We start from the raw sequence: 57,671 nt of genomic DNA, 5'->3' as shown, positions 1-57,671 counted from the left end.
GTTTAATTTCGGCGCGGACACGTTCGAGCTGATTCCGACGAAGCTGGCCGCTCCGGCTGCGGCGCATGTCGCTTATGCCGCCAACGACATTCTGATCGTCACGCTGAAGGACGGAACGGTGTGGACGAACGGGGCGTACCAGGAACGGTACAAGCTGACCAAACAGATCGAAGGCATCGGACAAGCCGAAATGACCGTTCCGTACGGAGACGAAGAGCAATTTTCCTTTTACGCGAAGCGGACGGACGGCACATGGGTCCGTTACGAGAACGGCGAAATCGGCGAATTGAAATCTCCTTACGTCGCGTCGATCGAAGTCAACGTTTCGCAATCGGCCGTTCTCGTCGGGGATGCGGTCAAAATCGACATCGCCGAGAAATATTCCAACGGCGCGTTAAAGAAAATACCGCTGTCCGAAGCGAACGTGGCCATCGACAAGCCATACCTTTTGAAAATACAGCCCGACGGCACGCTGAAGGCGCTCGGGGTAGGCGAAGCGAAAGTCACCGTAACTTCGGGCAGCGCCTCTAAAACGGTGTCCGTGTCGATCGGCGGAAAGAGCGCCTTGCAATTTTCCGTCGTGAAAGACGGCATCGTCTATTTGCCGGTCCAATCGACGTTTAAAGCGCTCGGCGGCACGAGCGCCTATGCGGCAACCAGCAAAACGTTCTCCATACGGGTCGGAGACACTCCCGTCACGTTGACGCTTGGCAGCACGACCGCCGCCGTAAACGGGAAAAAAATCAGTCTCAAGGCGGCACCGAGAACGGAAAACGGCATGGCCGTGTTTCCGGCCCATTTGCTCGCGGACGCGTTCGGCGCCAAAACGGCCTGGGACTCCAAGCTGAAGCAGGCGACCGTTTCGTTCGGCCAAGCAAGCTTGACCGTCGTTTCGGCCGAAACGGCGGGAATCGTGAAGAAGGCCGCTCAAGGCAGCCTTTCCCGGTTTATCGGCCGCACGTATTGGGTGAATTATTTTCAACAGTGGGACCGTTTCATGAAGGTAACGGTAGCGGATATCGTCCCTGACGATACGGGATATTTCAGCATCGTATTCAAGAGCGCGTCGGGTAAGTCGTATACGTCGTACGCGATGCCTGCTTCCAACGTCGAAGATCTGTTTGCGGACAGCTATTATTTTTTGAATTACGATCCGTATAAAAAATACAACTGGTCGCAAGCGGTCTGGACGCAGATCAAGTCGGGCCAGATTTCCGCGGGCATGACGAAGGAGCAGGTCCTGCTCTCCTGGGGAACGCCCGTCACGAAGAGTACCGTGACCGGCAGCGGCACGACGGTCGAAACGTGGGGCTACCCGAGCTTCAACTTCGTTTCGTTTGTCAACGGCAAGGTGACGTTGATCGTCAATTAAGGAAAATCCGAGATCAAACAAGGAAAAGCTGAAACTGTCGCGGCCCGTCGGCGAACGATGGCGCGGCGGTTTTTTTTGCCGTTCGTCGGCCCCGAACGTTTGCGATTTCGGCCAAGAAGCGGTATCGTGAAATGGGGAGTTCGAAGGGCTTGCGCCCTCGCGATCGAGATTGGCGTCTTTACGAAGCAAGTTATAATGAATTAGAATAACGGGAAGGACGCGGGAAGAGCTAAAGCAAGGAGGACCCTTTGTGGCCGAACAATTGAACCTGTTCACCGATTCGTCGGCGCAGGCCGGAGCGGAATACGGCGCCGACGACATTCAAGTACTCGAAGGATTAACGGCCGTGCGAAAGCGGCCTGGCATGTATATCGGAAGCACGACTTCTTCCGGGCTTCACCATCTCGTTTGGGAAATCGTCGATAACGCGGTGGACGAGCATCTGGCCAAATTTTGCTCGCGCATCGAAGTGACGATTCATTCGGACCATTCCGTCACGGTATTCGACAACGGGCGCGGCATTCCGACCGGCATGCACAAAACCGGCATTCCGACGCCGCAGGTCGTGTTCACGATTTTGCATGCGGGCGGAAAATTCGGCGGCGGCGGGTACAAAAAATCCGGCGGGCTGCACGGCGTCGGCGCCTCCGTCACGAACGCGCTGTCGGAGTGGCTGGAAGTGGAAATTTTCCGCGAAGGCAAAATACATAAAATGCGCTTCGAAACGTGGACCGACGAAAACGGCAAGGAGCACGTCGGCGAGCCCGTAACCGGCCTTGTCGTCGTCGGCAACACGAACCGGACCGGCTCCAAAATCACGTTCAAGCCGGACAAAAAGGTGTTCCACGGCAACATCAGCCTGAATTACGATACGCTTTCGGAGCGGCTCCAGGAAATCGCGTTTTTGAACTCGGGCCTGAAGGTCGTACTGAAGGACGAGCGCGGCGGCGGCCAGGAGGAAACGTTCCACTACGAAGGCGGCGCCCGCCAGTTCGTGCAGTTTCTGAACGAGGGCAAGACGGTGCTGCACGAGGCCGTGCATTTTTACGCGGAAAAGGACGACATCGAAGTCGAGGTCGCGCTGCAGTACAACGACGGCTACACCGAAACGATCGCCTCGTTCGTCAACGCGATCCCGACGCGCGGCGGCGGCACGCACGAAACCGGCTTCAAAACCGCCTACACTCGCGTCATGAACGAGTACGCCCGGAAAATCGGACAGCTGAAAGAGAAGGACAAAAACCTGGACGGCAACGATTTGCGGGAAGGCATGATGGCCGTCATCAACATCAAGATGGCCGAAGTCGAATTCGTCGGCCAGACGAAGGACCAGCTCGGCAGCGCGTCGGCCCGCGGCGCCGTCGACGCGGTCGTCGCCGAGAAAATGGCCGTCTTCCTCGAGGAAAACCCGCAGGTCGGCCAGCAGCTCATCCGCAAGGCCGTGCAGGCGGCCAAGGCGCGCGAGGCGGCCCGCAAGGCACGGGACGAAATCCGCAGCGGCAAAAAGCGCAGCGACAGCCCTTCCCTGGGCGGCAAGCTGGCGCCGGCCCAATCCAAGGATTATACGCGCAACGAGCTGTTCATCGTCGAAGGCGACTCGGCCGGCGGCTCGGCGAAGCAGGGACGCGATTCGAAGCATCAGGCGATTTTGCCGCTCAAGGGCAAGCCGATGAACCCGGAAAAGGCGAAGCTGATCGACATTTTGAAAAACGACGAGTACAAGGCGGTCATCGGCGCGATCGGGGCGGGAATCGGCTCCGAATTCGACGTGTCCGAGTCCAATTACGCGAAGATCATCATCATGACCGACGCCGATACGGACGGGGCGCACATCCAGGTGCTGCTGCTGACGTTTTTCTACCGGTACATGAAGCCGCTGATCGACGAGGGCCGGATTTTCATCGCCCAGCCGCCGCTGTACAAAATTACCCGCAAGTCGGGCAAGCTGGAGACGGTCCGCTACGCCTGGACGGACGAGCAGCTGCAAAATTATTTGAAGGAATTCGGCAGAGGGGCGGAGCTGCAGCGCTACAAGGGCCTCGGCGAAATGAACCCGGAGCAGCTGTGGGAGACGACGATGAATCCCGAGACGCGGACGCTGCTGCAGGTGCGCATCGAGGACGCCGCGAAAGCGGAGCGCCGCGTGTCGACGCTGATGGGCGACAAGGTCGATCCGCGCAAACGCTGGATTATCGACAACGTCGATTTTGCCGAATACGAGGAGTGATCCATAAGCGATGAGCTCGCTGGAACAGTTTTTACCCGCATTTCTGGAAGAGGTCGTCGGGGACCGGTTCGGCCGTTATTCCAAATATATCATTCAGGACCGCGCGATTCCGGACGTCCGCGACGGCTTGAAGCCGGTGCAAAGGCGCATCCTGTATGCCATGTACGACGCGGGCAATACGCCGGACAAGCCGTACCGCAAATCCGCCAAAACGGTCGGAGACGTCATGGGCAACTACCACCCGCACGGCGATTCTTCGATCTACGAGGGCATGGTGCGCATGGCGCAGCCTTGGAAAATGGCCCACCCGCTCATCGACGGCCACGGCAACTGGGGGTCGATGGACGACGATCCCGCGGCGGCGATGCGGTACACGGAAGCCCGGCTGTCGCCGATCGCCCTGGAGCTGCTGCGCGACATCGAAAAGCGGACGGTTCCGTTCAAGGACAACTTCGACAATACGACGAAGGAGCCGGTCGTGCTGCCTTCGCGGTATCCGAATTTGCTCGTGAACGGCGTCAGCGGCATTTCCTCCGGCTTCGCGACGGAAATTCCGACGCATAACCTGCGCGAAATCATCGACGCCTGCGTGGCGGTGCTCGACCGTCCGGAAATCGCGACGTCGGAGCTGATGCAAATCGTCAAAGGGCCCGATTTCCCGACCGGCGGCATCATCATGGGCGAGGACGGCATCCGCGAAGCTTACGAAACCGGCAAGGGGCGGATCTATATCCGCTCGAAAACCGCCATCGAGGACGTGCGCGGCGGAAAGCAGCAAATCGTCATTACCGAAATTCCGTACCAGGTCGTCAAATCGAAGCTCGTGAACGCGATCGACAACCTCCGTCTGGAGAAAAAGGTGGAGGGCATCGCGGAGGTGCGGGACGAAAGCGGCCGCAACGGCCTGCGCATCGTCATCGAGCTGAAAAAAGACGCCGACGCGGACGGCATTCTCGCGTTTTTGTTCAAAAAAACCGACCTTCAGGTCGCGTACAGCTTCAATATGGTCGCCATCGTCAACAAGGCGCCGCGGCAGCTCGGCCTCAAGGCGATGCTGGACGCCTATATCGCGCACCAGGTCGAGGTCGTCACGCACCGGACGCAGTTCGACCTGGAGAAGGCCGAAGACCGCGCTCACGTCCTGGAAGGGCTCGTCAAGGCGCTCAACCTGCTCGACGCCGTCATCGAGACGATCCGCGCTTCGAAAAACCGCCAGGACGCGCAGAACAATCTCGTAAGCAAGTTTGATTTTTCCGAGCGCCAGGCGGACGCCATTTTGACGCTGCAGCTGTATCGGTTGACCAATCTGGAAATTACGTCGCTGGAAAAAGAGCATGCCGAAACGATGAAGCGGATCCAGCAGCTGCGCTCGATTTTGGAAAACCCGAAAAAGCTGCGCGGCGTCATCAAGGACGAGCTGGGCGAAATTCGCGGCAAATACGGCCTCGACCGCCGTTCCGTCATTCAGGGCGAAGTGGAAGAGCTGAAGGTGAATCTGGAAGTGACGGTGCCCGCCGAGGACGTTCTCGTCACGCTCAGCCGCCAAGGTTATGTCAAGCGGACGAGCCTGCTGTCGTTTACGCGGTCCGGCGGCGACCTGGGCAGCTCCGGCGTGAAGGAAGGCGATGTCATCCGCTGGAGCTTGCAGCTGAATACGCTCGATTCGCTGCTGCTGTTCACGCAAAAGGGACAGTATTTTCAACTGCCGGTGCATCAGATCACCGAGTTCAAATGGAAAGATACCGGCACCGCGATCGTCAATCTGCTGCCGCTGACGAAGGAGGACCGGATCGTCGCCGCGATTCCCGTCCGCCAGGGCGAATGGGAGGCGCAGGGCGAAGAGCCGTCCACCCTCGTCTTCGTGACGAGACGCGGGCAGGTGAAGCGGACGCTGCTGGCGGACTACGCGACGACGCGCAGCATCGCCATCGCGGCGTGCAAGGTCGCCGACGGGGACGAAGTCGTATCCGTCTATCGCTGCGAGACGCCGCAGGAAATTTTGCTCGTCACGGAAGCCGGCATGAGCATCCGCTTCCCGGAAAACGACGTAAGCGTCCAGGGACGCGTGGCCGGAGGCGTGCGCGGCATCGCGCTGAAGGATGGAGACGCCGTCGTCGCCGGGTTCCCGTTGTCGGGGGACGAAGGCGAAATACTCGTGCTTAGCGATTACGGCTATGCGAAACGCACGCTCCTGCTCGATTATCCGCAGCAGGGACGCGGGGGCAAAGGCATTCAGACGTTCGAGTTCAAGGAAGGCAAACGGGTGAAGCCGAACGGCACCCGGCTGATCGCTTCCGTATATGTCAAGGAAGCCGTCGAATTGGTGACCGTTACGGAAGCGGGAGCGGCCGGCGGGTTCTCGTCCGAGGATGCGCCGTTGGACGACCGGAGGGCGCACGGCAAGTCGATGCTCGCGGTCGATCGCGGGGACTTGCTGGCCGACGCCTTCCTAAAGCCGCTGCAAAACGAGCAAACCGGCTAATCCCCGCGATTTTGGGCCGAAACCGGCCAACTCGACATAAGCGAACAAGCGAAGACGGACCGTCAATCGTACGGTCCGTCTTTCGATTCCGAACGGTCGATCCAACGCAGCAAAATGTCCAATACGACCCACAAGGGCACCGGCTCCTCCAGCCGCTGCAGCCAAGCGGGGTCGTCGACGAGCCCGGCTTCCTTCGCCATCAGCCCGATCATCCGTATTTTTTCCTCGGACGAACCCATATATTTGCCTCCTTCCGATTGTCCAAAATAACCGATTGTTCCGCAAGCTCTATAACTAGCATATGTCGGGACATGTCGCAATGACACCGTTTCCCGCGATTTAGGTCGTAAATCATTAATTGCGTTAATCTATCTTTCGACATGAGAAACCCGTATAATATAAAGAGAAGCAACGTTCGGGAAAAGGAGAGTGGGAGGAGATGGAGATGGCAGCGGAATTTGTGAGAAGCTGGACGAAGCTCACGAAAGATTGGCATCACCAGATGGAGACGGAGCTGGCCCCGCACCTCACGGCGGGACAGCTGCAGGTTCTGGAACTGCTGCAGGCGCACGAGCCGATGAAGCCTTCGGAGCTGCTGCCGCACCTGGAGACGACGCCGGCCGCCGTGACGACGCTGCTGGACCGGATGGAACGCAACGGGCTGGTGCGGCGCGTTCGCGACGAGCAGGATCGGCGGATCGTATGGGTCAGCATGACCGAGGTCGGACGTGACGAGGTGGAGCGGGGGCTCAAAGTGCGCAGCGAAATCGTCGACCGTTCGCTCGGACGGCTGTCGGCGCACAATCGCCAGCTGCTCGTGTACTTGATCGGAAAAGTGGCCGGAACGAGGGAACAGGCGGCCGCGGCGGAGCGCGGCGGAGAGAAGGAGAGCGGCGGCGAAGCCGCCGCCGCTTCCGCGGAGGAGCGGAAGCGGGGCAGGGAGGAGCGCGGCGCCGAGAAAATCGCGCTCTGACAGCCGGGGGCGCCGTTTAGCCGGCTTCGTCGCCGGCTGCGGGCAGCAGCTTTCGGATTCCCGTCAGCAGCTGCTCCATCCGGGCGTATTCCGCGGCGCTCCACCGCTTCGTGCTTTTGGCGGCAAGCGTTTGCTCCAAGGGAACGATGGTGTACGTTTTCAGCTGCTGTTTGCCGGTTTTGCGAATCAGCACCCATGTCGGCGTCGCTATGACGCCGTTCAGCTCCGTGACGGCCGTGCCGTCCGGGGCTTTCGTTTTTTTCAGGGATATTTCCATGATGACGCCGACGTCTTTCCAGTCGCCGGTTTGGTTCGAGATGAAGTTGCCCATCGAATAGACGATCAGGCCGCGCCGCGTGCCGTCCGCGCGGCTTGCGTCCGGAACTTCGATCGTCTCGTACGGCTGGACGACGTGCGGATGGGAGCCGAGCACGATGTCGGCCCCGGCCTCGATGGCCGCGCGGGCGATGCTTCGCTGCTCGTCGCTCGGCTGCCGTTGATACTCGTTGCCGAAGTGGAGCGAGACCGCGATCGCATCCGCCCCTTCGGCTCGGAGCTTATCGATGCCTTCGGCGATCTCCTCCTCCGAGATCAGGTTGACGGCGTAAGGCTTATCCTTCGGAATCGGGATGCCGTTCGTCCCGTACGTGTAGGACAGAAACCCGAGCCGGATGCCATTGCGCTCGACGATGACGGGTTGCCGGGACGCCCAGGCGGATTCGGCCGTGCCGACCGGGATAAGCCCCGCCTGCCGAACGTTCTGCAGCGTGCGCATCAGGCCGGCAAAGCCCCGGTCAAGCGTATGGTTGTTGGCCGTGGACACGATTTGCACGCCCGCGTCGACAAGGGCGTCCGCAAGCTCCTCGGGCGCGTTGAAACGGGGATAGCCCGAATAGTTCAAATCCGCTCCGGCAAGCGGGGTCTCCAGGTTGGCGATCGTCCAATCGCCGGAGGACAGCAGCGGCTTGACCTCGCGGAACCAGGGCGTGAAGTCGTACGCGTCCGTCGAAGCGTCGTAATAGGCCGGCAGCTGGGGACTGTGCACCATAACGTCCCCGACGGCCACGAGCTTCGCTTCCGTCGCGGCGGGCGCTTTCTCGGGCGGCGGGGGCTCGCCGGTTGTTCCGCCGTCTTCGCCACCGAAGGTCCCCGAAGGGGACGGGGCGGACGGCGCCGTTTCCGCGAAGCCCGGCGATGCCGAAGCCGAAGCGCCCGCAGCCGTCGGGGATGCGCTCGGTCGGGCGGACGCCGAAGGGGATCCCGCGGGGGCGTCCGGCGGATTCGACGCCGGACGCAAGCCCGCGCATGCGGCCAGCGTCAGCGCCATGAAAAGCAAAGCGACAACCTGCAATATGCGATTTCGCAACGTTCGGACTCCTCTCCCGTAGCCGATCCGCTTTATTCGCCGCTTTCCCAGCGGCCGTAAATTCCGCAAGGCAGCGTTAGTCCGCTGCGGGTGGCCGGCAGGCCGATTTCGCCGCAGTCCAGCTTTCCGCCGTATTTGCCGCCGATCGCCATATGCAAAAGGTTATGCAGGACGGTAGGGGATATGCCGGTCGTATACGAGTTGATTAAAACGAACAACGGGTTGTCCGACAAAATCGACCGGCACGAATGGAGAAACGGATACAGGCTGTCTTCCAGCTTCCACATTTCGCCGTTCGGGCCCCTCCCGTAAGAAGGCGGATCCATAACGATCGCGTCGTACTTCCGTCCCCGGCGCTCCTCGCGCTGGACGAATTTGAACACGTCGTCCGTTATGTAGCGGACGGGAGCGTCGCCGAGGCCGGACAGCTGGGCATTCTCCTTGGCCCACTGAACCATCCCCTTCGCCGCGTCGACATGGCACACTTCCGCGCCGGCCGCTGCCGCGGCTACGGTCGCGCCGCCGGTGTAAGCGAACAGATTCAGCACGCGGATCGGGCGGTTCGCCGAAGCGATCCGGTCCATGATCCATTTCCAATTGACCGCCTGCTCCGGAAACAGGCCGGTATGCTTGAAGTTGGTCGGCCGAATGTGGAACTTCAGCGGGCCGTAGCCGATCGTCCATTTTTCCGGGAGCGTCTTGCGGAACTGCCATTGCCCGCCGCCGGAGGAGTTGCGGAAATAATGTCCGTCGGCGTTGCGCCACTCGGCCGTTTCCTTCTCCAAGGGCCAGATGATCTGGGGGTCGGGGCGGCGAAGCACGAATTCGCCCCAGCGCTCCAGCTTTTCCCCGCCGCCCATGTCCAAAAGCTCGTAATCCTGCCAATCCTTCGTTATCTGCATGTTTTCGTAGACTTCCTTTTCTTATCGATTGTAGTTAAATCGGTAGCCGAAGCCCCGCACCGTTTGAATGAATGCCGGATTCGACGGGTCGGCTTCGATTTTTTTGCGGAGGTTGCTGATGTGGACCATCAGCGTCCTCGTGTCCCCGATGCTGTCGGTATGCCAGACGAGCCGGTACAATTCGTCCAGCGGAAATACGCGATCCGGCTGCCGCGCCAGCACCGTAAGCAGCTCGAATTCCTTGACGGAAAGGGGAATCACGTCCCCGGCGAGCTTGACTTCCAACCGCTGCAAGTCGATGGCCAGGTCCCCGAAAACGAGCGACATCGGCGTCGGCTCCGGCAGTTTCTCGCGCATTCTTCTGCGACGGATATGGGCTTTCACGCGGGCGACGAGCTGGCTCGGGCTGAACGGCTTGGTGATGTAGTCGTCCCCGCCCTCGGACAAGCCGTGCACGATATCGGCGTCTTCGCTTTTGCAGCTTAAAAACAAAATCGGGACATGAGCGCAAGGCCCGCCCCTGAGCGTTCGGCAAACTTCGATCCCGTCGGGTTCCCCGAGGGAAACGTCCAATATGATCAAATCCGGAAAAATCGATTCCGCGATTCGAATGGCTTCATCGCCGCGATCCGTCGAATGGACGGCATAACCTTCCCGCTCCAAATACAGCGAAATCAGTTCGGTTATTTCGACCTCGTCGTCGACGACAAGGATTTCGGCGCTTGTCCCGCTCACTTGCTTCTCCTCCATTCGCCCCCATCTGGGCAACGATACGAAATTTATTATACTTAAAGCGTTGACGGAGAATCAATGCGCGATTACCATGAGTTAAGTTCTTGTTATTCGGGAGAGGGAAGATGAAGGGGTTGAACGTTCGACAGATGCCGGCAACAAAGCTTGCCGTTTTTATCCTGATGGTCGCCGGTTTGCTGCTGGCGGGCGGCTGCGGTGACCGGCCGGGAAAGGGAGAGCCGCTCGCGGAGAACGGCGTTCTCGACCTGAGAAACTGGTCGTTCGAATCGGACGGAGCGCTGCCGTTGAACGGGGAATGGGCTTTTTCCTGGCTAACGCGAGGGGAGCAGCCGGAGCCGTCGTTCATTAAAGTGCCGGGAACATGGGGCGGGGTAACGCTCGAAAACGGATTGAAAATCGACGATCGGGGGAAGGGCGTTTACCGGCTGACGATCCTCCATCCGCCGAAAATGGGCATGGTCGCGATCCGGCTGCCGAACCTTTCGACTTCGATGCGGCTGTTCGTCGACGGCAAGCTGTTCGCCGAACGGGGACGGCCGGAATCCGGCTCCGAATCGACCGTTCCGTATCAGCTCCCGACGTCGATCTATTTCAACAGCAAGGGCGAAAAAACCGAACTGACGCTGGAAGTGGCGAATTTCCATCACCGGAAGGGCGGAATCCGCTCAGAGCTCGTCATGGGCACGGCGGCGCAAATCCACCGGTTCGAGTTTAAACAGGACGCCCAGGAGTGGATCGTGTTCGGCTCGCTGCTCATGATAGGGCTGTACCATCTCGGCTTGTTCGTTCTTCGGGCAAGGGAGACGGCCAACCTTTATTTCGCGCTGCTCTGCCTGTTCGTCGCTTTGAGAATGAGCGTCATCGGCCAAGGGATGCTGCTGGAGGCCGGTTTCGGCTTGACCTGGACGCTTGCCGCGAAACTGGAATATTCCTCGTTCGTGCTCAGCGGACTGTTCGGATTCATGTACTATCAAAAAATGTACGAACAGGAAATTTCCCGAAAATTGTGGGCCGCATCGTCGGTTGTCGGCATCGGCCTTACGATCGGTACATGGCTGTTGCCCGTTTTGCAGTCCAGCTCCTTCATATGGGTGTATCAAGGCTACGTCATTGTGCTCACGATCGCGACGATTGCCGCGCTCGTCGCGGCGGGCATACGCCGGCGGGAAGGCGCATGGCTGTCTTTGGTCGGCGTCGCCGGGCTTCTCGCCACGATTTTGAACGATATTCTGATTTACAACGGTTTTTGGCGCTCGCTCGATTTGGTTTCCTTCGGACTGCTGTTTCTGATCATGATGAACTCGTTCAGCATTTCGCTTCGGTTGTCGCGCACCTACGTGCGGGCGGAGCAGATGTCTTTCGAACTCCGCGAATGGAACAATCGGCTTGAGGAACGAATCGCCGAGCGGACCGAGCAGCTTGAAAGCTCGTACCGGGATTTGGAGCGGCTGGAACTGTCGCGCAGACGGCTGATCAGCAACATTTCCCACGATCTGCGGACGCCGATCACGCTGCTTCAAGGGTATTTGGAGGCGCTGCGGGACGGAATCATCACCGAAGAAAAGCAAAAAGACAAAATCGTCCGCTCGATGCTGTCCAAAGTGGAAGGTCTCAGCAATTTGATTCACGATTTGTTCGAGCTCTCGATGCTCGAAGCGCGGAAGGCGCGCATGTCCTACGGGCCCGTCCGGCTTGCGCATTGGCATAAGCGGCTGACCGAGGAATACGAGCTGGACCTGAAGGACAAGGGCTTCGAGTTTCGCGCCGTTTTGGAAGCGGGAGCGGAAGAGGAACATGTGCGGGTCTTCATCGACGAGCACCGGATGGACCGCGTGTTTTCGAATTTGATCTATAACGCCGTTCGCCATACGCCGGCCGGCGGAACGATTACGCTGTCGTTCGGCTTGTCCGGCAATCGCCGGGAAGCGGTGCTGAGCGTCGCGGATACGGGCAGCGGCATTCAACCGGACGATTTGCCTTATATATTCGAAAGGTTTTACAAAAACAACAAATCCCGTCATTCTTCTTCCGGCGGAAGCGGCCTCGGGCTTTCCATCGCCCGCGAAATCGTCGAAATGCACGACGGCCGGATTACGGCGGCGAACCTGGAGGGCGGGGGCTGTGTCTTCCGGATTTATTTGCCGCTTGCGAAATTATCGGAGAGAGGGGCTTCCTGAGCCGGCTTCATTTTTCCCGTTCATAAGGCGACGGATATTGCCGAGGGGTACTTGCTTGGACTTATCTGCGTCTATGCGGGGGCGCTGGCGCTCAAGAGAAAACATTCCTGAACCGACGGGCGCCGGCTTCAGCCGTTAACCCGCTCCTTGTTGACCATGTCCGTCAGCATGCCGATCGATTGCTTGCGCTGCTCCTGGTTCATTTTTTTCAGCAAGCGAAGGACCTCTTGCGAGTCCGCCGAAAGCGTCCCGTCTTCGGGATGCGAGGAAGGGTTTCCGCCAATAATGTAGTCAAGCGACACGTCGAAAAATTCGGCTAGTTTGATCAGCGTTTCATAGACGGGCTGGCGATTGTTGATCTCGTAATGACTGTAGGCCGAGCGGGTAATGCCGATATGCCGCGCCACTTCTTCTTGCGAGAGGCTCCGATTCAGCCTTAGCTCCCGCAGGCGGTGTCCCATGGTCATTTGAACATCGATCTCCTTGCATCTTAAAATTAAGACGGCGGATCGCCAAGTTTTCTATTCTAATTTATGATACAAAACGTATCATGTCAAGTCGATAATTCGGGAGGCTGCCTATGAAACCGGAAAACTTGACGCTTCATACGGACAAGTATCAAATCAATATGATGTACGCTCACTGGCGCAACGGCTCCCATCGGGACCGGGTCGCGTTCGAAGCGTATTTTCGCAAGCTGCCGTTCGGCAACGGGTTTGCCGTGTTCGCCGGGCTGGAAAGGCTCGTTTCCTATATAAACGGTCTGCGTTTCAACGAAGAGGAGATCGCATATTTGGCGAGCCAAGAGGAAGGATACGATCCCGAATTTCTCGAGCTGCTGCGAACGTTTCGCTTTACCGGCCATTTGTGGGCGGCCGAGGAAGGCGCCGTCGTGTTCGCCAACGAACCGCTCGTTCGGGTGGAGGCCCCCGTTTTCGAAGCCCAATTGCTGGAAACGGCCCTGCTCAATTTTATCGGCTATCAAACGCTGGTCGCGACGAAAGCCGCCCGAATCCGATTGGCCGCTCCCGGGGATGCGCTCATGGAATTCGGCAGCCGGAGGGCGCAGGAGGCGGACGCGGCGGTGTGGGGGGCGAGAGCGGCTTACATCGCCGGGTTCGACGCCACGTCCAATATGCGTGCCGGGATGATGTTCGGCATTCCGTCATCGGGGACGCATGCCCATGCGTGGGTGCAGCATCATGCGAGCGAGCAGGAGGCGTTCGACAAATTCGCGGCCGCGCTGCCGAACCAGGTGACGCTGCTTGTCGATACGTACGATACGTTAAAAAGCGGGGTCCCGAACGCGATTCGGACGGCGGAGCGGCTGGCGGCCGAAGGCAAAAAGCTGCGCGCGATCCGGTTGGACAGCGGAGATCTGGCGTACTTGTCCAAAGCCGCCCGCGCGATGCTCGACGAAGCCGGGCTGGGCGACGTGAAGATCGTCGCCTCGAACGAGCTGGACGAGCATCTGATCGCCGAGCTGAAGGCGCAGGGGGCTCGCATCGACAGCTGGGGAATCGGAACCCGGCTCATAACCGCGGCCGACCAGCCGTCGCTCGGCTGCGTCTACAAGCTCGTCGCGCGGGAGCGGGACGGGAAGTGGGAGCCGGTCATCAAAATTTCCGGCAACCCGGAAAAAGTGTCGACGCCCGGAGCGAAGGACGTCTGCCGGATCGTCGATCCCCGCACGGGCAAAGCGATGGCCGACTATGTGGCATTCGTCGGGGAAACGGATGCGCGCGAGGGGAAACCGCTCGAGCTGTTCGATCCGGTGCACCCGTACATGCGGCAAACCGTCGAGCGCTACGAAGCGATTCCGTTGCTTACGCGCATTTTCGAACGAGGGACGCAGCTGTACGAGCTCCCGGACCTTGCCGCCATTCGCGAATTTCACCGCCGGCAGCTGGCGTTATTTTGGCCGGAGACGCTGCGCAAGCTGAATCCGGCCCCGTACCCGGTGGATTTGAGCCCGGCCGTCTGGAACCGGAAAATGGAGCTGATCCGCGAGCATCGGCTCTAAAACGAAACGAGGCTGCCCGCGCCGGGCGCGTTTGCCGGCGGAGCAGCCTTCGGCAGCTTGGGTCAGGCTTTAGCGGCGAGGCCGAACGCTTCGGCGACGAGACGGTAGGAGCGAAGCCGGGCTTCGAAGTCGTGCGTCATCGTCACGATCAGAAACTCGTCGACGCCGAGCCGCTCGCTCATGGCGAGCAGTTTGGTTTTAACCGTTTCCGGAGAACCGACGATGCGGTTTTCGCGGGTGGAACGAATGCGTTCGCGGTCGTAGTCGGTGTACGGGTAGTTCGTCGACGCTTCCAGGGACGGGAAAGCGGACAACAGCTTCCCTTGCTCCAGCGACAGGAAGAACAGATCGGCGCCGGTGGCGAGCTTGTCGGCTTCTTCGTCCGTATCGGCGCAGATGACGAGCACGGCCGCGAGCGTCTTCGGCTCCTTGTTCAGGATGGACGGCTTGAACGAATCGCGGTAAATCCGCAGCGACGCTTCGCTGCCCGGAACGCCGAAAAATTGGGCGTAAGCATAGGCCGTTCCCTGCTCCGCGGCGATTTGCGCGCTGCCGTAGCTGGAGCCGAGCAGCCACAGCTCGGGCGCCGTTTCGACCGACGGCGAGGCGAGCAAACCGGCGAACCGGTGCTCTCTCGGCAAGGCATCGTGCAAATAGGCGGTCAAATCTTCGACTTGGGTCGGATAGTTGTCGATATCCATCCGCTTGCCCTCCTGAAGCGCCCGCGTGGAAAGCGGCATGCCTCCGGGGGCGCGGCCGAGCCCCAAATCGATGCGGCCGGGATAAAGCGCTTCGAGCAGCCGGAAGTTTTCGGCGACTTTATAGGCGCTGTAATGAGACAGCATGACGCCGCCGGAACCGACTTTGATCGTTTCCGTTTTCGCGGCGACGTGGGCGATCAGCACTTCGGGACTGGAGGAGGCGAGCGCCTTCATCGAGTGATGTTCCGTAACCCAGAACCGGTTGTAGCCGAGCCGTTCCCCTTCCTGCGCGAGCAAGGACGTCTCCTGCAGCGTTTGCGAAGCGTCGCGCCCTTGGCTGATATGCGCCTGATCCAATATTCCGAGCTTCAATGACATCCTCGTTCACCCCGGCTAATGTTTGACGTTTATCGAACTAACAATGATTTCATTGTAGAGTTTGTCCGATCCGGTGTCAAATGATGAAGCCGAAAAAAACGCCCTCTCGGCTCGCCAGAGCGAGACCGGAGGGCGTTTTTTGGGTTTGTCGTTCGGTTCGGCCGGTCTAAGCCGATCAGGAAGACTCTCCGTTCAAATAACGGTAAAACGGGGCGTCGACCCAAAAGTCGTAGTTGATGACGCGGACGTTCGGATCGATTTGCTTGAAGGCGCCGGAAATGTCGGCCGAATCTTCCTTCAGGGAAAACGATTGCGCGTAGTAATGGCCGTTTTCGATTTTGTTGTTCGTAATGATCGGGTAATCGGGAAGCTCCGTCAGCGAATAATACAGAGGCTGCCACCAGGAGCTTGCGATCAGGCCGCTTTGATCGTCGCTGTTTTTCTTGGCATAGGCGAGCACGATGTCGTTAAAGCGGGCTTTGTCGGCTTCGTTTTCGAATTCGAAGGCGATGTCGTATTCTTTGGCGTATTGAATGTAGTTGCCGTTTTCGATTTGAACGACTTCGTAGAGGTCGGATACGCCGGGATCTCCCCATTCCTGCAAATAAATGAAGGCGGACGTTTTCGGCTCGAACTGGATCTTGGCCTCGATGCCTTCGCTGCGAAACAGCCCGATCAATTGAATCGCGTGCGTCAGATCGGAGTGGCCGTAGACGAGCGCGAGAGAGTCGACGAAATTGGCGTCGTAGCGGCTGTCCTTCAGGTTGTAGCCCGTGACGAGGTCCTGCTTCAGCGCTTCGTCGACGACCGCTTGCAATTCGGGCGACTTGATGATATCGGAAGCGCGGTACGCGTCGTTCAGCTTGACGTAAATGTCGTCGTCGCTCGCGTAGCCGAGGTAATGCTTGTACAGCCCTTTCGCTTCCAGCGCTTTGCCGAGGAGCACGGAGGACAGCGAAGGGGAAGCGGCGGCTTTCGGCCGGATCTGATCGTAAAAAGCTTCCGGCAGCAATCCGGTATCCACCGCGGCCGCGAGTTCTTGTCCTCCCTGCAGGCCGACGACGCCGACGGACAAATTCAGCTTGGCAAGCGCCTTGCTCACCTTCGACTCGGGATACGTGTACGCCAGCTCTTTGAGGCCTGCGGCTTTCAGCGCCAGCTGAACGGCGCCGACCGCGCTAAGCGCCTTTTCCGCCTGGACGGAGCCGGACGAGATGATTCCGTTCTCGTACAGCGCGGCCGCGGCCGGATAGTATGCGCTGGACGAGTCCAGGTCGGCGAACGCTACGGCTTCGCCGGAAGGGACGAGAGCGAGCGCTTCGGCGACGGCCGAAACGAAGCTGCCCTTCGTAACGGTTTCGGGAAGCGAGATGCCGAGCTTGTCCTTCAAAAACAGGGCGTAATCCGCGGGGCTTTCCTGCGGCTCGGCCTTGGCGGCGATGAACTGCACGGGGGCGGGAGAGGCGGCACTGGCCGCCGTTCCGGGCAGCGCGACGGCAACGGACAGAAAAGCGGCCAGTCCCAGCTTCGGCCATAAAACGGATTTGTTGTACAAGACCATTCCTCCTCGAATTAAATCCTAGTAGATATGTATGAATTGAAATGATCTTAGCACCGGGCACCGCAAGTGTCAATAATCATGTGAGCATTTCTTTCACCTGCGTTTCACTTGTTTAAAGATAAAAAATCTGGGACAATAAAAGGCGGAGCATCAACGGAAAAGAGGTTAAACGAACATGAGAACGTCCGTTTACGGATTGACATACGACGAGCTTGCGGCCTGGCTGGCGGAACGGGGACACAAGAAGCACCGCGCTTCCCGGGTTTGGGAAGGGCTGTACCGCCAGCGAGCGGCGTCCTTCGCCGAAATGGCGGACGTCAACGAGGAATGCGCGCGCCTGCTGGGCGAACATTTTTTCCTGCGGTCGATGAACGAGCATACGAAACAGCAATCGGCGGACGGAACGGTCAAGTTTTTGTTCCGGCTGGCCGACGGTCACTTGATCGAAACGGTGCTGATGCGGCATAAGTTCGGACTGTCGGTCTGCGTCACGACGCAGGTCGGGTGCAATATCGGCTGCAGCTTCTGCGCAAGCGGCCTGCTCGCCAAAAGCCGCGATTTGTCCGCCGGCGAAATCGTGGAGCAAGTGATGAACGTCCAGTTCTTTTTGGACCGGGCGGGCAAGGGGGAAAACGTGACGCACGTCGTCGTGATGGGCATCGGCGAGCCGTTCGACAACTTTGCGAATATGTCCGGCTTCGTGCGGATCGTCAAGCATCCGAAAGGGCTTGCGATCGGTCCCCGCCACATTACGGTTTCGACCAGCGGACTTGCGGACAAAATCGTCGAATTCGCGGACAGCGATTTGCAGGTGAACCTGGCGCTGTCCCTGCATGCGCCGAACGACGAACTGCGGACGAAAATTATGAAAATCAACCGCGCCATTCCGCTCGAGAAGCTGATGCCGGCGGTCGATTATTACCTGGAGCGCTCGAACCGGAAAATAACGCTCGAATACATTTTGCTTCGCGACGTCAATGACCGCAAAGAGCATGCCGCCGAGCTTGCGGATTTGATCGGGCATCGCGTCAAGCAGGTCACGGTCAATCTCATTCCGTACAATCCGGTCGACGAGCACAGTCAATACCAGCGCAGCGAGCAGGAGTCCGTGCGCGCGTTTTACGACACGCTGAAAAAACGGGGCGTCAACTGTACCGTGCGCATTGAGCACGGGACGGATATCGACGCCGCATGCGGGCAGCTGCGAAGCAAGCAGATGCGAAACGGGACCGAACGGGAGCGTCAAATCGTCGGCTAAAATGCAACTTTAAGGGTCTTCTTCTCGTCGTGTAAACATGATGGAAGGAGGCCTTTTTTATGTCGAGCCGAAAGTTTTCTTTTTTCCGGACAACAGCGCCGATGCCTTTCCTGGCGCTGGCTTTCGCGCTGCTCGCGGCGTCGGGCTGCTCGAACGGCCGGGCCGCCGCACCGGAAGAGGAAACGGTTGTCGGCTATCATTCGCCGATTTCGATGGGAGAAGTCGTTTCGGGAGAAACGGAGCCGCATAGCTTCGAGCCCGATTACGGCGAATTTCAAGCGCCGACCGGCAAGTGGATAACGGGAGGCGGTATCGGCGTTTCGATCTCGGCTGGCTTCAAGCGGCCGGGGGAGCCGGCGGAAGCCTGGGTTCAGGCGGTCGAACCGGGCAAAACGAGCGAATTGGCGGATCGCGCGGTACGCTACAAATTGACGGAGAGGGACAGGAACGACGCTTACGTGCGAACGGTCGAAGAGAGCTTGAAAAATCTCGATTCCTGGAACGGCTATACCGGCTTCAGGGTGAAGCTTCCGGAAAAGGCGGGTGTCCGCTATTATTTTTCGGTGGAAATTCTGCATGGTTCGACGGTGGAAGATACGGCGGCAAGCGTCGTCGAAGTCCCCGTTCAGGAAGTCGCGGCCGATCTTGCGTTGGATCGCGCCGTTTATCCGGCCGACGCCGAAATCGTCGTTAGGCTTGTCAATCGCGGCCGGACGACATTGTTCTACGGGTTGGATTATCGGCTAGAGCGCGACGGGGAAGACGGGTGGACCGGGGTGCCGGCGAGAGAAAACACGGGAGTTCCCGCGATCGGAATTCAGCTTTCCTCCGGGCTGACCTGGGAACAATCGATTCGGATCGCGAATCTGGCGCCGGGGATTTACCGCGTCTCCAAAACGGTGGAAGGAATGGGGACCCCGATCGAACGAACGCTGAACGCCGAGTTTCGGGTCGAATAGCGTGATCCGCTAGTCACATATGAAAGATTTGATTTTTTTAAAATACCATCTCCCGCCCTACTAAAATTTGGGTTATACTAATTTTGAACGAAAGGCGATGAAAATTATGTCATTCGGAGGGTAAACGTGTCTTCGTTGGCATTTATCTCTATTTCCGTAATCGAGTACATCGGCGTAATCGTCGTTATTTTAGCTTTGTTTCGTTACACCGTATCCCATTATTGGCCGCAAATCGTATTTACTTCCATTGTCTGTTCGCTGTTTTCCTACGTCTTGATGATTCATTATGATATACCGCTTGCTCCGATGATTCAGATGTTATGCCTTGCGCTTTGTTTTTGGTTACTGTTTGATACGCCTCTGATCTGGAGCTTTATTTTATGTTCATTCAGCATTGTGTACGCTGTTTTTCAAGGAGTCGTCATCATGTTGACCATAGCGACGGGAGCGGCTTCTTCAGCCTCTCTCGATGACAAGACGAGCTTCGAAATCTATTCGGTTCAAGTGTTTTGCGCGTTGGTTTGTTATGTACTAGGCAGTTATTTTCAAAGAAACAGAATTGGGTTTTTGTTTATTCCGACTTCTCGGAACAGTCCGTTTCACTGGAGCCGAATGAGTCAGAGATTAATCGTTGTAAGCCTGGCATCTTTTCTTTCCATGATTTCCATGAGCGTCGCCTACGCGTGGTACTCGCTTTCCAATCTCGAATGGTTCATTTTCTTGCTGGTCGTTTTGCTGATCGTCTCGACAATTCTATTAACCACGATACAAAGGAAAGATCAAGAGTATGCGGATCAAAACTGGAATCGTTGAGCATATATCGATAACTGGTGCCCGATATATGAAAAGAAACGGAGCGGATCCGAGCGTATCGGAACGCACGCTGCGTTTTGCTCTTATGCTTTGGATCAGCATGATCTTCATTATTATGCTAACGGCCGCCGGCGGTATTTTTTTAGGCGTATTTTCTGAAGCTATCGCAGCTTTGGCCGTTTTAGGCTTGTTGCGGTATTTTTCAGGGGGCTGGCATTTTAAGCAAATGGATGCATGCGTCATTTTTACCGCAGCGGTCGCCATAGGGATTGCGATGATGCCGGCTATTGAGGAAATCTGGTTAATCCCCCTTAATATCGTGTCCTTAGCTCTCGTCTTGCTTCTTGCCCCCACCGGACATGGGCAAAAATTTTCAAATGTCAAGCAAAAAACGGCATTCAAATGGATTTCCGTGATCCTTGTAACGATTAATTTCGTTGCATTGAATCAAATAGCAGTAGTCTCTACGTTATTTCAAAGCTTAACTTTAATTACGCGGAAAGGAGGAGGGTAAGATGCTATTGAAAAAAACCATGAAAAAATTGTCGTTATTTTTATCTGTCTCGGCGATTTTCCTCGTAGTTTCCAAATTTTTTTACGGTAATCCCGACGTTGAAGACGCTGAATAAGGTGGGGGCATGGAATTATTCTCAATCCCGGTAATCTATAAAGAAAGCAAACACGACAGGGGCGTTCGCATTTTGTTGCCGCTCGAACACTTGCTTTTTTTGCGGGTTATCGGAAAGTGCATTCATTTTTACGGGATTCACCGTAGGGAATATACTTTGCAATCGACGTTGCAGGATTGGAGAATACTTCTTGACGGCACCGGCTTCGAAGAGGTCGATCGAGGCGTTTTGGCCAATGCCCGAAAAATTGATTTCATTTTCAGCGATTTGCAACAAATTCATTTCGGCGCGGAAGCGGAAGGCGTTTTCTGCCCGATAGCCCGAGTCAACATTCCCCGTCTGCAAAAATATTATCCGGAAGTCCGAATAATCAAAAGCGGGACGCTTTAGTCTCGCTTTTTTCAAAGTAGAAGAGAGGTCGAAATCATGTCTGCAAAAGTCCACCTTTGTTACCCGCACGGAAAGTATAAAGCGCTTACGATGAGTTATGACGATGCTGTCGAGGCCGATAAGCGGCTGGTAAACATTTTTAATCGTCATGGAATAAAAGGCACGTTCCATCTTAATTCGGGTCTGTTCGGCCAAGCGGGAGCCAGACGCAGACTGACGGAAGAAGAAGCCGTTGCGCTTTATCAAGGCCATGAGGTTTCGGCGCATACGCTAACGCATCCATCGATTGCGAGATGCCCAAGGGAACAAATGGTGCACGAAGTGATGGAAGACCGCAAAAAACTGGAACGGCTGTTCGGCTATACGGTCAGAGGCATGTCCTATCCGAACGGTTCTTATTCGGAACAACTCAAGGAAATGCTTCCGCACCTCGGAATCGAATATGCCCGCGTCGTGCAAACGACCGGAAGCTTCAGCCTGCCTGACGATTGGCTCGAGTGGAAAGCTACGTGCCATCATAAACAGCAATTGATGGAGCATGCCGAAACGTTTGTCGGAATCGACAAGCCGCAGCATTTGATTTTAATGTACGTTTGGGGCCACAGTTATGAGTTCGACCAGGATAACAACTGGGAGCTCATCGAGCAATTTTGCGAATTTGTCGGCGGACGGGAAGAGATCTGGTATGCGACGAACATCGAAATCGTCGATTATTTCAAAGCGTACCGGCAGCTTCGGTTTTCGGCAGGGATGGAGTTTGTTTACAACCCGACCGCCCAGAGCGTTTGGATTCGCGCCGATGAAGCGGTAATCGAGGTCAAAAGCGGCCAGCAGATTACCCTCGTATAAACGGTCGAAGGTTTCGGGCAAGGGGAGGGAGGAGAGGAGTATATTTCGTTTTAAACCATCCTTATCGGTATCCCCTTCGTTCAGAAATGCGGCATTCCCGCTATAGACGTATTTTTTATAAGCCCGCACCCGTTCTCCGAACTTTACTTCTCGGGCATGGACGGGAAAACTTCATTTGCTCACGATTCAACGTTCCGTTTATGGATATCCCCTTTGCTCAGGCAAGGGGGTTCTTTTTTGCCCCTTCGTCTTTCTGAGAAGAGGGGATACGGATAGGGCAGCACATAGAAGATGAAGGGCTGCTGCTGAGCGGAGGGGATACGGATAAGGGGAGGCGAAGAGGGATGAGAAGGTCCGATCCTCCGAGCTGAAACAAGGGGATATGAAATCGCAGCGTCCAATCGGCAAAAAGAGAATCTCCTCCCGCGCCGGCACATAAAATTGTTGTAGCCCCTAAATGCCGACGGAAAAAGGAGGATGTTCAATTGCCCCTGCAAGGAAACGACCATGCGGCCGCACTTTTCGAGCACAGGTTTTGGCTGCAAATATTGGGCGACCACTCGCGTTTTATTTTCAACGCCTTGTCGCCGAAAGAGCAAAATGATATTGCGCAAGCCCAGCGCTTTATTGCCGAGTTCGATCGGCTGCTGGAGACGGCGCGTTCCGCCGGGCCCGGCTCGGACCTTGGCGGACTTAACGCGGCCGCGCATGAAGCGACGATGGCGCTTCGCGAATTCAAACTGGATTTGCTCGCGAGATCGCTTAAAGGGGAAGTGACGGTTTCGCTGCCCCCTACTTTTTTTAATCATATGGTCAACGAGTTGGAGGAATATGTCCGTATTTTGGATGCGTTGCTGGCAGGACGGCCGGTTCCGGTTTATCATCCGCTGCATCATGACCTGCTGTGGTTGCAGGACGCGTTCGGCCACGCGGGCTCGATCGCGATGGGGCTCGACCGGGTAGAAGCGGATTTGCTGCATAAAAGCAAAGACTTCGAAAAACATTTCCAGGCGCTTTATTTGAAAGCGGTCGAAATGGCGGGCTACATGCGAACCCGACTGCAGGATTTTCCGGCCATGGGACGATTCCACAGGCAGGTGGATCTCGAAATGGCGCTGTTTCGCAAGTTTTTGCACGAGCTGGAGGAGCTGGAACTGAAGGCGGAAGCGCTCGACATCATCAGCCCGTTGATGCCGGACCATATGGCGCGGGAGGAATGCTATTATTTGATCAAGCTGGCGCAAACGGGAGCGCTGCCCTTTCCCGAGTGCGATCCAACCGAAGCTCGCGTCGAAGCGTAGCGGTCCCGACGATCGGCACGAAACACCCGACACCCCCGCGGTGAGGGTGTTTTTTTTATGGGCGGCTTATCCCAATCGAAAGGATGGAAAGTTTAGGGGGAATAAAAAAGGGCCATCCTGAGAAGGGACGAACAGCGCGGGGGGAACAGTGCGATGTGGCCTTTTACCGGACGAAAAAAACGCAAACGCGCCAACAGCGTCTCCGCTTCGGGCGGGGGAAATTCCCGGGCGCGGTCCGAAGGATGGCTTTACGGAAAATTTGCGGACGAATACGGCGTTAATCCGACGCAAATTCCGAAGTCCGGACTTATGGGTCGTGAACCGAAATCGGACGCATCTCGCAGACCGAGGTTGCCGTGATGTATTTGCACGGCGTAGCGAACGATTGTCCTTTTACATCGCCGTCACTACGTTTCACCAGGAAATGCTGCCGACGACGCTGCTGATCAGCCTTGCCGCGCAACGGGAAGGCGTGCCGTTTCCTGCTTTCGTCGAAGCGCTCGCGATGGAGTTTACCTTCGAAGTGCTCCGCGAAGCGGGGGTTTCGCATGCCCCGCGCCATCGGCTCCGCGGTGTCCATCGTCGGCGCTTTAGTGCTCGGACAAGCCGCCGTTCAGGCCGGGCTTGTGTCGGCGGCGATGGTTATCGTGGTCGCGTTTACGGCCATTTCCAACTTCGTCGCTCCTTCCGTCAGCATATCCAATTCGACGAGGCTGCTCCGTTTCAGCTTCATGGTGCTGGCCGCGACGCTCGGCCTGTTCGGGATCATGGCCGGCCTGAACGCCATGCTGATCCATCTGACGGCACTGCGTTCCTTCGGCATTCCCTATATGCTGCCATTGGCTCCGTTCGCTCCGACCGATCAAAAAGACGTGTTCGTTCGCGTGCCCTGGTGGGCGATGATCTTGAGGCCCCGCTTGATCAGCCCGCAAAACCCGGTCCGGGAAAAGAAAAGTCTTCGGCCGAATCCGCCCGAACGGAACGACAAGTGAAAACGGTTTGCGGAAGAGGTGAGAACGATGATCCGAAAGTCCCCGTTACGATTGTTGATTTTGGCGTTTCCGCTCCTTCTGGCCGGATGCTGGGACAGCAAGGAGCTGAACTCGATCGGCATCGTTGCCGCAACGGCCATCGACCGCAGCGAAGACCGATGGGTCGTCTCCTTTCAAGTCATCATTCCGCAATCGATCGCAACCCAGACGGGCGGAGGCGGGGCGGGAAACCAGTCCCCCATCACCATCTTTTCGACGAGAGGGAGAACACCGAGGGAAGCGATGCAGTTGTCAAGCTCGGAAACGTCCCGCGAACTGTTTTTCTCCCACAATACGTCTCTCATCATCAGCGAACAAGTCGCTCGCGATCAAGGAGTGGGCCAGATCCTCGATATGTTTTTGCGTCCGGCCGAAAGCCGGACGCGGCCGGCATTGGCGACGTCTTTTATAAAAATATCCGAAGGAATGGAGCCGGCTGGGGCAAAAGGAGCATCCGCTAGTAATCAGTTTTCCGTTCGGCGAAATCGTCGTCTTTCTTATGTTTTGGAAGCATTTGAACGAGCAAAAAAGATTGGCGAAAATTTCCTTATGGTCTTATCTGTTCGTTGGCGGATTTTTGATCTTTTTCAATATCCTGATCCTGACGATTCTCGACCCGTCGATTTCAAGCATTTCTAGCTTTCCGTTATTGCGCGCCGTTCGTCTGATCGAAATCGCCGATTTTCTGGAAAGAGTCGACCCCTTGGTCATTTTGCTGATTTATGTCGGACTGTTCGTGAAAATGACCGCTTTTTATTTGGGAGCCGCGCTCGGACTCTCTTCTTTATGGAAAAACAGCCGCCATGGGGTCGTCACGCTGCTGACCGGGGGGTTCATCTACCTGCTCACGTTTACTTCGCCGAGTTATATTTTCCACATCTGGATCGGTTTCGAATACAATCTGCGATTTCATTTTCCTGTCTTTCAAATCTGGATTCCGTTGCTGCTTGCGGCGACGATCGCGGCGAAGGGGATATTTTCGAAAAAAGGCGTTTCTTCACGCTAAAAAACGGCTTCGAATGCTTGAAAGGGGATTGTTATGTACGGCAAACGATTCCGGCTGCTTCTCGCAGCCGCCGCGCTGCTTCTGATCGCGGGATGCGATAGGGGAACCCCCGACGTCCAGGACTTGCTGCGGGCAAAATCCGCCAAAGGCGAAAAAACGAAAAAAGTGATCTTCCTGATGACGGATTCGCTCATGCCGCAGGCGATCGACGAGGGCGTTCGCAAGCGGGAGCTGCCCGCTTTTCGATTTTTGATCGAGCGCGGGCAGTATTACAAGGATTTGGTAAGCTCCTTTCCGACGATGTCCGTTTCGATCGACAGCTCGCTGCTGACGGGCAAATACCCCGACGAGCACCGCGTACCGGGACTCGTCTGGTATTCGGCGGCCGAACGAAAAATCGTCAATTACGGAACCGGTCCAATGGAGGTGCTTAAGCTCGGGGTCGACCCGGTGCTTGCCGACGCGTTGGTTCGCTTGAACGGCAGCCACCTGAATCCGAAGCTTCCGACGATCTATGAAGACTTGGCGCGCCTGGGATACAAATCGGGCTCGATCAACGGCATCATCTACCGGGGACGGACCGAGCATGTTCTTTCGATTCCCAAATGGATGAACGTTCCGACCGCCTTGCCCGAAACCGTTCGCGTGAAGGGCCCGGATTTATTGACGCTGGGAACGCTGTCCAATCCGTTCGAAGGCGAGGAGAACGTCCCCGGCGACGGCGTGGCGAACAAGCTTGGCTTCGGCCACGATTTCGCTTTTGGCGCGGTCAGGCACTTGATTCGAACCGGACGGCTGCCGGATTTTCTGTTCGTCTATTTGCCCGAGCTGGACAGGGAGCTGCATAAGGACGGACCGCCGGGGCTGGAAGGAGTAAAAAAGCTGGACGGGCAGCTGATGGCTTTGCTGCAAGCGTTCGGGTCGCCGGAAAAAGCGTTGGAAGAGGCGGTAATCGTCGTAGCCGGGGACAGCGGAATGACGCAAATTTTGCCGGCCGGACAAAATTCCGAAATCGACTTGCCCGCTTTGCTCCGGGATTACCGCGTGCTGCGAACGGGAGAGGACGTCTCGGCCGAGACGGAAATCGTGCTCGCCGTCAACGAAACGATGGCGTACGTCTACAATTTGGGCTCCGGCCGCAAGTCGGGAGACATTGCCGAGGCGCTTCGTCGCGAGCCGCGGATCGATTTCGTCGCCTGGAAAGAACGGGAGTGGATTCGCGTCGTCCAAGGCGGGACCGGCAGGCAGCTCCGGTATAAAGCCGGGGGAACGTTGGTCGACCGCTACCGCCAGGCGTGGACCGTCGAGCTGGATGCGAAAGTTCTGGATTTGAAAACCGACGCTTCCCGGCATTCGCTGGAGTACGGGTATTATCCCGATGTCCTCCGGCAGCTTTCGGCCGCTTTGCATTCGCATGAAGGCGACTATCTGGTCGTGACGGCGAAGCCCGGATACGAGCTGGCGGACGAAAGCTCGCCGACGCACGAGGGCGGAGGCGGCCACGGCTCCGTCGGCAAGACGGAATCGCTCGTTCCGCTTCTGATCGCCGGGACGGAGCGCAAGCCGCAATATTTGCGCATGGTGGATCTGAAGCCTTATCTCATCCGGCTCGTAACCGGACAAGACGGGGCTATTGACAAACGTTTGGAATAGGCGTAAGTTTAATCAATGATTTAAACTGTTGTTTTAATCGTTGGTTAAAGAAGGGGGTGCAGATTTACGACACGGCAAAAAATTTTGGAAGCTACGCAGGAATTGATCGATTCGCAAGGAGCCGAAAACGTCACGACGCGGAAAATCGCCGAAATGGCCGGCACGAATTCGGCTCTCGTGCATTATTATTTCGGCTCGAAGGAAAAGTTGATTAACGAGGCGCTGAAAATCCGGTTCGAATCGCTTCGCGAAACGCTGTTCGTTTTGGACGACGCGTCACTCGCGCCGCTCGACCGGCTCCGCGAGTTCACCGTGCATTACGTCAAAGCGATGCGAAACCAGCCCCAAGTCCTGAAGCGGGCGCTCGATCAGGAAAGCCTGTTCGATTCTCAAACCGAATACGTCACGTTTCTGAAGACGCACGGGCTGGAAAAGTTCGGAGGGCTGTTGAAGGAAATTACGGGCGAGGAAGATCCGGAGCGGCTGCTGCTGATGATCCAGCACATTTTTTCGGCGGTCATCACGCCCGTCATCAAAGCGACTTGCATCAGTCGGGAGGACACGAAGGGCGCAAGCAAGCCGCTGCTGACTTCCCTTCCGGTCGAAGAGCAAATTTCGCATTTTTTTGACCATTACTTTTACAAATATACAAAAGAAAAATAACGGGAGAGTGGAGAGAAACCGATGTCGAATCCAGCGCCGCAAGCTTCCGGCCCGAGCGCCGAATTTTCTTTGAAAGCGATCCTGCCCGCGATGATGGCGATCATCGTCGGCATGATCATGGTAATTTTGGACAGCACCGTCGTCAATGTCGCCGTTCCGAGCCTCGTCGAATATTTCGGGACCGATCTGAAGACGATTCAATGGACCGTGACGGGCTATACGTTGGCTTTGTCCGCCGTCATCCCGCTCGCGGGGTGGCTGACCGACCGTTACGGGGCGAAGCAGGTGTTTTTGACGACGATCACGCTCTTTACGATCGGCTCCGTGCTGTGCGGAGCGGCCCAGACGCCGTTCCAGCTTGTTTTGTTCCGGGTGCTGCAAGGGCTCGGCGGTGGGATGGTCGCTCCGATCGGCATGGCGATGGTTTTCCGGCTGGCTCCGCCGGAGAGACGGGGCTCGATCATGGGGATGCTCGGCATTCCGATGCTGATGGCGCCGGCGCTCGGCCCGATTTTGTCCGGCTGGCTGGTCGATTCCGTCAGCTGGCATTGGATCTTTCTGATCAATCTGCCGATCGGGATCGTCGCCTTTATTTTGGGCATGCGGTTTTTGCCGAAGGCCGAGCGCCTCGAACCGCCGCGGCTGGATATTCTCGGGATGATCTTGGCGCCGATCGCGTTTTCCATGCTGGCGTTCGGCGTCAGCGAGGGCGGGACGGAATGGACGTCCGCGCAGACGCTGACCGGCCTGATCGTCGGCGGCACGGCGCTCGTTCTGTTCATCTTCGTCGAGATTAGGCAAAAGCAGCCGCTGCTCGAGCTGCGCGTGTTCCGCTCCCCGGATTTCACCCGCGGCATTTTGCTGGCCTGGGTTGTCCAGCTGACGATGTTCGGGTCGATGATCATCGTTCCGCTGTACTTGCAGTCCGTCAAAGGCTACAGCGCCCTCGAAACCGGGCTCATCCTGCTCCCGCAAGCGTTGTGCGCAGGCATCGGGATGCCCATCGGCGGCCGTCTGTTCGACCGGATCGGCGCCCGGCCGCTCGCGTTTTTCGGCCTGACCGCCATCTCGACCGCTCTCTTTTTGCTGTCGCGGGTTACGGTCGACACCGCCACCGGCGCGATCATGGTTTCGCTGGGCCTGATGGGGCTGGGCATGGGCTTCTCGATGATGCCGCTTAATACGCATGTCCTGAACTCGGCGCCGCGCCGGCTCGTCACCCGGGTGACGCCGCTGACGACCGCGGCCCAGCAAGTCGTCGTGTCGTTCGCGGTCGCGGGGCTGACCGGCTACCTGACCTCGCAAATCCAGGAGCATGAGGCTTCCGCCGCGGAAGGCGCCAACCCTTTGCAGGCGGTCGTGCAGGGATACGGAGACACGTTTCTGCTCGCCGCTTGCGTCGCGGCGTTCGGCATCGCGTTCAGCCTGTTCCTGCGCCAGCCCAAGCCGACGGATTCCGGTCGCGAGGATACGAACGCTCCGAATGCGGAGCCGGCCGCGATGATCAACCACTAATCGGCCAAGCTGGATTTCCCGACCTTGCGTCCTTGCGGCGCAAGGTTTTTTGTTGCGGCGATTCGTTCTTATAGGTCGGCTTTGCCGAGCCTTTTGCGGAAGACGGCGGGGGTGACGCCGTATTTCTGATGAAAAAGGTGGTAAAAGTGCTTCAGATCGGAAATTCCGACGTGGCGGGCGATCGACTGGACACTCATGTCGGTGTCGATGAGGAGGCTTTCGCTCCGTTCCAGCCGGATATGCTGCAGCATTTGGTAGAAGGATCGGCCCGTCAGCCTTTTGAAGCAGCGTTGGAAATGCCTCGGGCTCATATTGACGACGGCGCTCAGTTCGGAAACGGTCAACGGCTCCATATAGCGTTCGCTCATGCGGCAAAGGGCGGGAAGATGGCGTTCATCGCTTATTATCCGGGATCGGCGCTGCTGGGCAAGCCCGACGCCCCGGATTGGGGCCGGCATACGTTTGTTTGCCGCAAGCGCCGGAGTTGACGACAGGATAACGGAGGGATAACATGAGGGGGGAATCCTTTTACTGGAATTTATAGAAATGAGGGATGGGGATGAGCCGAAGCATATGCCTTCCGTTAACCGACCCGATCGTCGACGTTCATTCTTTGCATTCGTTTGTCCAATCGATCATCTTGACGCAAGAGCAAATGCTGAATTGGGTGTACGCCAACTACATTCATTTGTTCGCGATTCCGGACAAAACGGCAGACTTCATTCACTTTGCCACCTCATCGCGCCCCCAGGACATTCCCAACCTTTTTCTTTCGCGGCTCCATCGCGATCAGGTTAATCGATGGTTTCCCGATATCCGGGGCTTCGTGCTGGATTGTCTCGAACAAGGCTATTACTTCAGCACGCTGGTCAATGAATTTTATATCCCCGGAACCTCCGCATTCCAAACGTACGATTATCCGCATCACGTGATGTTCTACGGTTACGATGCCGAGCAAGACGCGCTTCTCGCCGCGGGTTATTTCTCCTCCCCCCCGAAATTCGCCAAAGAGCGGCAAGTGCCGCTTGCCTTGTTCGAAAAGGCCTTCAAGACGGTCGGTCAGGACGTTACAAGCATGAACGGGACGGTGGAACTGATCCGATTCCCGTATCGGGATCGTCCTTACGGCATCCGTCCCGAATTAAGCCCTCGGCATCTCGCCCGCGCGCTCGAGGACTACGTGCTTTCCAGAAAAACGGAGGTTCCGGCGATTCCCAATTTCAATTTGGGGATCGACCTGAACCAGTCCGAGCTCGTCTTCGGGATCGGCATCTATCGGCTGCTGACCGACAGATTGCGAACGCAGACGGAAACCGGAGCTTCGCTGCATATGAAGACCTTCCAGACGCTGTTGAACCATAAAACCGTTATGCTCCGAAGAATCCGGCATTTGCTGGACATCGGTTATATCGAGGATCGCGAAGCTTATTCGCGCTATCAAGACGTATGGAAGGATGTTCGAATTTTACATCATTTATATTTGAAAAATTCGGTGAAATTTAACAAAAAAAATCTCGATTTCATGACCGAACTTTTGAAAAAAATAGAAATAAACGAAAAAAGCGAGCTTAGCCGCATCGGGGATATGCTAATCCGCTAGCGTCCGCGATCCGGCGGTCTCGCCTGAAATCGACAATTTTTCCCTCCGATCGGGACCGCGTTCCCGCCTCTCCCCTCCGGCATGAGCCGATGCGTTCATTTTATCGCAAGGGTAATCAGCCAATTTTACAGACGAGAATCAATTTTACAGATTAATACATATTTATATTGCGTGAGGTAATTGCCATCGTTAAAATGAAGTAAAAATATTTTCCGGATGTAAATTTCGGAGGTGAGAGGATGGATTGGAGTGTATACGCCGCTATGCCTCGACTGACGATCACTCCCGGATATTCGGAACTCTGGCATGAGGACGCGACGAAGCTGTTGGTAATCGAGCCGGAAGATTCCATAACCGTCAAGAAAAACGGCAAAAGCTACGCCGTGCCGGGCGGCTTCATGGCGATCGGCAGCGCGATCGCGATCGCAAACCATTCGCCGAAGCCGGTTACGGTCAAGCTGACCGCGCTCGCCCCGAAAGACAAGAAACAGCTGAGAACGATGCGCCCGCTCATCTGCGACAAGACCGAATCGGAGTTCCGAACGTTCGCCGAAGCGCTCCATGCCTGGTCCGAGCGGTGCCCGGACGCCGGTTCCGAGAGCGTCGGCGACATGCTGACCGCCCTTTTGCAAAAATTCGATTTGCCGAAACCGAGTCCGGCGCACGGAAGGATAGACCCCCGTCTCATTTGGATTCACCGGACGATCCGCATGAAATACCGCGAACCTCTGACGTTGGAAGGACTGGCCGACAGCTTGCAGTGCAATCCGGTTTATTTGAGCAACACGTATTCGAAGGTCTTTCATTGCTCTCCGATGAAGCATCTGCAAAGAGTTCGCGTGGATAAGGCGCGGCAACTGCTGGCCGACACCGACTTGTCCATCAACGATATCACGTTATCGGTCGGCTACATCTCGAGATCCCAGCTCGCCACCTATTTCAAAAAGCATTACGGAGTAACGCCGAGCGAATACCGAATGAACAAATCGCTCCGGGAGGCGGATACATGTTAGGGTTCGTTTTCCGAAAGGTTGAATTCCCGGCCCATGCCGCTTCGGAGGAACCGTCATGACGGATATCGCATGCATGCGGGAAGCGATCTTGATCCGGCGGGCCGAGCAAAAGCTGCTGGAGCTCTTTTCCTTCGGCAAGCTGAATGGAACCGTTCATACCTGCGTCGGACAGGAATTTTCGCCGGTCGCGTTCATGCGGCATATCGACGCGGACGACTACGTCGTTTCCAATCATCGCTGCCACGGACACTATATCGCCTACACGAAAGAGTGCAAAAGCCTGATCGGCGAGCTGATGGGCAAAAAAACCGGCGCCTGCGGCGGGATCGGGGGCAGCCAGCATCTTTGCAACCGCAAGTTTTTTTCGAATGGCATTCAGGGCGGAATGGTCCCGATCGCGGCCGGCTTCGCGATGGCGCTAAAGCTGAACGCGGCGAAAAACGTGGTCATGGCGTTCATCGGCGACGGTACGCTGGGGGAAGGCGTTTTGTACGAGACGATGAACATCGCGGCCAAATGGCGGCTTCCCCTGCTGATCGTATGCGAAAACAATTACTACGCCCAATCCACCAAACTGGCGGACCATCTCGCCGGCGACATTTTGGAACGGGCAAGAAGCTTCGGCCTTCGAACGTTCCAGAGCGATATCTGGCATCTGGAGCAGCTGTTCGACAATGCGAAAGCGAGCGTGGACTATGTGCGGGACGCATCCATGCCGGCCTTTCATCTGGTCGACTTGTACCGGTTGAATCCGCATTCCAAGGGAGACGATTACCGGGATGCAAGCGAAGTCGAGCGGTATGCCGCGATCGATCCGATCCACGTTTTTCGGCAGGAGCATCCGCGCGTTTATCGAGAACTGGTGGACGATATCGACCGGCATTTGGACGAAACGATCCGGGAAGCGGAAGCCGGCGGCGAATTGAGCTTGAGCGAATACTTCAGCGGCGAGGAGGAGCGCGAGGCGCGAAGCGATTGGACGGAGCTGTCCGCAACGGGCGAACGGCAGGCCGATCGGATCCATTCGTTTTTCGAAAAGGAAATGAAGCGCAACGAGAAATTGCTTTTCATCGGCGAGGACGTCTCGTTTCCTTACGGAGGAGCGTTTAAAGTCGCCAAAGACTTGAGCGAAAAATATCCCGGCAGGGTCTTCTCCACGCCCATCAGCGAAGCGGCCGTCACCGGCATTTCCAGCGGACTGGCGATGGCGGGGTACCGGCCCGTTCTGGAAATCATGTTCGGCGATTTTATCACGCTGTGCATGGACCAGATCGTCAACCACGCCTCCAAGTTCGGATATATGTTCAACGGTCAGACGGCGTGTCCGATCGTTATCCGAACGCCCATGGGAGGGGGGCGCGGCTACGGCCCGACGCATTCGCAAACGTTGGACAAGCTGCTGCTGACCGTCGACAACCTCAAGGTCGTCGCGCTGAATTCGTTCGTGGACCCGGGGCAGATTTACAGGTCCGTTCTCGACAACGAAAAACAGCCGGTCATCGTCATCGAGAACAAGCTGGACTATGCCCGGCCGGTCGCTGCGAGGCCGCCGATCCCTTTCAAATCCGAGCAGGCCGTCGTCAACGGCTACCCGATCGTCCGAATTCGCCCCGTCCTTTCGCCTCCGACAGCCACCATCGTGACGTATGGCGGAGCGAGCCACGCGGTGATGGATTGCATCGTCCCGTTATTTATCGAACACGACGTGAAGGCGGAAGTGCTCATCCTTTCCAAACTGAAACCGATCGATTGCGACGTGATCGTCCGCTCCGCCGAAACGACGGGGAACTTATACGTCGTCGAGGAGGGGAGCCGACATCACGGAATCGGAAGCGAGATCATCGCCGCCGTGTCCGAACGAACGGAACAGAAAATCGTCGTTCAAAGGATCGCCTCGCTGCCTTGTCCGATTCCGTCCAACAAAAATTTGGAGGCCGACATTCTCGTGAACCGAACCCGGATTATCGAAACGATCGGAAGAAAATCCCAGGCTGCATGGCGTCAACGGATTCCCGGCTGAAACCATGGGTACGGAGCGGAGGGACGACGGTTTGGCTGTATTGCAAGACATCTGCATTCCGCAGGAATTCGTCAACGACGAATTTGTCCGCGTAACGAAGCTTTTTCACCGCAACGGGGACTGGATTCGAGCGGGGGAGACGATTCTGGAAATCGAGGCGTCGAAAGCCGTCGTATCGATCGAGGCGGGCGCCGAAGGCTATATCGAGTATTTATGCGAGGAAGGCGTTTCGTTGAAACTGAGGCAAGTCGCGGCAAGAATTCACGGGGAAAAAGCATTCGCAGCCTCCGCCGGGCGCCGCGGCCGCGAAGAAGCGCCCGAAGAGGAAGGAGGAGGCGTCGAGGCGACGATTTATTCGAAGGGGGCGTTGGAGCTCATCTCGTTATATGAGATGGAGCGGTCGATATTCCGGGGTCGGGACTTGGTCGGCAGGAGCGACGTGCAGCAAGCGCTTTCCGACATCGGGAGAAGCGCGGATGCTTTGCCCTCTGCGGACGAAACCGTGTATCGACCGCTTGCCCCGGTCAAAAAGGCGGAAATCGGCAGCTTCCTGAAGCAAGGGAGCGTCACCAGCACGGTCTATACGCATGTGGACTTCGTAGACCGATTCCCCGAACGAAAGTCGAACGGCTATTTATTGCCCGTCGTTATTCAAGGGGCCTCGGCGCTTCTGGAGCCATACAAGGAATTGAACGCGTTCTATGCCAACGGAGGCATCGCTTACTACCAAGCGGTACGTATCGGTCTGGCGATCGATATGGGCCTCGGGCTGAAAGTGGTGAAGCTGCCGGATGTCCGGGGGATGGATTTGGCGGAAATCCAGAGCACCGTCATGAAAGCGATGAAGAAATACGCCCGCAAGGCGGTCGGACCGCAGGATGTGCAAGGAAGCACCTTTACGATCAGCGATCTGTCCAACACCGGCGTCGCGTTTTTCGCGCCGCTCGTCAGCGAGAGACAGGCTGCGACGTTGGGCATCTCTTCGTTCGACGACAGGCTGCGGCGGGTCACCTTGTCGCTTTCGTTCGATCATCGCGTTACCGAAGGCAAGAGAGCCGCCATGTTCCTGCGGGAATTAAAGGATAAAATCGAAGGCCACTATAACGGCTGATTCCGGGAAGGAGGCGCCATGAACAGAGTTTCCGAGGAAAAGGAACACGGCATCGTCCTGCTGAAGCCGGACGGAGTGAAAAGAGGGATTTACGATCTATTGGTCAGGCGGATCGCGGAGAACGGTCTCCAGGTCGTCCGAACGAAAACGCTGAAGCTGGAGCGTCGGGATGTCCTGACCCGGATCGTAACCAAATTCGACGTCGAGGCCTACGCCGAGTACATGTCGAAGTCGGAGGTGATCGCGCTGCTGGTCCGCGGACCCTATGCCATCGCGAGACTGATCGAGATCAAGCAGCGGATTCGGGGAGAATACGGGCTGTCCGGCAACGACATGGAAAATTTGATTCACTCTCCGGACTGCGGCAACGAGTATTACGAGCATTTTCAATATCTCTTTCCCGAACTCGACTGCGTCAAATACGGGCAGTACGCCGATTTGAACGTCAAAGCGGGCGGAGTCGACGGCGACGTCGGAGAAGCGCTGCGGAACCTGAACGAGAGAAGTTCGTTGCACTGGGCGGGCGTACTATTCGATTACGGCGCCGATTTGACGGCGATCGAGGGCTGCAAGGCACTGGCGAACGATCGGATTCGCGTGCTGATCGGCATCGCCAAATCATGCGTTTTCCGCAACGAACGGCTGGGCCTGATCGGCTATTTGCCTCCCGATCATTCGTTTGCCGCCGACCCGTTTTTCCCAGTCGAAGACGATGCCGCGGAAAGCTTCGTGAATTGGGTCAAATCGAAAAAAGGCGTTTGCGTGATGGATTATCGGCCGTTTGACGCGGATTCGGAGCGAATCATTATCGGCATGAAGCGTATCGGCATCGACGGGGTCGTCGTTTACGATCCGCGCTTTACGCAGCATGAAGTCGCCCGCCTCGAAGTCATCGCGGAGGACGAGCAGCATCTGCTGCTCACGGGAGGATCGAATGGCCGCATCGCCGCGGGAGCGCTGGCGGTCGATAAAACGACGTTCCGGAAATTTTGCCGGAAGATGAATATCCAACCGGAACGCCAAACGGAGGGGTTAAGCCTTGGATAGCCTGTCGAACCGTTATTCCGAATCGAACATTTACGTGGATCGCTGCAGCGGCGCCTGGATTGTCGACGAACGCGGCAACCGGTACGTCGATTATTTGCTCGGCAATTGCTGCCATATTCTCGGGCATTCCCATCCGCGGATTGTAGAGGCCATTCGGGAGCAGGCCGGCAAGTGCGTCAACGTGGGGGACCATCATTACCGGCTGGCCTACGAACTGGCCGACAAGATCAAAAAGCTCGCCAGAAAGGACGCGGTGCGGCTGGTCAACAGCGGCTCGGAAGCGGTTCATCTGGCGATCAGGCTGGCGAGAGGCTATACGAACCGCAGCGTCATCGTCAAGTTCTGGGGACATTACCACGGATGGTTTACGGAGGAGATAGCCCGGTTCGTGCCGGAGCTTCCTTACGACAAAGGGCTTCTGGACGATTACGCCGCCAAAATCGTCGCGATCGAATGGAACGACGAAGAGCAGCTGAACGAAGTATTCCGTCAATACGGGGACGACATTGCGGCGGTCATTTGCGAACCGGTGTTATGTCACGCGGGCCCGATTCCGCCCGCCGAAGGCTTCCTGCAGGCTCTGCGGCGGAAAACCGGGCAAAACGGCTCGCTGCTGATTTTCGACGAGTGCATTACCGGGCTCCGCCTTGCCCTTGGCGGGGCGCAGGAGCACTACGACGTGTACGCGGACATCGTCACCTACTCCAAAGCGTTCAGCGGAGGGCTTCCCATCGGCATCTGCGCCGGGACGGCGGAAGTCATGAGCCTCCTGGGAGACGGTTCGGTATATCAGGCCGCTACCTACGATGCCAATCCCTTGTCCGTAGCCGTCGCCCATACGGTCCTCGACGTCGTTCAAAACAGCGATCTCTACGATCGCTTCGATCGGTTCGGAAGCCAACTGATCGCCGGCATCGACGACATTTTAAACAAACGGTCCGTCCCTCATATTTGGCAGGGTTTTCCTTCCGTCTTCCAATTTTACTACACCGAGAAGTCCGGCATTTCCAACAGCTACGAAGCTTTGACCTGCAACAATGTTGCCCTTTACGGTTTGCTGATCGAAGAACTGATGAACAACGGCGTCAGCTTGTTTAAAGGCGATTTGCGAAGCAATCCGAATTCCTCCTGGCTGTCCCAATGGTTCATGAGCGGCGCCCACGGCGCCGAAGAAGTGGAGCATACGTTGGCCGCGTTCGATAAATCGATCGGCCGCGTGCTGGATGCGAACAAGCAATTGATCTGACCTCGGCCGGACGAAGGGAGCTTTGCCATGAACGCGGAACCGACGGATACCCCGCTTGCCGTTCGTCTTGTCAGCGAATCGGTCGTCGAGCGCATTTTGAAGAAAGCGGCCCGGCCCGGGGCCGAGCTTAGGAGCTACGATCTCCTGCCGATGAAGACGAAGATCGCCTTGACGAGCCGCGTGTACAAGCTTGTCCTGGATTACGACCGCGACGGAGAATGCCGCCGGCAATCGTTCATCCTCAAAACCCAGAGCAACGACGGCAAAGACGTATTCAACTATTTGAATTTCTACGAACGAGAGATCTATGCGTACAACGAAGTGCTGCCTTTGCAGCGAATGCTGCCTTACCCGGTCTGCTACTACAGCGATTACGACAAGGAAACCGGAGATTTCGTAATCGTTCTGGAGGATTTAAGCGATTTTGCCGTCGGCGACCAGTTCAAGGGCTGCTCGGCGGACGCGGCGGCCTCCGTTCTCGAGAAGCTGGCCGGATTTCATCGGCACGGGTTCGTTTCGATCGAGGATTACCGTCCGTCGCTGAAGGGATGGTCGGCGGAGCAGCTGTCCTTCAGTCGGAAGGAATTCGGGCGCTATTGGCGCAACGCCTGGCAGCTTTTCGAAGGCGTGATGCCCCGCTCGTTCGCAGGCAAGTTCGATGCCATGAATCGCAGCTATATCGACGTATGGCTGGAAATCGAGCGGGGTCCGCAATCGTTGCTTCATTTCGACCTGCGCCTCGACAATCTCGTTTTCGACGCCCGGAACGAACTGGCGGCCGTCATCGACTGGCAGTTGGCTCGAACCGGGAACGCGGCCTATGACGTTTCGCTGTTTCTCGTCGGAAACGCGGAGCCCGGGCTGAACGATGCCGATTGCGACAGGTTGCTCAGGCACTATTATACGGCGGCCGGGCTGCAGCGCACGTCTTATCGCTACGAGCATTTTTTCGCCGACTTCCGCAAATCGCTGCTGTGCCATTTCTATCGGGAACTCAATTATTTGGGCTCCGACGACTACGATTTGGAACTCAGAATCCGGTATGCGGATCAAATCTTCACGCGATACGCGGCTGCGTTGGAACGGCTGGATGCGGTCGAGTTTCTGGAAACAAGCGTTTAGGCCAATATCGATCGGCAGAATGGAGATGCACATGGCGAACAAGCTCGCGGAATTTAAACCTACCATCTTCAGCGGCTCCAAGTTGAACGGCGGCGACATCCGTTTGTCGCTTAGCGAAAATCCGTACCGTTGCTCTCCGAAAGCCTTTGAAGCGCTTTATTCGGAAATCGCGAACGTTCATTGTTATCCGGATGCCGATTATTTGGAGCTCCGAACGGAAATCGCGAACCGATACCGTTTGGATCCGGAAGCGGTCTTTCTGGGGAATGGCACGGACGAGCTCATCTTTTTGACAGCCTTGCTGGCGAATCGCGAGCGGCCTAACGTCGTCACGACGGAAAAAACGTTCGGCGGCTATAAATATTCGGCGATATTGGCGAATAGGTCGCTCGTCGAATGCCCGATTGACGAACGTACGGTGCGAAGCCTATGCGAAGCGGTTGACGAGCATACCGCGATGGTGTTCCTGTGCAACCCTCACAACCCGTCGGGCACGTTTATCCCTCCCGGCGACTTATGGCCCCTTGCCGAGGCTTGCGAGCGGTACGGCGCCCTGCTCGTCCTGGACGAAGCTTACATCGAATATACGGAAAAAGAACAGGCGAGCGCAGAAATCGTGAAGAGGCACGACAACGCGTTGATTTTGAGAACCTTTTCCAAAGCTTACGGTCTTGCCGGCCTCAGGTGCGGCTATGCTCTGTCGAACAACCGAAACCTGAAAGCGATTCAAAGCAGCCGCAACGCGCTGCCGTACAATCTCAACCGCCTCGCGTCGGCGGCGGCCCTGGCGGCTTTTCGGGACCGGGAGCATCTGAAGCACGTCGTCCGGCGGAACGACGAGATCAAGCAATGGTTCTGCACGGCGTTGGAGGAGCTCGGCATTCCCTATATTCCGAGTTCGGCCAACTTCGTCACGATCCGAATGGAAAACAGCGCCGACTTTGTCGAGCGGATGTACCGTCAATTCAAGATCGCGATTCGGGATCTTTCGGGCTTCGGGTATCGCAACCATATCCGCATATCGTTCGGAACCCGGGAACAAATGAATCGGGTCGCGGAAGCGTTCAAGATGCTGACGATGGGAGAGAGGGTCTAAATGAAGGTTCAACATCCGGAACACCTGCGGATCCAAGAGGATTCGATCCTTCGAAAAAACGCGGAATGGTACGCTTTATTCAAACCGATCGCAGAAGAGCTGGAGGACATTCCGTATGCGGTCATCAAAGGGGAGCCCCTCTCCGTAATGGCCTACGGCGAGCCGGGGTTTCGCGATTCGGGGGACATCGACCTGCTGGTGCCCCGGGAGCAGCTGAACCGGGTGACGGAAATTTTGCATAAATACCATTTTCGAAATCTGTTGTTCGACGAACGGGGCAATCCGAGGGAACTTACCCGCAGAGAAAAAATCATGTTTCTCCGCTCCCACCAAGTCGCGCCTTTTTACTATGTATACGACACCCGGCTGATGAATATCGACGTGAATGTCGACATTTATTGGGGAGAATACGACGGCAAGCGAATCGCTCTTTCGGAGGTTCTGTCGGATACGGTCCGGATGAACCTGCATGGAACGACGGTCAAAACGTTGTCCGAAATGCATGCGTTTATCGAGCTTTGCTTGCATCATTATAAGGAAATGAACTCGATTTACGGCTTCAAGCTGAAAAATCCGTTCGCGACCTATATGTTCCAGGACATTTACTGCTTTTACAAGCGGCATATGGAGACCCGAATCGACGAGCTGCTGGAATACAGCCGAACGTACGACCTCGACGGCATTCTGTACTACCTTTTCCATTACACGAATCGGGTTTTCCGGGACGAGGCGCTGGCCGAGCACGCCAAGCGGTTCGAGACGCCCCGAGCGGTTCGGGACCTTCGGATGTACGGCCTTGCCGAAAGCGAAAAGAGAGCCTGGAACATCGATTTCGAGACCCGATTGGATCATCCGGATTTATTCGGGCTGCTGGAGCCGGAGCTGACGGCGGCCGACATCGAGAAAATCAATCTGGTCACAGGCGTATTGTAGACGCTTGGAAGACAAGGTGCAGAAATGGGAGCGTCCTTGATCCGGAACTTTCCGCTCTACCGCATGATCGTCCGATATGCCTTCCACCAGCGCTTCGTTTATCGTTCCCAGGCATGGCTCATCATGCTGAACGGCTTCGCCGTCGCGATTTTGCAAGGAAGTCTCTGGACGGCGCTCATTCATGCGGGAACGGTCGATATCACGCTTCGGGAGATGATGTCCTATGTGATCATTAACAGCGTCGTCGGCTACTTCACGTATTTCGAAGCGAGCTCGATTATCGGCAACCGGATCCGCGACGGCTCCATTATCGTCGACTTTACGATGCCGGTGGAATTCAAATGGAAGCTGTTTGCCGAAAGCATCGGCGAAAATCTGTTCGATATTTTGTTTTACGGAACGGTTACCGTCTTGACGACGTTTCTCCTGTACGGAGCCGCAGCACCCGCATCCGCCCTGCATTTTCTGTTGTTCGTACCGTCCATCGTCATGGGCATTTTGATTTCCTACCATATTATCTATATTTTGAGCCTGTCGGCATTTTGGATCGTCAGTCCCTACTATATCGGCTTTTTGATTGCCGGCTTGACGAAGCTGTTCGGCGGGGGGGTGGTGCCGTTATGGTTTTATCCGGATTGGCTGGCCGTTCTGTGCGATTGGCTGCCATTTCGCTATATCACGTTCGAGCCGATCGAAATTTATTTAGGCTTGGACGCGAGCGAGGCCGTCAAGACGATGGCGATGCAGGTCGCATGGATGGCGATCTTGCTTGCGATCGAAAAGATCGTCTGGAAACGAGCCGCCGAAAAGGTATTCGTCCAAGGAGGTTAACGGTGCGGGATGGCATGGCTCTCGACGTTTAGAGCGTTTGTCGCGGTCAAGTACAAGCAGGAGTTCGAATACAGAAGCGCCTTCTTGCTGTCGTCTTTTTCGCAGATGCTTTCGTATGCCGTCGATTTTTTGCTGCTGTGGATTCTGGTCAGCAAATTTCAAACCCTTCTGGGCTGGAACCGGGACGAGATCGTTTTTTTGTATGCGTTGCAGCTGATGTCGTATGCCATCGCCGGATCGTTTTTTTTCGGCAGCTGCATGACGTTGAGCCATCGCATTCAATCCGGCGATTTCGACGGCTCGCTAACGCTGCCGGTTCACCCGTTGGCGTACGAAATCATGTCCAACTTCAGCGCGGTTTACCTTCGGCATTTCGCGTTGGCGTTCGTCGTTCTCGCCGTCAGCATCGCCAACCTGGATCTCGCGTTAACGCCGGCGAAGCTCCTGATGTTGATTCTGTGCATTTTGGGCGGGGCCCTCATCCAGGGAGGAAGCATGCTGTTCTTATCCGCGCCGAGCTTCCGGGTCGTTCGGGGCGAGCGGCTGATCAGCTTGTTTTTTTTCGAAATCATCAATTTTATCCGCTATCCGATCTCGATCTTTCCGGTCGTCTTGAAGGCGGCGCTGACCTTTATTCTCCCTTACGCCTTTATCAACTACTATCCGGCCCACTATCTGTTGGACAAGGAAGGGGAATGGGAGATGATCGCGGCGCTTCAATTCCTGACCCCGGTTGTCGGCTTCCTCGTCTTCGGATGCGGCGTGCGGTTCTGGAATCGGAATTTGAAAAAATACCAGAGTACGGGTTCTTAACGGGAGACGTCCATGGCCATTATCGAAGTCGAAAATCTGACAAAGCATTTCGAAATCAACAAAAGGCAGACCGGCTTCATTAACCACGTCAAATCGTTGTTCCGCCGGGAGCGCGTCATCAAGGAAGCGGTCAAAAACATCAGCTTCTCGATCGAGCCCGGGGAAATCGTCGGCTATATCGGAACGAACGGCGCCGGCAAGTCGACGACGATCAAAATGTTGTCCGGCGTGCTGACGCCTACGTCGGGAACGGTCAAGGTCGACGGCCTGATCCCCTACAAGCAGCGGCAGGAAAACGCCAGGCAGATCGGCGTCGTGTTCGGCCAGCGGTCGCGCGTCATTTGGGATTTGCCGATGTCGGACAGCTTCAGGCTTTATCAGAAGATGTACGGCATCGAAGAAACGCGATTCCGCCGCAACGTGGAGATGTATACCCGATTGCTGGACATGGAAGAGTTTATCGACCGGCCGGTCAGGCAATTGAGCCTGGGCGAAAAGATGAGGGCCAATATTGCGGCCGCGCTTCTTCACGATCCGAAGGTCGTGTATTTGGACGAGCCGACGATCGGCCTTGACGTCGTGGCCAAGAGCAAAATCCGGGACTACATCGCCGAAATCAACCGAAACGACGGCGTGACCGTCATGCTGACGACCCATGACATGTCGGATATCGAGAAAATATGCAGCCGGATCATTTTCATTCATCAAGGAGAGCTGTTTTTCGACGGCTCCGTCGCCAGATTCAAGGATACGTTCGGCTATACCTATACGATCGCCGTCGGCTGCGCCGAACCGTTACGGCTGGATTTCCCGGGGCTTCGGCTGGTATCCGCCCTCGACGGAGTCCAGACGATCGAAGGAGACAAGCGGATGCTGCCGGCCAGCGAAGCCGTCGCGTTATTGTCGGCCCAGGGGAAAACGATTACGTCGCTGCGTCTGGAAGAGGATACGATCGAAAGCATTTTGATGAACATTCTCGAAAAGTAGAGAGACGAGGGAGTGGAATCCGTTGATGTTCGTGAAAGAGGATATTATGGGCATGTTGACCGGCATTTTGGACGATTCGGTTGCCGGCGGACGACTGGATCCGGAAGACGACCTGATCTCGATGGGATTGGACTCCGTCAAAATCATCAATATGATCGTTCTGCTGGAAGAAAAATACGGGATCGAAATAAAAGACGAGGATTTATTGTTCGAGAATTTCGAGACCGTTCGTAAAATTACGGAGCTGCTGGAACGCTATCTTAATTAGAAAGGGCGGGAGAAAATGATGAAAGCGGCTTCGGTCGTCAGGACGACCAACTCGGACATTATGGCGAAGACGTTGGAGGAGCTGGGGATCGGAACCATTTTCGGGGTGTCCGGAGGGCGCATACTGCCTTTGTTCCAGGCGATCAACCGAAGAAACGGGCTAAGGCTGATCGCCGCCCGAAACGAGCAGGGAGCGGCCTATATGGCGGACGGATACGCCCGAATCACGCGCAACTGCGGGTGCTGCATCAGCACGTCGGGACCGGGGGCCAGCAATTTGCTGACCGGAATCGCGGGAGCGTACTACGATTCGATCCCGCTGATCGTCATTACCGGACAAGCGGCTTCGGACGAACTCGGGAAAGGCGGCATCCAGGAAGGCTCCGGCGTCAACCGGTCGCCGGATATTATGGGGATTTACCGGAACGTGTGCAAGACGAGCTATCGTCTGAAAAAAGGGGACGATGCGGAAAGCGCGATCCGGGAAGCGTACCGGATCGCGACCGGCGGCCGACCGGGGCCCGTTCATTTGGACGTTCCGACGGATTATTTTTTGCTCGAGTGCGAAGATTCCGGCAACGCCGGCATCAAAATGGACGTCCTGGACGAACCGATTTCGGACGTGCCCGTCGCAGGCGACGCCATCCGGAGGCTGATCGCCCTTCTTCAAGAGGCCAAGCGCCCGCTGCTGATGGCCGGGCAGGGGGTATACGCCGCCGGACCGACGGCGATCGAACGGCTGCGGCAGGTGCAGGAAGCCTGCGGTATTCCGGTATGCACCAGCCTGGGGGGAAGGGGCATCGTAGACGAAACCCATCCGCTGTCGCTGGGCATGATCGGGTGCTACGGGCAGGATGTCGCGAATCAATATTTGCTCGAGCGGTCCGATCTGATCGTCGGCCTCGGCATTTCGCTGCAATATTTGACGACGCTGGGCTGGAACGAAGAAATCGCCAAAAAATTGATCCATGTCGATATCGACCGCAGGGAATTGGGGCGAAATTTGACGCCGCGGCTGTTCATTCACGGTTCTCTGACCGACGTGCTGCAGGCGATGCCGGAAGCCCGGAGCCGATTCGCTTTCGAGGATCCGACCGGGTTCATCCGGGAGCAAAAAAGCCTGCACGGCTATTATCCGACTTACCGGGTGCTGGAAAGCCGCAACGATCCGAACTACCTGCATCCGGCAAAGGCGTATTCGCTGCTGACGGAATATTTGGACAACGACGACGCGGTCATCCTGGACTCGGGCGAAAACGCCTACTGGGGAATGCTTTCGCTGAAGATCCGGCACCCGAACCGGTTGTTCCTGAACTACGGATGGGGCGCGATGGGCTACTCCCTCGGCGCGGCGGTCGGCATCGCGTCGGTGCTCAAAGGCAGCGGGAAAGCTTACTCGGTATGCGGCGACGGCGGGTTCATGATGAACCTGCAGGAGATCAGTTGCGCGGTGCAGTACGGCCTTCCGTGCGTCTGGATCGTGCTTAACAATAAAGGATACGGGACCCAGATGCATTGGCAGCGGGACATCTTCAATGAAGAATACGTCGGGACCGACATGCCCGATATCGACTTCGTGCAGCTGACGAACGCCATGAAGATCCCGGCCGCAAAAGCCGTTTCGGAGACGGAATTCGTCGAGGCGCTTCTCCGGGCAAAGCGAACCGACGGTCCTTATCTCGTCGAATTGCTTGTCGATCCGCAGGCGAAGCCGCCTCAATCGCTCGGATCGAAGCTGGTCAAATAGACGCGTTCCCGGGAGAAGGAGGGATCATGGATGCGGCACATTCATTGGGTTCAAATCGAGCCTACCAAGGCGTGCAACCTGAAATGCACGTACTGCGCCCGAACGCTCGTTTACGGCGACAGCGTCGACCATATGGACAAGCCGCTCATGGAGAGGATCGTGTTCGAGCTCGGGAAGCTGCCCGAGCTTCGGCAAGTTCTCATCCAGGGATTCGGAGAACCGTTCCTGTATCCGCATTTGCTGGACATGGTTTCGTTGTTGAAGAGCGGCATGCCGCATTTATCGGTGCAGCTCGTGACGAACGGGATGGTGATGAATCGGCGGGTCCCGAACCTATTGCCGATGACGGACGTGTTGTACGTTAGCGTGGATAGCCTGAAGCCGGAATATTGGAAAACCGTTCGCATCGGCGGGAGCCTGGACAGGATCGCGGAAAACATCCGGGCTTTCAAGGACATCAATCCGCGGCTGAACGTGGTTCTGAACGCCGTCGTTTCCGGACGGACGATCGAGGAATTGGAGCCGCTGTGCATGTTCGCGGCCCGATCGGGATGCAGCGGGATTCAGTTCATTCCGCTCTATCCGATGGAAGGGGTGGACGGGAACTTAACCGCCCGGCAGCGCGAGGGTTTAGGCCATGAGGTCAAGCTGCTGCGACTGAAATACGGACGGCTCGATATTTACGCTCCGTTCGATATCGCGCAGCAGCACCGGTGCCCTTGGGTAAACAACGGCTTGTACGTCCTGATGGACGGCAAGGTGACTCCCTGCTGCGTCATGTCGTCGGACGACGACATCGTCTACGGCGATTTAAGCGAGCAGCCGCTGGAGGAAATCCTGTCCTCGGAAGCCAGAGCCGCGTTCGGCAACGATTACAAAAAGCATCCGACATGCGAAGAGTGCATGTCGGTCTCGTTCTCGAAAATCTGGAACTACGAAAACCCGCTGCCGCTTATCCGAAAGGTCGATTGAAGCCCGGATCGGGGAGAGGGAAGGTGAAGCCATTGTCAGCCGGAAGATTGCCGGACGCCGCGCCGTCGGACTATATCCTGGTCGATGCTTGCTCCTACTGCTACGGTCCGGCTTCGACCGTTTCCACGATACTCGATGCGATTGGCGCGGAAAAGCGATCGTTCGACATCGTGTTTCTCGGAACGGGAAGCTCATTGGAATTTTTGCAAGGTCATCCGGCCATCGACCGTATCGTCGAGGTCAATACCGAGAGCTTCTCCGCGCTTGAACAAATCCAGGACGTCGTTTCGCGCGCCTCATTGGCGCTGGTCAACACGAACCCGGTCTTGGCGATTTTTGCAAAGCAGCGGCGGGTGCCGGTCGTATATGTGGATATTTTGCCCTGGATGCATCCCGAGATCGAATCCCAGATCGATTCGATCCGCGGTTTGTACGATAACGAAGCCCGCCTTGCGCAGATAAAGCGGCCGCAGGATTTGCTCGCCGGCGCGGACAAATTTTTGATGCAGGCTTATTTGACCGATTTCCCGGTCGACCCCTCGATCCGCAATCCGATTCGAATCGCCCCGCTGCTCGATCGGCATCTTCAGGAGAGACCGCGACCCGGAGCCGACCGGAGAAGAAGACTGCTCATCAGTACCGGCGGATTGTTCAATCCGGACACGAGAGAGGAAGCGCTGGTCGAATACGCCCGCCAGATTGCCGAAATCGGCTGGGAGGCCGCCCGCGGCGCGGGGCTGGACGAGGTGTTTATCTGCGGCCCGGAAAAGCTGCAAACGATCATCCCTGCGCGCAAGGCCGGCCAAACGTCGTTAACGGCGGCCCGCTTCCCGCATTCCGCCTTCATGGAACAGTTGAAGAATAGCGACTATATCGCCATCGTCCCCGGCTTGACTTCGATCTATGAAACGTTCGGTCTCGGAATCCCGACGTTATTGCTGCCGCCGACCAACTACAGCCAGGTGCTGCAGACGAGAGCCGTTATCGATTCCGGGCTGGCGGACCGTCTGGCTGTAACGGAGGGATTCGTGGAAATCTGCCGCGAAACGGCGCGCCACGGGGAAATCGAGGGAACGAGGCGGCTTCTCCGCATGCTCGAAGAAGCCTTGCGGGGGAAATCCTTTCGGCAATCCGTACGGAACGGCTTTGAACGATTGCTGGGCACAAGCCGGGAGGACGCCGTTCTGTCCAAGCGGCAGTCTTTCATGCATGCGCTCGGAAACGACGGAGCGGAAACCGTCGCCAAGCATGTGCTCGGCCTCTTCGCGCCGGCCGCGAAAACATAACGGGTTGCCAAAGCGCTAATCCAGTGAAAGGGTTGAACGCAATGAAGACGGTCATCCCCGATTTGCTTGCCTATGAAACGGTGTTTCGCTTCGAGGGCGGCGTGATCGATCTGGTCGAGATCGAACCGTTGGCCCGCTATAAACCCGTCATTCACCTCAAAACGGACGAGGTTTACGTGTTGATCAAAGGCGAAATTTCCTATTATATCGACGGCGTCAGGCACGATTTCGAGAAGGGCGACGTCTTTAAAGTCCCGCGCGGCGTTCCGCACGGTTTTATCAATTTCAAGAAGGAGAGCGCGGCCATTCTGTCGATCCTCTTTCCCCGCTACGATCCCGAGGACGTCGTCGAATCGGACGCGGAAGACGTTCGCTTTCGCGAGGACCTGGAGAAACTGACGAAACGAAGCTAGATGGTGCAAAAAAACGCCGCGGATCGCCTCCGGGCGCTTTACTGGCGGAAGAATCGGCAATATAATTAACTTATGTAAAAGTTATACAGGAATTCAAATCGCCGCGATTGGAGAAGTCGATCCATGCCAAAAGAAAGTCTGATCTACGGCATTCCTGCCGAGCAAGAAGCGTTGGCCGAACGATTCAAAAAACATAAAACCCTGTTCAACAGAGACGATCTGAACGGAATCAAAGCCATTTTCGACGATGTCGGAGCGAACGGCGACCGCGCGGTGTTCGAGATGACCCGGAAGTTCGACGAAGTGGCGATCGACCGGATCGTTCTTTCGGAGGCATTCGTCCGGCAGAGCGTCGAATCGCTTTCGCCGTCGCTCCGTTCCGCGATCGACCACGCCATTCGCAACGTTCGGGAGGCGAACCTGGCCCTTCTGCCCGAGTCCTGGGAGAAGGAAATTCGGCCCGGCACGGTGATCGGCGAGAACGTCCGGCCGCTGCAATCGGTCGGAATCTGGATTCCCGCTCGAAAAGGTCCGCTGGTCTCCACCGCGATCATGCTGGTCGTCGCCGCCAAAGCGGCGGGGGTCCCGAACATTGTCGTCGGCATGCCGCCGCTTAAGGACGGCAACGGCGATCCCGGCACGGTGGCGGCCGCGAAGCTGGCCGGGGCGGACTCGTTCGTCATCGGGAACGGCGTGTCGATCATCGCGGGATTCGCTCAAGGAACCGAATCCATACCGGAGGTCGACGGCATCTTCGGTCCCGGACCCGGCGGGATCGCGGCCGCGATGAGCGTGGCCATGACCTACGGCAAAAAAAGCGTGCTCGGCATCGGCCCGACGGAATGCATGATCCTGGCCGACGAAACCGCCGATCCGCTGAAGGTCGCTTACGATCTGATCAACGAAGGGGAGCACGGCCCCGATTCGTCGTCCATTCTCGTGACGAACTCTTCGTCCCTTGCGCAGAAGGTCGAAGCGCTGCTTGGGTCATGCATCGACGAGTTCGAAGAGAAGCGCAAGGAATTTCTGCGCCGCGTCTTCGGCCCCGAAGGCAAGGGAGCGATCGTGGTCGCGCCGGATATGCGGCAGGCATGCGAATTCGTGGACTGGTTCGCGCCGGAGCATTTGATGATCGTCTGCGACAAGGATGCGGAACGGGAGCTTGTCGGCCGAATCCGCAATGCGGGAGAAATTCTGATCGGCGACAACACGCCTTTCTCCGCGGCGAATTACGGAATCGGCATAACGGCGGTGCTGCCGACCAACCACTACGCGCGGATTTTCTCCGGAATCACCGCGAAGGATATGATCAAATATTCGACGATCGGGAAATTGAGCCACGACGCCTTGAGGGAAATTTACCCGGTCATCAAGGAGCTGGGGACTTACGAACAGTTGCCCGCCCATGTGAAAGCGGCGGAGATTCGCTTGACGGAAGCCCCTTTGTCGTGAATACCAGTCCGGCTTCGGTATCAATTGAAGGATTGTCCTAAAGGCGATACGCTCCCCTGACGCCAGACAGGTGAAACCTGTTGCGGAAAGGGGAGCCTATTTTTGTAAAAAGCGAAACATACGTTAAAGGAGTCGTTTGATCTGTTCGACCGCCAAGCTCCAAATCCGTTCCTCTTCCGATCGAATTTGCCTCACGATTCCTGCCATGCGGCCAATCGCTTTTTTGTCTCCGTTGAACTCATATTTCAAGCCAAGATTTCGGACGATGAGGGCTTGCTTTTCGATGGATCGGAAAGCTTCGATCGTTTCGGCTTCGATCGCCGCTCCAAAGACGTCCTTCAGGCGGCCGAGTCGGATGACCATGCTTTTCTTGTGCTCGTAAAAAGTATGAAAAACGCGAATATCCATATCCTCTTTCCCGGTTATTTTCGACAGGTAATCCAAAATGCAAGAATACGTACCGATCCCGAAGATATCCTCGCTCGAATCCGGGTACAAGCGGTAGCGAAGAGAGGTGTTGCGGGAAAATAAATAATCTTCCATCAGCTCTGCAATCGTTTTCAAATTCGGAGTGAACTCCCCATCCAAGCGTAGCTTCCATAAATGCAACCCGTTCGTCCATTTCCCCAACGCCCCTTCCGAAACGCCGATGTGAAGAGCCCGTTCGAACTCGGAAAAACCGACTTCCGTAAAGGCGAACCTTCGATTTTCATTATAGCCGGCAACGTAAAAGACTTTCCGTTCGCGGTCGAATCCGTATATCAAAATGTCATGGTTATGGTGAAATTTCCGATAGGCCGCCCTATGAGGGATATAATATTCGTCTACGAAGGTCATGACGTAGCGACTGTCGGACAACTGATCCAGAAGGAACGGGATTGGAGCGACGTACCTTAGAATCAGTGTTTTCGGAAGGTATAAGTCTTCTAAGAACGGAGTGTTATACCCGTTTTCGCCGAACTTATAAAGGTGTAATTTAAACGGACGCTCATTCGGCCTGATTCGAAGTTGCAAATAGTTGCAGCAAAACCATCCCCAAAAAGAAGGGTGCATGGAGCTGATCATAAGGGAATAGGCCTGGTATTGGTACCCGATGATCGGCGATTCGCCCAGCGGCAGTTTATTTTGCAGACGACACCACTCCTTATGAATGGGAATAAAGGGTATAAATAAAATAATTATCCATAATTATATCATAGACTTAATAGCGCAGCCAATTCGTTTTTGACAGCCGAAGATGATGCGTTGGAAACGGGACAAGTTTCTCCGTCCGCGTCATTCCCCTCTTTCGCCGTGCGCCGCCGTCTTGCCCGATCTCCTCCGGTATTCCCGCGGAGTCATTCCCGTCCTTTGCTTGAACAACCGGTTGAAGAACTTCAAATCCTGATAGCCGACGGCCGCCGCGATCGCGCCGATTTTGTCTGCGGTTTCGCCCAGCAGCCGGCAGCTTTCCTTGATTCGCGCCTCCTGAACATACGCGCCGAGCGACATGCCGGACGCCGACTTGACGAGCCTTTGCAGCTGCCGGACGCTGACGCCCAGCTCGGCCGCGATGTCCCCGGCCCGGAACGTCCGGGCGCAGTCGCGGTCGATGCGGCCGAGCAGCTCGCGAATCCCGCCCTCCTCGCGGGAGGCGGCGCTCGAGGCGCCCGAACGGCTGCGCCGGTAAACGAACACGAGCAGCTCGATCAGCCCCGCGTACAGGCGGGCGGAGTAGCCTTCCGCCCGCTGCTTCGATTCCACGAAAAGCCGCTGCAGCGTTCGTTCGGCTTCCCCGGCCGCGTCGCGAAGCGCGATCCACCGCTTTTTCTCCTCCAGCTCCCCGAAAAAAGTCCGCATGCCGCGCTCGAGCGGAAACAGGCGAAAGACGTCTTCCATAACGGAGCTCGCGAATACGCAATTGTAAACGAAAAGACGTTTGTCGGACGCAGCGGACCGCGGGCGAAACACGTGGGAAACCCCGACCGGAATATAGAAAAGGTCGCCCCTCGCCACCTTGAAATGGGTGCCGTCGATATAGTGCTCGCCTTCTCCTTCCGCGACGATGCAAATTTCGATAAAGTCGTGGGTATGCTCCTGAAGCTGAAACGATTCGGTCGCGCGGTTGGCGTGTATGGGAAGCTCGGGCGCGAAAAACAGCGACCCGGGCGTGACGTGGATCGGGCGATGGACGGTCATGGCAGGGGCGGCCTCCTGTGCTCTTTTTCCAAAATGGTAGACGAAATTCGCTCTTCCGGCAATATTTTTGTCCGATTGAACCCTATTATATGTCCGAAGCGACCTGAAAAGCTGCCGAATTCCCGGAGTAGAATAGGGGATGGATTCTACAGTTTCGAGGAGGGAGAAACGGACGAGATGAAACGGAAAGAACGAAAGTGGCAGGCGGAATGGATTTGGGGCGGGGAAGAGGAATGCCCGCGCAACGAATGGCGCTGCTTCAGGCGCTCGTTCGAGCTGCCCGATGCCGCGGCGAGCGCCGCCGAAATCGCCATCACGGCGGACGCGCGTTACGTGCTGTTCGTCAACGGGACGCAGTGCGGAAGAGGGCCGGTCCGTTCGTGGCCGGCGGAACAGAGCTACAATACCCATCCGGTCGAGCACCTGCTTCGGAAGGGAACAAATACGATCGCCGTTCTCGTTATGAGCTACGGCTTGTCGACGTTTCAATATATTTTGGGAAAAGGAGGGCTGCTTGCGCAGCTTGACGTTTCGTTCGCAGACGGCCGCCGCGCCGTCATCGGCACGGACGCTTCCTGGGAGACGGCGGCGCATGCCGGCTACGACCGGCGAACGCCGCGCATGTCGTGCCAGCTCGGCTTTTCCGAGAGCGTCGACGCGCGCCTGTGGGACGGCGATTGGACGGTCGGAGAGAAGGATTCCGCGCGGTGGGAACGCGCGAGAGCGATCGGCAAGCCCGGCTGCGAGCCGTGGCCGAAACTCGTGCCCAGCGATATTCCCCCGCTGACCGAGGAGCCGCTATGGCCGATTCGGGTCGAATCGCTCAAGCGCGTGCAGCCGGTCGCCTGGACCACCTGCCTGGACATCCGGAACGCCATGCTTCCGGACAGCGTCCTGCACGCGAACCACGTCTCGTTCGTCGGCTACGTCGCCTTCGTCGTCCGCGCGAGCGAAGCGGCGGATGCGACGTTCGGCTTCCTGAGCGGGTTCAACGCGTTCAAGGGCATCGGCGTGAACGGACGGCGCTTCAAGGCAAGCGAGATGGAGGGGCAGCGCCCCGAGCGCTATGCGCGCGTCCGCCTGCGCGAAGGGGATAACTTCGTGTGGATCGAGACCGCGGGGACGGACCACGGGACGGGGCTGCATTTCGGCATCGATAGCGAGGCTCCGTTCGAGCTGGTGTCGCCGCTTGCGGACGAAGGGACGGAGTCGCCCTTCGCGCTGATCGGCCCGTTCGCGGCGAAAACGACGATCGACCACCTGGAGCAGCCTTCGCCGCTGGACGATTACGCGGGCTTCGGCGGGGAGAAGGAGCTCGACGCCGGGGCGTTCGAGCGTTTCGAAACGTACGAACGGTTTCGCGAAGCCGCTTCGGCCGCCGATTTGCAAGGCTTTGCGGAATGGGTCCGCCCGTTCCCTCCCGAACTCGTCGCCAGCGATTCGGTGTTCGGGAAAAGCATCTGGAAGCGAAGCGAGACAAGCCATCCCGTTGCGATGGAGCTGCAGGCCGCCTGCATGGCCGGGCGAGTGCCTGCGATCGTGCCCATATACCCGGACGGAGATACCGAGTTCGTTCTCGATTTCGGCAAGGAGTGGTCCGGGTATATCCGCTTCGAGCTGGAAGCGCCGGAGGGGGCCGTCCTCGATTTCTACGGCTTCGAGTACATGAGGGACGGCTGGCGGCAGGACACGTACATTTTGGACAACACGCTGCGCTACGCGTGCAAGGAAGGTTGGCAGACGTACGAATCGCCAATCCGGCGCGGGCTGCGGTATTTGATGGTGACCGTGCGCAAGGCGAGCCGGCCGGTCAGGCTGATCGGCGTGCAAATGGTGCAGAGCAATTTTCCGGTCGCCGAAATCGGCCGGTTCCACAGCTCGGATCCGCTGCTCAACGACATTTGGGAAATCAGCAAGCATACGACCCGCCTGTGCATGGAGGATACGTTCGTCGACTGTCCCGCCTACGAGCAGACGTTTTGGGTCGGAGACAGCCGCAACGAGGCGCTCGTCAATTACTACATGTTCGGCGCAAGCGACATCGTCAAACGATGTCTCGAGCTGGTGCCGGGCTCGGCCGTCCAGACGCCGCTGTACGCCGACCAGGTGCCGAGCGGCTGGAGCAGCGTCATTCCGAACTGGACGTTTTTTTGGGCGAACGCCTGCCTGGAGTACGCGGAGCATACCGGAGACCGGGCATTCGCCGCAGCGATCTGGCCGAAGGTCCGGTTTACGCTGGAGCATTATTTGCAAAAAATCGACGACCGGGGATTGCTGCATCACCGCGGCTGGAACCTGCTCGACTGGGCGCCGATCGATCAGCCGCGCAATGGCGTCGTGACGCACCAGAACGCGGTGTTCGCCGGGACGCTGCGGGCGGCGGCGAAGCTTGCGGAGCTGGCCGGCGAAGCCGGACGGGGGAAGGACTTCGCGGAAGCGTCCAAGGCGCTGGCTAAGGCGATCAACGAGCATTTGTGGAGCGAAGAGCAGCAGGCGTATATCGATTGCATCCATGCGGACGGGCGGCGCTCCGGGATTTTCAGCCTTCAGACGCAGGTCATCGTTTATTTGAACGGCGTCGCCGAAGGCGACCGCAAAGAACGGCTGGCCGGATATTTGGCGCAGCCTCCGGAACAGTTCGTGCAAATCGGCAGCCCGTTCATGGCCTTCTTCTATTACGAGGCGCTGGCCGCTCTCGGTCGCTACGACATTATGATCGACGACATGCGCAAGCAGTTCGGCCAAATGATCGAATACGAGGCGACGACGTGCTGGGAGATGTATCCGGACTTCCCCGAAAACCGCCCGAACCCGAACATGCTGACCCGCAGTCATTGCCATGCCTGGTCGGCGGCGCCGGGTTACTTCCTGGGCGCTTGCGTGCTCGGGGTCCGCAAGGAAGCCGACGGCTGGAGCCGCGTTCGCGTCTCGCCCCAGCCGGGCGACTTGAAATGGGCGCGCGGGGCGGTGCCGCTGCCGGGCGGCGGGCGCATCGACGTGTCCTGGCGCATGAGGGACGAAGGGGGAGGACGCGTGTTCGAGCTTGACGTGCGCGCGCCGGAAGGAGTCGAGGTGGAGCTCTCGGCCCCGGACGGCTGCGAATCCCGGATGCGGCTGTTAAGGGGGTAAGTCCGTGCTTCGGTTTCTGTACGAGCTGACGATTTTCAAAAAATTGGCCCTGACCTTCCTGCTGGTTCTGACTCCGCTCTACGTGCTGAGCCTGCTGATGAACGAGTCCGGTTCCGAAACGCTCAAAACGGAAATTTCGAAGTCCGAGACGGACTATTACAACCGGATCCGAAACTATCTGAAGGCGGCACGGAAACGCTTGATTGGGCGTACGACCGGGTATTCGGAGTCGAAGGCTCGTTCTCCGTCACCAATCATTACGTCGAAGTAGACCTGATCGTCCGCAACGGTTTTTACGCCGCGCCGACGCCGACGATGGCGTCCAAAAAAGCGACGCTCGACAAAATCGAGGAAGAATCGTTCACGCGCATCATCATGGGCTAGCCGATCGATCTGTTCGACAAATTCGTCGCCGTCTGGAAGAAGCTCGGCGGCGACCGGATGACGGCCGAAGTGAACGAATGGGCCAAGTCGAAATGACGCTGATGTTCGGCATCGCAATCGCCTTCCACTTCATTCCGGCGAAAGGAATTTTCGGCTCCGAGTGGATCGGGCTCGACAACTTCCGGTTTGTATGCCGTATGCGCATCCACGAGCCCGATCCGGTAGACGAGCGTATCGATAATGTCGCCGCTCTCGTAAATTTGTGGACTGTACAGGTTGAACACCTGGTCGAATCCCGCGTTGAGCACGTTGCCCAGGCTTAGCGTTGCCATCAGGACGATGATCGGCATCATGCCCGGCAGCGTAATGTGCAGCGTCTGCTTCCACCGGCTCGCGCCGTCGACAATGGCGGCTTCGTACAGCGCCGGGTTGATCGCCGTCAGCTCCGCCAGAAACACGATCGTGCTGAAGCCGAATTCCTTCCAGACGTCGGACACGACGAGCACGAACGGTAACACGCCGTTATCGCCGAGGAAGTAGACCGGCTGGAAGCCGAGCGTATGGATGCCCCTCTTGACGAACTCCTTGCGTACCTCGTTTAACATCAACGAGACGACGATCGGAACGGCGAGGCCGGCGACGATTTTCATGAGCGCGGCGAGGGCGGTCGGGCTGTCGTGATGGGCAGCGTGAAAGGGTAATCATCGGACACCGGACCGTTCCGAACGATATTTTCGCTAGTCTCGCTAGTCTCACTCCTAACCTTGTCGTCGTTTTGCGGCGCAAGGTTTTTTTGGCCTATCCCGGGATGTTTAAGTTCTTTACCTTACTAAAGAAGTTTGGCGGAAGCTCAGGGTGCGGTGGAAGGGGACCGCTCAAGCGTTAGGGAGGCTTATGTTGGATTTTGTCCAATCAAGGAAGCGGAAAACGGGGAAATCGTTGCCTAGAGTGGATTTTATCCAACCAGGAACTTGGAATTTGGTCGAAAACGCCGAAAAGGTCTCCTCAGATTGGACAAAATCCAACGAAGCCAAAAAGTTTCATGTAAAAGCTGGTTTTGGTTGGATAAAATCCAATCAAGATTGCCGACCCCTGCGTCATCCCGCTGAATCCTGCGCGCAATCCAGCATATCCCCCCGCTCAGCCGGATGCAGCTGTGTAAAAATGACACATCTCATCCCCTCCGCACGCAAGCTGCCGACCCAGTTGAACCGTGGTGACTCATTTCGACACGCCATACGCATACATCCATACGCAATTGAGTAAAAATGACTCATCTTGCCGCCTCCGCACGCACGCTAACGATCCAGTTGAGTCGCGGTGACTCATTTCGACGGGCCATACGCAAACAGCGGGATGCAATCGAGAAAACTCGGGAGAGCCGTCTTACCGTGGACGCCATCGGGCGTTTTTCTTTAGGGTCATCCTGGATTACTTTCCGAATATGCAGTCGCTATGCCTTGAAAGTACGGCTGTTTTTTAACGGCATATGGATTTATTTAACTGGCGATACTGAAAAGGGAGGAGGGGATTCAAGATGAGCAAAAAAAAAAGATCCCGCTCCCCCTCGGGGAGACTTGCCGGATGCGCTGCCTGTTTTTCTGGATCGGATGCGCCGTCGTTTCGGACAAAGCCCGGACATCGTTTATCGGGAAATCGCGCTCGGCCGCTTTCCCGCCGCCATCGCGTACGTGGAAGGACTGGGAGACCCGCGTTTTCTGATCGAAGCCTTCCATCGGGACATGGCCCTGTTCGCGGAACTCGGGGACGAGCCGCCGGAGAAGCTGCTTAGGCTGCTCAAGGCGCGCACCATTACGCTCGGAAAAGTTGGCGAAACGAACGCCTTCTCCGAAGTCGAAACTCAAATGCTTGCCGGAAATACGGTCGTTTTCGTCGACGGGTCGGCAACCGCGCTGTTCGTCGGCACGGAAAACCTGAAGCAGCGGGGCGTCGAGGAGGCAAGCTCGCAGTCCGTCGTAAGAGGACCGAGGGAAGGGTTTACCGAATCGCTTCGGGAAAATACGGCTTTGATCCGGCGCAGAATTCAGAATCCGCGTTTGCGGATCGAGCAAAGAAAGCTGGGCACGCAAACCCGGACCGAAGTAGCGGTCATGTACGTCGAAGGAAAAGCCGACCCGGAAGTGCTGAACGAGCTGAGAAGGCGGCTCGACCGAATCGATCTGGAAAACGTGCTGGAGAGCAATTATATCGAGGAAATGATTCAGGACCGCCGCTACAGTCCGTTCCCGACCGTATTCAACTCGGAGCGTCCGGATGTCATCGCTTCGGCCCTGCTGGAAGGACGGATCGCCATTCTGGTCGAGGGCACTCCGTTCGTGCTCGTCGTTCCGGCGTTGTTCGTGCAGTTTTTTCAATCCAGCGAAGATTATTACCAGCGCGGCGACTTCGCCAGCCTGGTTCGCCTGCTGCGTTATTTTTGCTTCATTATCGCGCTGCTGACTCCTTCGTTCTATATTGCGATTTCCACGTTCCATCAGGAAATGATTCCGACCGACCTGCTCGTAAGCCTGATCGGCCAGCGGGAAGGCGTTCCGTTTCCGGCTTTTATCGAGGCGCTCCTTATGGAAGTCACGTTCGAAATCTTGCGGGAAGCCGGAATCCGGCTGCCGAAATCGATCGGCCAGTCCGTTTCGATCGTCGGAACGCTCGTCATCGGCGAAGCTGCCGTCGAGGCGGGGCTCGTGTCGGCCGCCATGGTCATCGTCGTGTCCATTACGGCGATCGCCAATTTCGCGCTGCCTGCCTTCAACGTCGGGATTTCCGCGCGCATGCTGCGCTTCGTATTGATGGGGATCGCCGCCTCCTTCGGCTTGTACGGGATCATTATCGCGCTGATCATGCTCGGCCTGCACCTGTGCAGCCTTCAATCGATGGGCATTCCTTACATGACCTCGTTCGCCCCTTACCGGCGAAAGAGCCAAAAAGACGCCCTTCTCAGACTGTCGCGCCGCGGGGCGGCGCGAAAAAAAATACTCGGGTGATCTCGTTCTTCGGCGCCCGAACGGATAGGATCTGTTGCCG

48 protein-coding genes and 3 pseudogenes (1 of these 51 running past the window's edge) are annotated in these 57,671 nt (G+C 57.0%); 40 read left to right on the top strand and 11 right to left on the bottom strand.

The window, feature by feature from the left end; translation table 11 throughout:
* From B7E11_RS24690 to gyrA, 3 genes are all read left to right on the top strand, one after another.
* Positions 1 to 1,372: the 3' portion of a stalk domain-containing protein gene (locus tag B7E11_RS24690; protein ID WP_080839789.1), read on the top strand. 566 nt of this gene lie to the left of the window's left edge; 1,372 of the gene's 1,938 nt are visible here — the last part of the coding sequence; its start codon lies off the left edge, out of view; its stop codon occupies positions 1,370 to 1,372.
* Positions 1,373 to 1,622: 250 nt separating this feature from the next.
* A complete protein-coding gene (parE, locus tag B7E11_RS24685) occupies positions 1,623 to 3,599 on the top strand; it encodes a DNA topoisomerase IV subunit B (protein ID WP_080839787.1) in 1,977 nt (658 codons plus the stop codon).
* A gap of 10 nt (positions 3,600 to 3,609) precedes the next feature.
* Complete coding sequence (gyrA, locus tag B7E11_RS24680; RefSeq protein WP_080839785.1) at positions 3,610 to 6,081, top strand: DNA gyrase subunit A; 2,472 nt, start codon at positions 3,610 to 3,612, stop codon at positions 6,079 to 6,081.
* A gap of 62 nt (positions 6,082 to 6,143) precedes the next feature.
* On the opposite strand, the gene B7E11_RS29800 is transcribed toward gyrA, so the two are convergent.
* Entirely contained in the window at positions 6,144 to 6,320 is a 177-nt protein-coding gene (locus tag B7E11_RS29800; protein ID WP_176220890.1) for a hypothetical protein, read from the bottom strand.
* A 206-nt stretch (positions 6,321 to 6,526) separates the two neighbouring features.
* Between B7E11_RS29800 and B7E11_RS24675 the strand changes: the two genes are divergently transcribed.
* Entirely contained in the window at positions 6,527 to 7,054 is a 528-nt protein-coding gene (locus B7E11_RS24675) for a MarR family winged helix-turn-helix transcriptional regulator (RefSeq protein ID WP_338026317.1), read from the top strand.
* A 16-nt stretch (positions 7,055 to 7,070) separates the two neighbouring features.
* On the opposite strand, the gene B7E11_RS24670 is transcribed toward B7E11_RS24675, so the two are convergent.
* From B7E11_RS24670 to B7E11_RS24660, 3 genes are read right to left on the bottom strand one after another with little or no spacing between them, the layout of a single operon-like run.
* The gene (locus B7E11_RS24670; RefSeq protein WP_080839781.1) at positions 7,071 to 8,420 is read right to left on the bottom strand and encodes a CapA family protein; all 1,350 of its coding nucleotides are present in this window, start codon (positions 8,418 to 8,420) and stop codon (positions 7,071 to 7,073) included.
* Positions 8,421 to 8,452: 32 nt separating this feature from the next.
* Positions 8,453 to 9,322 (bottom strand): class I SAM-dependent methyltransferase, encoded by an 870-nt coding sequence (locus tag B7E11_RS24665; protein WP_080839779.1) that lies wholly within the window; start codon positions 9,320 to 9,322, stop codon positions 8,453 to 8,455.
* Between the two features lie 21 nt (positions 9,323 to 9,343).
* Positions 9,344 to 10,057 (bottom strand): response regulator transcription factor, encoded by a 714-nt coding sequence (locus tag B7E11_RS24660; protein ID WP_245809818.1) that lies wholly within the window; start codon positions 10,055 to 10,057, stop codon positions 9,344 to 9,346.
* Between the two features lie 122 nt (positions 10,058 to 10,179).
* Here B7E11_RS24660 and B7E11_RS24655 point away from each other — a divergent pair, with 122 nt between their 5' ends.
* Complete coding sequence (locus tag B7E11_RS24655) at positions 10,180 to 12,252, top strand: sensor histidine kinase (protein ID WP_080839775.1); 2,073 nt, start codon at positions 10,180 to 10,182, stop codon at positions 12,250 to 12,252.
* A gap of 128 nt (positions 12,253 to 12,380) precedes the next feature.
* Here B7E11_RS24655 and B7E11_RS24650 read toward each other — a convergent pair whose 3' ends face one another.
* On the bottom strand, positions 12,381 to 12,719 hold the full coding sequence (locus B7E11_RS24650) for a helix-turn-helix domain-containing protein (protein ID WP_080839773.1): 339 nt from the start codon (positions 12,717 to 12,719) through the stop codon (positions 12,381 to 12,383).
* 113 nt (positions 12,720 to 12,832) lie between these two features.
* Between B7E11_RS24650 and B7E11_RS24645 the strand changes: the two genes are divergently transcribed.
* On the top strand, positions 12,833 to 14,275 hold the full coding sequence (locus tag B7E11_RS24645; protein WP_080839771.1) for a nicotinate phosphoribosyltransferase: 1,443 nt from the start codon (positions 12,833 to 12,835) through the stop codon (positions 14,273 to 14,275).
* 62 nt (positions 14,276 to 14,337) lie between these two features.
* Here B7E11_RS24645 and B7E11_RS24640 read toward each other — a convergent pair whose 3' ends face one another.
* Both B7E11_RS24640 and B7E11_RS24635 read right to left on the bottom strand, forming a co-directional pair.
* Positions 14,338 to 15,354, bottom strand: coding sequence for an LLM class flavin-dependent oxidoreductase (locus tag B7E11_RS24640; protein WP_080839769.1), 1,017 nt, complete (start codon positions 15,352 to 15,354; stop codon positions 14,338 to 14,340).
* Positions 15,355 to 15,529: 175 nt separating this feature from the next.
* Positions 15,530 to 16,909, bottom strand: coding sequence for a hypothetical protein (locus B7E11_RS24635; RefSeq protein ID WP_245809817.1), 1,380 nt, complete (start codon positions 16,907 to 16,909; stop codon positions 15,530 to 15,532).
* 181 nt (positions 16,910 to 17,090) lie between these two features.
* On the opposite strand from B7E11_RS24635, the gene rlmN reads away from it, so the two are divergent.
* The 13 genes and pseudogenes from rlmN to B7E11_RS24570 all read left to right on the top strand — a co-directional run bounded on the left by rlmN (position 17,091) and on the right by B7E11_RS24570 (position 28,982).
* Entirely contained in the window at positions 17,091 to 18,173 is a 1,083-nt protein-coding gene (rlmN, locus tag B7E11_RS24630) for a dual-specificity RNA methyltransferase RlmN (protein ID WP_080839766.1), read from the top strand.
* A 59-nt stretch (positions 18,174 to 18,232) separates the two neighbouring features.
* The gene (locus B7E11_RS24625) at positions 18,233 to 19,132 is read left to right on the top strand and encodes an immunoglobulin-like domain-containing protein (RefSeq protein ID WP_080839764.1); all 900 of its coding nucleotides are present in this window, start codon (positions 18,233 to 18,235) and stop codon (positions 19,130 to 19,132) included.
* Between the two features lie 126 nt (positions 19,133 to 19,258).
* Positions 19,259 to 19,945 carry a hypothetical protein gene (locus B7E11_RS24620; RefSeq protein ID WP_080839762.1) on the top strand — a complete coding sequence of 229 codons (687 nt, stop codon included), beginning with the start codon at positions 19,259 to 19,261 and terminating at the stop codon, positions 19,943 to 19,945.
* A gap of 28 nt (positions 19,946 to 19,973) precedes the next feature.
* Positions 19,974 to 20,459 (top strand): accessory gene regulator B family protein, encoded by a 486-nt coding sequence (locus B7E11_RS24615; protein ID WP_176220889.1) that lies wholly within the window; start codon positions 19,974 to 19,976, stop codon positions 20,457 to 20,459.
* 124 nt (positions 20,460 to 20,583) lie between these two features.
* Positions 20,584 to 20,964, top strand: a complete 381-nt coding sequence (locus B7E11_RS31050; RefSeq protein ID WP_080839758.1) for a LytTR family transcriptional regulator DNA-binding domain-containing protein — start codon at positions 20,584 to 20,586, stop codon at positions 20,962 to 20,964.
* A gap of 36 nt (positions 20,965 to 21,000) precedes the next feature.
* Entirely contained in the window at positions 21,001 to 21,813 is an 813-nt protein-coding gene (locus B7E11_RS24605; RefSeq protein ID WP_080839756.1) for a polysaccharide deacetylase family protein, read from the top strand.
* A 485-nt stretch (positions 21,814 to 22,298) separates the two neighbouring features.
* Entirely contained in the window at positions 22,299 to 23,114 is an 816-nt protein-coding gene (locus B7E11_RS24600) for a DUF2935 domain-containing protein (RefSeq protein ID WP_080839754.1), read from the top strand.
* Between the two features lie 229 nt (positions 23,115 to 23,343).
* Positions 23,344 to 24,106: pseudogene (locus B7E11_RS24590) on the top strand (spore germination protein); the annotation flags it as partial.
* Between the two features lie 27 nt (positions 24,107 to 24,133).
* A pseudogene (locus tag B7E11_RS31140) lies at positions 24,134 to 24,535 on the top strand (Ger(x)C family spore germination protein); the annotation flags it as partial.
* A 109-nt stretch (positions 24,536 to 24,644) separates the two neighbouring features.
* On the top strand, positions 24,645 to 25,151 hold the full coding sequence (locus B7E11_RS24585; protein ID WP_080839752.1) for a GerAB/ArcD/ProY family transporter: 507 nt from the start codon (positions 24,645 to 24,647) through the stop codon (positions 25,149 to 25,151).
* 33 nt (positions 25,152 to 25,184) lie between these two features.
* Entirely contained in the window at positions 25,185 to 26,804 is a 1,620-nt protein-coding gene (locus B7E11_RS24580) for an alkaline phosphatase family protein (RefSeq protein WP_080839750.1), read from the top strand.
* An 84-nt stretch (positions 26,805 to 26,888) separates the two neighbouring features.
* The gene (locus B7E11_RS24575; protein WP_275901482.1) at positions 26,889 to 27,467 is read left to right on the top strand and encodes a TetR/AcrR family transcriptional regulator; all 579 of its coding nucleotides are present in this window, start codon (positions 26,889 to 26,891) and stop codon (positions 27,465 to 27,467) included.
* 21 nt (positions 27,468 to 27,488) lie between these two features.
* Positions 27,489 to 28,982 (top strand): MDR family MFS transporter, encoded by a 1,494-nt coding sequence (locus B7E11_RS24570; RefSeq protein ID WP_080839746.1) that lies wholly within the window; start codon positions 27,489 to 27,491, stop codon positions 28,980 to 28,982.
* Positions 28,983 to 29,050: 68 nt separating this feature from the next.
* Here B7E11_RS24570 and B7E11_RS24565 read toward each other — a convergent pair whose 3' ends face one another.
* A complete protein-coding gene (locus B7E11_RS24565) occupies positions 29,051 to 29,350 on the bottom strand; it encodes a helix-turn-helix domain-containing protein (RefSeq protein ID WP_275901548.1) in 300 nt (99 codons plus the stop codon).
* 191 nt (positions 29,351 to 29,541) lie between these two features.
* Between B7E11_RS24565 and B7E11_RS24560 the strand changes: the two genes are divergently transcribed.
* The 18 genes from B7E11_RS24560 to hisD all read left to right on the top strand — a co-directional run bounded on the left by B7E11_RS24560 (position 29,542) and on the right by hisD (position 48,938).
* Positions 29,542 to 30,582, top strand: a complete 1,041-nt coding sequence (locus B7E11_RS24560; protein WP_080839742.1) for a hypothetical protein — start codon at positions 29,542 to 29,544, stop codon at positions 30,580 to 30,582.
* A gap of 239 nt (positions 30,583 to 30,821) precedes the next feature.
* Entirely contained in the window at positions 30,822 to 31,595 is a 774-nt protein-coding gene (locus tag B7E11_RS24555) for a helix-turn-helix transcriptional regulator (protein ID WP_080839740.1), read from the top strand.
* Between the two features lie 55 nt (positions 31,596 to 31,650).
* Positions 31,651 to 33,615, top strand: a complete 1,965-nt coding sequence (locus B7E11_RS24550) for a dehydrogenase E1 component subunit alpha/beta (protein ID WP_080839738.1) — start codon at positions 31,651 to 31,653, stop codon at positions 33,613 to 33,615.
* 31 nt (positions 33,616 to 33,646) lie between these two features.
* Positions 33,647 to 34,726: a 2-oxo acid dehydrogenase subunit E2 gene (locus B7E11_RS24545; protein WP_176220886.1), complete on the top strand. Its 1,080-nt coding sequence runs from the start codon at positions 33,647 to 33,649 to the stop codon at positions 34,724 to 34,726.
* A gap of 18 nt (positions 34,727 to 34,744) precedes the next feature.
* A complete protein-coding gene (locus tag B7E11_RS24540; RefSeq protein WP_080839735.1) occupies positions 34,745 to 35,773 on the top strand; it encodes a nucleoside-diphosphate kinase in 1,029 nt (342 codons plus the stop codon).
* Positions 35,766 to 37,019 carry an aspartate aminotransferase family protein gene (locus B7E11_RS24535; RefSeq protein WP_080839733.1) on the top strand — a complete coding sequence of 418 codons (1,254 nt, stop codon included), beginning with the start codon at positions 35,766 to 35,768 and terminating at the stop codon, positions 37,017 to 37,019. Before B7E11_RS24540 ends, B7E11_RS24535 begins: the two co-directional genes overlap by 8 nt.
* A 27-nt stretch (positions 37,020 to 37,046) precedes the next feature.
* The gene (locus B7E11_RS24530; RefSeq protein ID WP_080839731.1) at positions 37,047 to 38,141 is read left to right on the top strand and encodes a phosphotransferase; all 1,095 of its coding nucleotides are present in this window, start codon (positions 37,047 to 37,049) and stop codon (positions 38,139 to 38,141) included.
* Between the two features lie 31 nt (positions 38,142 to 38,172).
* Positions 38,173 to 39,237 carry a histidinol-phosphate transaminase gene (hisC, locus tag B7E11_RS24525; RefSeq protein WP_176220885.1) on the top strand — a complete coding sequence of 355 codons (1,065 nt, stop codon included), beginning with the start codon at positions 38,173 to 38,175 and terminating at the stop codon, positions 39,235 to 39,237.
* On the top strand, positions 39,238 to 40,170 hold the full coding sequence (locus tag B7E11_RS24520; RefSeq protein WP_080839727.1) for a nucleotidyltransferase family protein: 933 nt from the start codon (positions 39,238 to 39,240) through the stop codon (positions 40,168 to 40,170).
* A gap of 24 nt (positions 40,171 to 40,194) precedes the next feature.
* Complete coding sequence (locus B7E11_RS24515) at positions 40,195 to 41,001, top strand: ABC transporter permease (RefSeq protein WP_080839725.1); 807 nt, start codon at positions 40,195 to 40,197, stop codon at positions 40,999 to 41,001.
* A 9-nt stretch (positions 41,002 to 41,010) separates the two neighbouring features.
* Positions 41,011 to 41,814, top strand: coding sequence for an ABC transporter permease (locus tag B7E11_RS24510; RefSeq protein ID WP_080839723.1), 804 nt, complete (start codon positions 41,011 to 41,013; stop codon positions 41,812 to 41,814).
* Between the two features lie 12 nt (positions 41,815 to 41,826).
* Positions 41,827 to 42,801 (top strand): ABC transporter ATP-binding protein, encoded by a 975-nt coding sequence (locus tag B7E11_RS24505; protein ID WP_080839721.1) that lies wholly within the window; start codon positions 41,827 to 41,829, stop codon positions 42,799 to 42,801.
* 25 nt (positions 42,802 to 42,826) lie between these two features.
* On the top strand, positions 42,827 to 43,069 hold the full coding sequence (locus tag B7E11_RS24500; RefSeq protein ID WP_080839719.1) for an acyl carrier protein: 243 nt from the start codon (positions 42,827 to 42,829) through the stop codon (positions 43,067 to 43,069).
* An 18-nt stretch (positions 43,070 to 43,087) separates the two neighbouring features.
* Positions 43,088 to 44,815: a thiamine pyrophosphate-binding protein gene (locus B7E11_RS24495; protein ID WP_176220884.1), complete on the top strand. Its 1,728-nt coding sequence runs from the start codon at positions 43,088 to 43,090 to the stop codon at positions 44,813 to 44,815.
* A gap of 30 nt (positions 44,816 to 44,845) precedes the next feature.
* A complete protein-coding gene (locus B7E11_RS24490; RefSeq protein ID WP_080839716.1) occupies positions 44,846 to 45,787 on the top strand; it encodes a radical SAM protein in 942 nt (313 codons plus the stop codon).
* 23 nt (positions 45,788 to 45,810) lie between these two features.
* Positions 45,811 to 47,073 carry a hypothetical protein gene (locus tag B7E11_RS24485; protein WP_139787304.1) on the top strand — a complete coding sequence of 421 codons (1,263 nt, stop codon included), beginning with the start codon at positions 45,811 to 45,813 and terminating at the stop codon, positions 47,071 to 47,073.
* Between the two features lie 41 nt (positions 47,074 to 47,114).
* Complete coding sequence (locus tag B7E11_RS24480) at positions 47,115 to 47,486, top strand: cupin domain-containing protein (protein WP_080839711.1); 372 nt, start codon at positions 47,115 to 47,117, stop codon at positions 47,484 to 47,486.
* Positions 47,487 to 47,609: 123 nt separating this feature from the next.
* Positions 47,610 to 48,938 carry a histidinol dehydrogenase gene (gene hisD, locus B7E11_RS24475; protein ID WP_080839709.1) on the top strand — a complete coding sequence of 443 codons (1,329 nt, stop codon included), beginning with the start codon at positions 47,610 to 47,612 and terminating at the stop codon, positions 48,936 to 48,938.
* Positions 48,939 to 49,061: 123 nt separating this feature from the next.
* Here the strand turns inward: hisD and B7E11_RS24470 are convergent, their stop codons facing one another.
* Both B7E11_RS24470 and B7E11_RS24465 read right to left on the bottom strand, forming a co-directional pair.
* Positions 49,062 to 49,502 carry a hypothetical protein gene (locus B7E11_RS24470; protein ID WP_139787303.1) on the bottom strand — a complete coding sequence of 147 codons (441 nt, stop codon included), beginning with the start codon at positions 49,500 to 49,502 and terminating at the stop codon, positions 49,062 to 49,064.
* Between the two features lie 711 nt (positions 49,503 to 50,213).
* Positions 50,214 to 51,116 (bottom strand): AraC family transcriptional regulator, encoded by a 903-nt coding sequence (locus B7E11_RS24465; protein ID WP_080839705.1) that lies wholly within the window; start codon positions 51,114 to 51,116, stop codon positions 50,214 to 50,216.
* A gap of 177 nt (positions 51,117 to 51,293) precedes the next feature.
* Here B7E11_RS24465 and B7E11_RS24460 point away from each other — a divergent pair, with 177 nt between their 5' ends.
* Positions 51,294 to 54,245: a family 78 glycoside hydrolase catalytic domain gene (locus tag B7E11_RS24460; protein WP_080839703.1), complete on the top strand. Its 2,952-nt coding sequence runs from the start codon at positions 51,294 to 51,296 to the stop codon at positions 54,243 to 54,245.
* A 4-nt stretch (positions 54,246 to 54,249) separates the two neighbouring features.
* Entirely contained in the window at positions 54,250 to 54,516 is a 267-nt protein-coding gene (locus B7E11_RS24455; RefSeq protein WP_080839701.1) for a hypothetical protein, read from the top strand.
* A gap of 313 nt (positions 54,517 to 54,829) precedes the next feature.
* On the opposite strand, the pseudogene B7E11_RS24450 reads toward B7E11_RS24455, so the two are convergent.
* A pseudogene (locus B7E11_RS24450) lies at positions 54,830 to 55,297 on the bottom strand (ABC transporter permease subunit); the annotation flags it as partial.
* Positions 55,298 to 56,206: 909 nt separating this feature from the next.
* On the opposite strand from B7E11_RS24450, the gene B7E11_RS24445 reads away from it, so the two are divergent.
* Positions 56,207 to 57,631, top strand: a complete 1,425-nt coding sequence (locus B7E11_RS24445; RefSeq protein WP_245809815.1) for a spore germination protein — start codon at positions 56,207 to 56,209, stop codon at positions 57,629 to 57,631.
* Positions 57,632 to 57,671: the final 40 nt, after the last annotated feature.

Source organism: Cohnella massiliensis, assembly GCF_900169535.1.
Classification (GTDB): Bacteria; Bacillota; Bacilli; order Paenibacillales; family Paenibacillaceae; genus Cohnella; species Cohnella algarum.
Note: the sequence above shows the minus strand (reverse complement) of the source record. Positions and strands in the feature narration are given on the sequence as shown.

What these genes read in the sequence shown, in the direction of transcription:
- B7E11_RS24650 (WP_080839773.1), bottom strand. Translation starts at nt 12,719, where the DNA reads ATGACCATGGGACACCGCCTGCGGGAGCTAAGGCTGAATCGGAGCCTC.
- hisC (WP_176220885.1), top strand. Translation starts at nt 38,173, where the DNA reads ATGGCGAACAAGCTCGCGGAATTTAAACCTACCATCTTCAGCGGCTCC.
- B7E11_RS24585 (WP_080839752.1), top strand. Translation starts at nt 24,645, where the DNA reads ATGTTTTGGAAGCATTTGAACGAGCAAAAAAGATTGGCGAAAATTTCC.
- B7E11_RS24625 (WP_080839764.1), top strand. Translation starts at nt 18,233, where the DNA reads ATGTCGAGCCGAAAGTTTTCTTTTTTCCGGACAACAGCGCCGATGCCT.
- B7E11_RS31050 (WP_080839758.1), top strand. Translation starts at nt 20,584, where the DNA reads ATGGAATTATTCTCAATCCCGGTAATCTATAAAGAAAGCAAACACGAC.
- B7E11_RS24560 (WP_080839742.1), top strand. Translation starts at nt 29,542, where the DNA reads ATGAGCCGAAGCATATGCCTTCCGTTAACCGACCCGATCGTCGACGTT.
- B7E11_RS24495 (WP_176220884.1), top strand. Translation starts at nt 43,088, where the DNA reads ATGAAAGCGGCTTCGGTCGTCAGGACGACCAACTCGGACATTATGGCG.
- B7E11_RS24500 (WP_080839719.1), top strand. Translation starts at nt 42,827, where the DNA reads ATGTTCGTGAAAGAGGATATTATGGGCATGTTGACCGGCATTTTGGAC.
- B7E11_RS24615 (WP_176220889.1), top strand. Translation starts at nt 19,974, where the DNA reads ATGAAAAGAAACGGAGCGGATCCGAGCGTATCGGAACGCACGCTGCGT.
- B7E11_RS24490 (WP_080839716.1), top strand. Translation starts at nt 44,846, where the DNA reads ATGCGGCACATTCATTGGGTTCAAATCGAGCCTACCAAGGCGTGCAAC.
- B7E11_RS24675 (WP_338026317.1), top strand. Translation starts at nt 6,527, where the DNA reads ATGGCAGCGGAATTTGTGAGAAGCTGGACGAAGCTCACGAAAGATTGG.
- B7E11_RS24640 (WP_080839769.1), bottom strand. Translation starts at nt 15,354, where the DNA reads ATGTCATTGAAGCTCGGAATATTGGATCAGGCGCATATCAGCCAAGGG.
- B7E11_RS29800 (WP_176220890.1), bottom strand. Translation starts at nt 6,320, where the DNA reads ATGGGTTCGTCCGAGGAAAAAATACGGATGATCGGGCTGATGGCGAAG.
- hisD (WP_080839709.1), top strand. Translation starts at nt 47,610, where the DNA reads ATGCCAAAAGAAAGTCTGATCTACGGCATTCCTGCCGAGCAAGAAGCG.
- B7E11_RS24665 (WP_080839779.1), bottom strand. Translation starts at nt 9,322, where the DNA reads ATGCAGATAACGAAGGATTGGCAGGATTACGAGCTTTTGGACATGGGC.
- B7E11_RS24605 (WP_080839756.1), top strand. Translation starts at nt 21,001, where the DNA reads ATGTCTGCAAAAGTCCACCTTTGTTACCCGCACGGAAAGTATAAAGCG.
- B7E11_RS24480 (WP_080839711.1), top strand. Translation starts at nt 47,115, where the DNA reads ATGAAGACGGTCATCCCCGATTTGCTTGCCTATGAAACGGTGTTTCGC.
- B7E11_RS24540 (WP_080839735.1), top strand. Translation starts at nt 34,745, where the DNA reads ATGAACAGAGTTTCCGAGGAAAAGGAACACGGCATCGTCCTGCTGAAG.
- B7E11_RS24515 (WP_080839725.1), top strand. Translation starts at nt 40,195, where the DNA reads ATGGGAGCGTCCTTGATCCGGAACTTTCCGCTCTACCGCATGATCGTC.
- B7E11_RS24520 (WP_080839727.1), top strand. Translation starts at nt 39,238, where the DNA reads ATGAAGGTTCAACATCCGGAACACCTGCGGATCCAAGAGGATTCGATC.
- B7E11_RS24580 (WP_080839750.1), top strand. Translation starts at nt 25,185, where the DNA reads ATGTACGGCAAACGATTCCGGCTGCTTCTCGCAGCCGCCGCGCTGCTT.
- B7E11_RS24530 (WP_080839731.1), top strand. Translation starts at nt 37,047, where the DNA reads ATGAACGCGGAACCGACGGATACCCCGCTTGCCGTTCGTCTTGTCAGC.
- B7E11_RS24645 (WP_080839771.1), top strand. Translation starts at nt 12,833, where the DNA reads ATGAAACCGGAAAACTTGACGCTTCATACGGACAAGTATCAAATCAAT.
- B7E11_RS24550 (WP_080839738.1), top strand. Translation starts at nt 31,651, where the DNA reads ATGACGGATATCGCATGCATGCGGGAAGCGATCTTGATCCGGCGGGCC.
- gyrA (WP_080839785.1), top strand. Translation starts at nt 3,610, where the DNA reads ATGAGCTCGCTGGAACAGTTTTTACCCGCATTTCTGGAAGAGGTCGTC.
- B7E11_RS24460 (WP_080839703.1), top strand. Translation starts at nt 51,294, where the DNA reads ATGAAACGGAAAGAACGAAAGTGGCAGGCGGAATGGATTTGGGGCGGG.
- B7E11_RS24510 (WP_080839723.1), top strand. Translation starts at nt 41,011, where the DNA reads ATGGCATGGCTCTCGACGTTTAGAGCGTTTGTCGCGGTCAAGTACAAG.
- B7E11_RS24655 (WP_080839775.1), top strand. Translation starts at nt 10,180, where the DNA reads ATGAAGGGGTTGAACGTTCGACAGATGCCGGCAACAAAGCTTGCCGTT.
- B7E11_RS24565 (WP_275901548.1), bottom strand. Translation starts at nt 29,350, where the DNA reads ATGAGCGAACGCTATATGGAGCCGTTGACCGTTTCCGAACTGAGCGCC.
- B7E11_RS24505 (WP_080839721.1), top strand. Translation starts at nt 41,827, where the DNA reads ATGGCCATTATCGAAGTCGAAAATCTGACAAAGCATTTCGAAATCAAC.
- B7E11_RS24555 (WP_080839740.1), top strand. Translation starts at nt 30,822, where the DNA reads ATGGATTGGAGTGTATACGCCGCTATGCCTCGACTGACGATCACTCCC.
- B7E11_RS24465 (WP_080839705.1), bottom strand. Translation starts at nt 51,116, where the DNA reads ATGACCGTCCATCGCCCGATCCACGTCACGCCCGGGTCGCTGTTTTTC.
- rlmN (WP_080839766.1), top strand. Translation starts at nt 17,091, where the DNA reads ATGAGAACGTCCGTTTACGGATTGACATACGACGAGCTTGCGGCCTGG.
- B7E11_RS24570 (WP_080839746.1), top strand. Translation starts at nt 27,489, where the DNA reads ATGTCGAATCCAGCGCCGCAAGCTTCCGGCCCGAGCGCCGAATTTTCT.